Raw genomic sequence first — 57,671 nt, 5'->3', positions numbered from 1 at the left:
GGACGTCCAGGTCCACCTCGGTGCCGATCACGGCGGCGTGGTGCAGGAGCCGGCCGACGGGTTCGGGTAGTTGGGCCAGGCGGTGGCGGACGACGTCGCGGACGCCGGTGGGCACGGTGTCCGGGTCGGTGGCCAGCAGGCGGGCGAGTTCGCGGACGAAGAACGGGTTGCCGCCGCTGCGCCGGTGGACGTCCTCGGCCCGGTCGGCGTGGCCGGTGGTGCGGCGCAGGAGTTCGGCGACCGCGTCCGGGGAGAGGCCGCGCAGGTGCAGGCGGGTCGGGTCGAGGCGGGCGGCGCGACCGAGGAAGGCGGTGAGGGTCGGGCCGGGGTCGGTGTCCCGGTAGGTGGCGATGACCAGGAGGGGCGCGGGGTGGGTGAGGACGGTGGTGAGCAGGTCGAGGGTTTCCTCACCGGCCCAGTGCAGGTCGTCGAGCACGAGGAGGAGGGGTGCGTGGCGGGCCAGGTGGGCGAGGACGGCCTGCTGCCAGTGGAAACGGTCGGGGTGGGCCGTGGGCCGGGGGCCGTCGAGGGTGTCGAGGAGGTGGGTCCAGGGCCAGGCGGCGGGGGTGTCGCGGGTGTCGGGGTTGGCGGCTTGGGCGGTGGTCCAGCCGGTCGCGGCGGCTCGGGCCGCGAAGACCTCGACCAGCGCTGTCTTGCCTGCGCCGGCCTCCCCGGACACGAGCACGAGCCGGGGCCGGTCGGTGACGGACTCGGCGGCGGCCTCCAAAGCTGCCAACTCCGAAGCCCGCCCGACCAGGTCGACCGATGACGACCGACTGGCACCGGCTCGGCCCGCCGCACCCGCGCCCGCCGGACTCGCCGCCCCGGTCATGGCGGGCTCGGCAGCCGGTGTCGCGGTGGCGGGTGTGGGTGCGGTGAGGGTGTGGTTGAGGATGTCGGTTTCGAGGGTGCGCAGGGCCGGGTTCGGGTCGATGCCCAGCTCGGCCGCCAACCGTTCCCTTGCGCGGCGCAGGACGTGCAGCGCGTCGGCCTGGCGTCCGGCGTGGTAGAGGGCCAGGGCGAGCAGCCGCCAGGACTCCTCGCGCCACGGGTGCCCCTCGACCTGCACCTCCAGGTCCGGCACCACCTCCGCCGACCGCCCCAGCTCCACCAACGCCGCCGCCCGCCGCTCGATCGCCAGCAGCCGCAACTCCTCCAACCGCCCGGCCTCGGCCCGCGCCCACCCGTGCTCGGCGAACTCCGCGTACGCCGGCCCCCGCCACAACCCCAGCGCTTCGTCCAACGCCGCCAACGACTCCGACGCGCTCACCAGGGCCTCGAAGCGCTGGGCGTCGACGTCCTCGGCGACCAGCGCGTATCCGGGCGGCGACGTCACCAGCAGTCGCGCCGGCGTGCGGGGCGGACGGTCGGGCTCCAGGACGCGTCGCAGGGCTGACACGAACGTCTGGACGGCACCCACCGCCCCGGTCGGCGGCGACTCCCACAGGTCGTCCACCAACCGCTCCACCGGCACCACCCGACCCCGGGCGACGAGCAGCCGAGCCAGCACCGCGCGGTGACGTGGGCCGGGCAGCGCCAAAGGCCCCCGCGGGCCGGTCGCGACCAGCGGGCCGAGCACCCCGAACCACACCGACCCCACCCGGACCACCCTAACGCCGCACCACCCCGACGCCCGGCCAGGCCAACGCCCAGCCGCCCCCAACACCCAGCCGCCCGGCCGCCTGATTCACCGGCGGCCCCGAGTCACCGGCGGCCTGTCCCGCCTTGACGCTGCCGCTCGCCGCCGCCGCGCTCAGTCGGCGCTGACTGGTTGCTGAGCGGCCCGCGCCACGGTGGTCCCATGCAGATCAGCGGATTCACCTACCACCGCGTCCCGGTCGGCGACGGCGTCGAGCTGAACGTCGCCGCGAAAGGCGCCGGCACCCCGGTCGTGCTCCTGCACGGCTTCCCGCAGACCCACCTGATGTGGCGGCACGTCGCCGCCGACCTGGCCGCCGACCACACCGTCCTGGTCCCCGACCTGCGCGGCTACGGCGACAGCGACAAGCCCGCCGACACCGGCCGCACCTACGCCAAGCGCACCATGGCCGCCGACGTGGTCAAGGTCGCCGCCGCGTTCGGGCACGACCGGTTCGCCGTCGTCGGGCACGACCGGGGCGCGCTGGTCGCCGTCCGCACCGGCCTCGACCACCCCGAACGGGTGACCCACCTGGCCGCGCTGGACGTCCTCCCGACCCTGGACATGTGGGACGTCCTGCACGGCACCACCGCCGCCATCGGGTTCCACCTGTTCCTCATGGCCCAACCCCCGGGCCTGCCCGAAGCGCTCATCACCGCCGCGCCGGACGAGTTCTTCGGCCACTTCCTCGACGCCTGGACCCAGGACCCGACCGCGATCCCGCCGGACGTGCGCGCCGAGTACCTGCGCAAGTCGCAGAAAGCCATCCCCTCCATCGTCGCCGACTACCGCGCGTCGGCCACGGTCGACGTCGAGGACGACACCGCCGACCAGGGCACGAAGCTGCGCATGCCGGTGGCGGTGCGGCAGCGGGACTGGGGCGCGGTGCTCGGGTTCGACGCGCGCGGGCGGTGGGCGCAGTGGGCCGACGACCTCGACCACGACACCGTCCGGTGCGGGCACTTCATGGCCGAAGAGGCCCCGGACCTGGTCGTGAAGACCGTCCGCGACCTCCTCACCCGGTAGGCGCGCCGAGGCGGGGTCGACGGGCTCGCGCACCCGTCGACCCCGCCTCGAGCGCGGCTCAGCCCAGCAGTTCGGCGTCCAGCGTGCCGAAGTGGTACGCCTTGACCGCCTGCACCAGCTCTTCCACGGTCAGCTTGCCGTTGCCGTTGACGTCGATCTGCTGGAAGGACTGCGTGGCCTGCGACGGGTCGACCCCGACCGCCTTCATCCACTTGCCGAACTCGGCCTGGCTGACCTCGCCGTCGCCGTCGGTGTCGCACAGGTTGAGGATGGACTGGATCATCGGCCGCACGACGCGCCCGAAGCCCGCGTCACCGCTCTGGAACACCTCGGTCTCGATCACCCGCAGGAACTGGCCCTTGTCCAGGGCGCCGTTCGGTCCGACGCCGGCCCGCTGGGCCAGGTACTCGAAGGTGTGGACGAACGAGTCGATCACCGCGCGCCCGTTCGGCGACTGCGGGGACTCGCCGAACGCCTTCACGATGCGCTGCGCCTCGGCCTCCAGGTCGGACCGCTCGATGCGCCCGTTGCCGTTGACGTCCCACTTGTCGAACCGCTTCTCCAGCCGTGTGTTCCTGACAGCCGTGGTCATTCCTGCACTCTCCTTCACTACACGAGTTGGCTCTGGCGAAGCCGCGTGCGGGGACGTCACCCCGCGGCGCGGCGGGCACTACAGGTGCTGGACCTCCCCTCCCGGAACGCGTCCCGTGACGTCGAGGAGGAGCCGTGCGTTCCTGGCCAGCCGGCTCAGGTCGTAGCCGCTGTGCGGGACGAGCAGGACGGTCGCGTCGCTGCCGCGCAGAGCGGAGTCCAGGTCGGTCACCGGCGGCCCGAGCCGGGGCACGGGACCGGAAACCGGGTCGTGGTAGGAGATCCGGGCGCCGAGCGCGGTCAACTCGGCCGCGACGCGGACCGCCGCCGACTCCCGGGTGTCGGGCACGTCGGCCTTGTAGGCCACGCCGAGCAGCAACACCCGTGCCCCCGCAACGGGTTTGCCCTCCTCGGCGAGCAGCCGCACGACCCGCTGGGCGACGTAGCCGGGCATCCCGGTGTCGACCTGCCGGGCCGCCTCCACCACGCCCAGCCGCACCCTCTCGCGGCGGGCCTTGTCCAGCAGGTAGCGGGGGTCGACCGGGATGCAGTGCCCGCCGACGCCGGGTCCGGGCGTGAACGGGGCGAACCCGAACGGTTTGGTGGCCGCGCAGCGCAGCACGTCCCACACGTCCACGCCCAGCCGGTCGCAGAACACCGCGATCTCGTTGACCAGCGCGATGTTGACGTACCGGTAGGTGTTCTCCAGCAGCTTGGCCATCTCGGCCTCGCGGGTGCCCTTGGCGACCACGACGGTGTCCACGAACCGCCCGTAGAACGCGGCGCAGTGCTTGGCGCACAACGGGGTGTGCCCGCTGACCACCTTCGGCGTGGTGCGCACGCCGTGGCGCCGGTTGCCCGGGTCGATGCGCTCGGGCGAGTAGCCCAGCGGGAAGTCCTCGCCCGCGACCAGGCCGTGGCGCTCCAGCAGCGGCCGCACGACCTCGTCGGTGGTGCCGGGGAAGCTGGTCGACTCCAGCACCACCAGCGTGCCGGGGCGCAGGTGGTCGGACACGGTGGTGGCGGCGGCGCGGACGGCGGACAGGTCCGGTTCGCCCTCCGGGTTCAGCCCGGTGGGGACGCAGATCACGACGGTGTCGGCCCGCGTGACCACCGACGGATCGGTGGTCACCGCGAACCCCTTGGCACGCATGGCTTTCAGTTGTTCGTCGGACACGTCGAGCACGTGTGAACGGCCGGCCTGGAGGGTGTCCACCACGGCCTGCGAGGTGTCGTAGCCGACGACCGACAGGCCGGCTGCGCCGGCGGTGGCGGCCAGCGGGAGCCCGACGTACCCGACTCCCACGACGACCAGGTCCACTGACACGTGCGCCCTTTCCACGACGTCGGGATGTGTTGTCACCACCCAGCCGGCTCACGGCACCTTGAAACTGCCCGCCGCGGGCGGGACGTGGCCCCCGTAGTTCTCCTGCAGGACCCAGATCGGCGGGGTCGGGAACGGCCCACCGCAGTCGGGCACGCCGAAGACTTCGACGTTCTTGTTGGTGCGGTTGGTCATCACGTGGGCGCCCGCGGGGATCTCGTAGCAGCCGCGCGGGTTCTCGAAGACCACCAGTTCGGTGACCTCGGCGATGTAGACGACGACCTCGCCCACGGCGGCGTGCGCGGCGGGGCTGAGCGGGATGGTGAGCGCGGTGGCGGACAGTGCGCCGAGCAGCGCTGTGGCGAAGCGTTTCATCGGGGAACCTCCATCGCTGAACGGTGTCCTAATCGGACATTCCTCGCTGTCCGCAAGCTAACAGTGACGCTCAGCAAGATGGGGTGACAGAACGCAACACCACCCGCGCAGGTTGCGGGCGACCATGCATGTTCATCCGGCCGGCCACGGAGGGCGATCGCCTCCGTGGGCGTGGCGTGCTCGCACGTGCAGCGGTTCATTAGGTCGAGCGATGCTCACGTGGCGGATTTCCGCGTTGTTGCGGAGACGCCGAACGCGCCGCGTGACCAACCGGCGCGCAGCCCGCACGAAGGCGGTTTCGCCGGGTGTCCGTCGCACGATCGGCAGAGCCGATCGCCGCCCCGCCGGCTCACCGGGCGGGGCCTGATCATCAATTCCAATCCACACTGAAGCAATAGAGAATATTGATCAGCCGGTGAACGCCTCCAGCACGGCCGCCGACACGGCGGACACCGTCTCCATGCCCACCCGCTCCACGTCCCGGCTCACCCGCAGCCGCGCCCGCCCCCCGGCCGCCGCGACCAGCTCCACCTGCAACTCCGCCAACGGCACCGTCGGCTCGTCGTGCCACTCGACAACGCACCCGGGCAGCACCAGCACCGGCTCCGGCGAGTCCTGCACCGCCGCGATCACCTGGTACCGCGGGTGCCGCCCCGTCCGCACCGGCCCGTGCAGCCGCGCGACCTCGGCGAACGGCAGGTCCCCGTGCGCCAGCGCCGCCGCCACCGACGCCGCCGTCGACCGCCCCGGCCCCACCCGCACGCACACCGTGTCGATCAAGCACCCCACCGGCAGTTCCAATTCCTCCGTCGACCGCTGCGTCACCGGGACCCCGATCCCGAACTCCGCCTGCCCGGTGCACTCGGCGACCGCCCGTGCCACGACGTCCACCAGGACCCCCAGCCGACCCGTCCCCCGCTCGCGCGCCATCCGGTCGACCGCCGCGAGGTCCACATCGTGCTCTACCGCGTAGACAGGACCGCCGGCGCCCGGTCGCAACACCAGGTCCGGCATCCCGGCCAGCTCCTCGACCCAGAACGCCCGCTGCGCCGCCAGGTCAGCCGCCCGGGACAACCCCGCCACCGCCGAGGACGTCTCCGCCGGCGTCGGCACGGCCACCCCGAAGTCCGGCTCGACACCGCGCACCCGCGCCGCGTACGCCACCGACAGGTCCTCCGCGAGCCGGTGCCGCGACCAGCCGTCGAACGCGATGTGGTGCACCGTCACGCCGAACAGCCACGCCTCCCCCGTCCACACCAGCACCGCCCGCCACGGCACCCCCGCCTCCAGGTCCAGCGGCGCGGCCAGGCGGGCGTCCAGGGTCGTGCGGTCGCCGGTCATGCGTTCCAGCTCGACGTGCGCACCACCGGGAACGGCCAGCGGCTCGTCCTCGTCGGTGAAGCGGGCGTTCAGGTAGCCGTGTCGCTCGTGGACGTCCCGGACCGCCGCGGCGAGCGCCGACACGTCGAGGTCGCCGGTCACCGTCCACGCGATCGGGCAGTGGTTGTGCGGGTCCGCCCCGTCCGCGACCTGGTGGCGGACCAGGAAGGAGTGCTGCATCGGCGTCAGCCGAGGACCGTGATCCCGGCCGGCCTCGACCGGCGCCGACAGCCACTCCGCCAGGCCCGCCACCGTCGGCGTCGACCGCAGCCGCGACACCGGCACCGACCGGCCGAACCGCGCGCCCAGCCGGGTGCACAGCCGCACCGCCTCCAGCGACGTCCCGCCCAGCTCGAAGAACGACCGGTCCCGCTCGACGACCCCCAGCAACGCGGCGAACTCCCCCGCCACCACGTCCTCGGCGGAACCACCGCTCGGAATCGGGACCGCGGATGACCGCGGCAGCAACGCCAGCAACCCGGCCGTGTCCACCTTCCCGTTGGGAGACAACGGAAACACGGGCACCTGAAGCACGTGGTCCGGCACCGAGTAGGCGGGCAGGTCGGCCCGCAACCGCGCCACCACGTCGTCCACCGCCGCGTCCCCGGCGTAGAACAACGCCAACGCCCGGCAGGCGCCCGCCTCGTCGCGCACCGGCACCACCACGCACCGCCGCACCCCGGCGACCCCGCCGGCCACGTGCTCCACCCCGGCCGGCTCGATCCGGTGCCCGCGCACCTTCACCTGCCGGTCCTGGCGACCGTGGAAGTGGAAGACGCCCGCAGCGTCCACGCTCCCCCGGTCCCCCGTGCGGTACACGCGCACCGGCGCCCCGCCCAGCGTCAGCCAGGTGAACTTCTCCGCCGTCAGCGCCGGATCGCCCAGGTACTCCAAGGCCAGCCCATCGCCGGCGACGACCAACTCCCCCACCTCGCCGGGCGCGCACTCCCGACCACCGTCCACCACGTGCACGGACGTCCGGGTCACCGGCCGACCGAGCGGGACGTCACCGGCGATGTCCGCCACGTCGTGGGTCAGCACGAACACCGCGCTCTCCACCGGCCCGTACCCGTTGACCAGCCGCACCTCGGGCCGCGCCGCCCGGAACCGCCCCGCGTGCCACGCCGACAGCTTCTCGCCGCCGGTGATCACGGTCGCCAGCCCGGCGAAGGCGTCCACTTCCTCCTCCACCACCAGTTGGAACAGTGATGTGGTCAGGAACAACGTGTTCACGCCGTGCCGCGCGACCATGTCCCGCAGCGCCGCGGGCATCAACGGCCGGTCCTCGACCAGGACGCACGTGCCGCCGGTCAGCAGCACCCCCCACAGTTCCAACGCGAACGCGTCCCACGCGACAGCGGACACCTGCGGCATCACGGTGGTCTCGTCGAAGGTCGCGAACGTGCAGTCCTGGAACAACCGGATGGTGGCCTCGTGCGGCGACACCACCGCCTTGGGCTCGCCCGTGCTCCCCGACGTGAAGAACACCATCGCGGCGGTCTCGTCCACCAACGGCGGTGGGTTGAGGGCCTCGCACTCCACACCGACCCACACCTGACCGGGCAGCAGGTCGTCGATGCGCCGGAACCGCTCCTCGGGCCACGCCGGGTCCAGAGCGGCGTACGCGGCACCGCACTTCAGCACCGCCAGCAGCGTCGCGACCAGGCGGGGCGACACCGGCAGCACCACCGGAACGACGTTGCCCTTGCCGACCCCCGCCGCGCCCAGTTCCAGCGCGATCGCGTCGGACATGCGGTCCAACTCCGCGTACGTGACCCGGCCAGAGCCGTGGATCAATGCCGTGGCGTCGGGCCGGCGCGCGGCCCGGGCCCGGAAGAGTTCGTGGATCACGCCGTCCTCGCCAACTGCCCGACGCCCGCCAGGCCGTGCGTGCGGACGTGCTCGATCAGCGCCATCCGCTTCCAGCCGGTGCGGCGGATCGCCGGCTCCGGGATCTCCAGCTTGCGCACCAGGTAGTCGATGTGGGCGTCGACCGCCCGCGCGCTCATCCGCAGCCGGGCCGCGATGTCGGCCGACGTGGGCGCGACCGGCCCGCGCCGCTCGCACAGCGCGGCCAGCACGGCGAAGTAGCGGGCCTCCGGGTCCAGCTGCGGGACCTCCGGCCGGATCGCCGGGCACCGCCGCACCACCGGCGGCGTCACCTCGCTCACCGCGGCGAACACCGTCACCGACACCCGGCCGGGGCGGCGGGCGGGCGTCACGATCGCCATGTCGAACCCGAACGGCACCCGCCCACCGGGCCGCACGGCGGTCGCCTCGCCCGGGTGGTCGACGTCGGCCACGAACAGCGGCTCGTGGTCGGACAGGTTCGTGATCCACCAGACGCCGCCCTCGGCAGCCACGGCACCCCGGAAATCCGGCTCGCCGTCGATCGGCAAGTCCCACGGGCACGCCCCGCACGCACAGGTGCCGAACGTCCGGGTGCCGCCACCGGGCACCTCGACCCACCGCGGGCTGCGGCCCCGTTCGACCGGCCCCTGCACGGTTACTGCACTCACTGGTCTCCCCCCACGAAGTCACCCGATAGGCCGATGGACAGCCATCGGCGATTTCAGTCGGTCAACCATCGCGCCACCGCGCGAATACCGGTATGGGCAGAACTACCCACGCACCCCCTCGCGCGATAGCACACCTTCGGCTTTGGGGCAAGTCCGGTGCTCCGGGTCCGCCCGGATTACCCGTTCGGGCGCAGCGCCGCAGTCTTGGCCGCAGTCATCGCGGAAGGACTCATCGAGTGAGCGCGCAACCCCGGACCACGACGCCGCTGTCGGCCGCCCAGCGCGGGCTGTGGCTGGTGGACGAACTCCACCCCGGCAGCCCCCTCTACAACGTCTTCTGCTCGGTCCGCCTGACCGGGCCCCTGGACCTGCCCGCCCTGCGGCACGCCGTCACCCGGGTCGTCGCCCGGCACGAGGCCCTGCGCACGACGTTCCCCGCGCACGACGGCGAGCCCCGCCGCGAGGTCGCCGACGCGGTGGACGTGCCGCTGCCCGTGGTCGACCTGGACGACTACTCGGCTGCTTGCCGGTACGTGGACGAGTGGGCGGAGCGCCCGTTCGACCTGGCCGGCGGGCCGCTGTTCCGGGCGACCGTGGCGCGGATCGGGCCCGAGGACCACCTGCTGGGCGTGTCGACGCACCACATCGTCTCCGACGGGCAGTCCCTGCACGTGCTGTTCGACGAGCTGGCGGACCTGTACGCGGGCGTCGAGCCGCCTCCGGTGCCGGCGCTTGTCGAGGAGCGCGACGAGGACCCGGAGCTGCTGGAGTGGTGGCGGACCTACCTGGCGGGCGCGCCGGACGTGCTCACCCTGCCGTCCGACCGCCCGCGGCCCGCCGTGCGCGGGACGGCCGGCGCGACCCACGTGTTCGAGGTCCCGGACGTCACGGCCGCCGCCGCACGGCACCGCGCCAGCCCGTTCATGCTGCTCATGACCGCGTACGCGGCGCTGCTGGGCCGGTTGACGGGTGTGTCGGAGGTGCTGATCGGGACGCCGGTCGCGGACCGGTCGCTGCCCGAGTCGGACCGGCTGATCGGGCTGTTCGTGGACACCGTGCCGGTGCGGGTGGACCTGTCCGGCGACCCGACGTTCGGCGAGCTGCTGGGCCGGGTCCGGGCGTCGGTGCTGGACGCGGTGACCCACCAGGGCGTGCCGTTCGACCGCCTGGTGGACCTGGTGCGCCCGGACCGCTCGCCCAGCCACACCCCGCTGGTCCAGACGATCTTCAGCGCCGACCCGGCTCCGTTGGCCCAGCCCCGCTTCCGCGGCCTGACCGCCGAGCTGCGCACGCCGATGCCGTCCACGGCCAAGTTCGACCTGGACCTGACCGTGCAGGGCACGCCGGACGGCTTGATCGGCGTGCTCACCCACAGCACCGAGCTGTTCGACGCCCCCACCGCGCGCCGGCTCGGCGAGCAGTTCACCCGACTGCTCACCGCGGGCGTCGCCGCTCCCGACACCCCGGTGCGGCGGCTCCCGCTGCTCTCCCGCGCCGAGCTGGACCTGGTGTTGGGCGAGTGGCACGAGACCGCGCCCGCGCGGTCGTGCCTGCCGGTGCACGAGCTGTTCCGGCGCTCGGCGTACCGCTACCCGGACCGGCCGGCGCTGGAGGGCGAGGGCGAGGTCCTGACCTACGCCGACTTGGACGCCCGCTCCGACCGGCTGGCCGGCGCGTTGGTGGCGCGGGGTGTGCGGCCGGACGAGGTGGTAGGCGTGCTGATGCCGCGCGGGATCGACCTGATCACGACGTTGCTGGCGGTGCTGAAGTCCGGCTCGGCGTACTTGCCGCTGAGCCCGACTCACCCGCCGGCCTACCTGGAGCGCGTGCTGGCCGCCGCCGGAGTGTCCACAGTGGTCACTTCCCCCGACCTGGCCCACCGCCTGCCTGCTGACGTGGTTGTGCTGACGCCCGCCGGCCTCCGGCCCCCGTCTCCATTGTCCCACGGGGGTACGACATTCGAGGCTGAGAGCCCCCGGGGGTCGTTCTCCCCCGCGGGTACGACAATCGAGGTCGAGAGCCCCTGCGGGTCATTGTCTCGCGCGGGTATGACGATCGAGCACTGCCGAGGCGCGTACTTCCAGCCGGGCAAGACGGTTCCGCATCCGGACAACCTCGCCTACGTGCTCTACACCTCCGGCTCCACCGGCGAACCCAAAGGCGTCGCCGTCACGCACCGCGCGCTGGCCAACATGGCGCTGACGATGGTCGACTACTACGGCCACACCGCCGACGAGCGCGTCCTCCAGTTCGCCAACGCGGGCTTCGACATCACCGCCGAAGAGCTGTACCCGACGTGGACGGCCGGCGGCTGCGTGGTCCTCGCGCCCGACCCCGCGCCCGGTCCGGAGAACCTCACCGACCTCATGCGGGACAACGGGATCACCTTCACGATCCTCACCTCCAGCAACTGGCGGCAGTGGGCGCACCGGGCCTGGGCCGACGGCCGCAACCCCGCGCCCACGCTCCGGATCGTCTCCATCGGCGCGGAACCGGTCGACCCGGACACCCTGCGCCGCTGGCAGGACGAGGTCGGCGTCCCGCTGGTCAACTGCTACGGCCTCACCGAGACCACCGTCAACGCCACCGCCACCCCGCTGACCGACCGCACCGTCACCATCGGCCGGCCGCTCGACGGCGTCACCGCCTACGTGCTGGACGCGAACCTCGAACCGGTCCCGGTGGGCGTCCCGGGCCAGCTCTACCTGGGCGGCGAGTGCCTGGCGCGCGGGTACCTGGGCCGGCCGGACCTGACCGCGGACCGGTTCGTCCCGCACCCGTTCGTGCCCGGCGCGCGCCTGCACCGCAGCGGCGACCGCGCCCGGTGGCGCGCGGACGGGCAACTGGAAGTGCTGGGGCGGCTGGACAAGCAGCTCAAGGTGCGCGGCTACCGCATCGAGCCCGGCCACGTCGAGGCGGCGCTGTCGGCGCACCCCGGTGTGTCCGACGCCGTCGTGGTCGCCCGCGACGAGCGGCTGGTCGCGTACGTGGTGCCCAGCGTGCCCGAAGACCTGCGCGAGCACCTCAACGCCCGCCTCCCGGTCCACCTGGTGCCCGGGGCGTTCGTCCCGATGGCCGCGATCCCGTTGAACGCCAACGGCAAGGTCGACGAGAAGGCCCTGCCCGCGCCGACGTTCACCGCGCCGACGAGCGCAGCCGCGAGCACGGACCTGGAGCGCGACCTGGCCGACGTGTGGCAGGACGCGCTGGAACTGGACCGGGTCGGCGTGCACGACAACTTCTTCGAGCTGGGCGGCACCTCGCTCACGCTCGCCCGGGTCCACCGCCGCCTGCGCGACCTGCTGGGCCGCGCGCTGCCGATGGTGGCCCTCTACGAGTACCCGACGATCGCCTCGCTGGCGCGGCACCTGTCCGGCGGCGAGGACACCACCCTGCGTACCCGGCCCCGCACGCGCCGGCCGCGCCGACGCTGAAGGAAACCGACCATGTTCGAGGACGACGACGACCGCCAGTACACGGTCGTGCGCAACGACGAAGAGCAGTACTCGCTGTGGCCCGCCGACCGGGCCCTGCCGCCCGGCTGGACCGCCCAGGGCGTGTCGGGCACGAAGTCCGCGTGCCTGGAGCACATCCGGACCGTGTGGACCGACATGCGCCCCAAGGGCCTGCGGGAGTTCCGGTGACCGTGATGCGCCTGCTCGGGTTCCGCAACCTGTTCTTCGCGCAGACCCTGAGCCTGCTGGGCACGCAGATCACGCTGCTGGCGCTCCCGCTGGCCGCGCTGCTGCTGCTCGACGCGTCCGCCGCGCAGGTCAGCCTGCTGGCCGCGGCCGAGTACGCGCCCATCCTGCTGTTCGGCCTGCCCGCCGGGGCCTGGGTCGAACGCATGAAGAAGCGGCCGGTGCTGCTGATCTCCGACGCGGCCCGCGCGATCGCCCTGGGCGTCGTGCCGGTCGCCTACCTGCTCGACATGTTGACGTTGCCGCTGCTGTTCGTGGTGGCGTTCGTGGTCGGCCTGGGCACGCTGTTCTTCGACGTGGCCCAGATGTCCTACCTGCCGCTGCTGCTGCCGGAGGACCAGCTCGCCGACGGCAACGCCAAGCTGGAGGGCTCGCGGTCCTTCGCGCAGCTCGCCGGGCCCAGCGCCGGTGGCGCGCTGGTCGCCCTGGTCACCGCGCCGGTGGCGATCCTGGTGGACGCGCTGAGCTACCTCGGGTCGTTCGTGCTGCTGCTGTTCGTCAAGGGCCGCGACACCGCGACCCCGCCGGCCGAGCGGCAGGGCCTGGGCAAGGAGATCGCGGAAGGCGTCCGGTTCGTGATCGGGCACCCCGTGCTGCGGCCCCTGGCGCTGGCCGACGCCGCCGCCAACTTCGCCTTCGCCGCCGTCCTGGCGCTCCAGGTGGTGTTCGCGGCCGACGACCTGCACCTGGGCGCCACCGCGATCGGCATCGTGCTGGCCGTGGGCAACGCCGGCGGGCTGGTCGGGGCGGTGCTCAGCGGGAAGCTCAGCGAACGCGTCCCCGCCGGGCCGCTGCTGATCGGGTCGATCGTCCTGTTCACGGTCGGCGCTGCGGTGCTGCCGCTGGCGACGGACGCGTGGACGTTCGGGCTGGGCCTGTTCGTGGTCTACCTCGGGGTCGTCGTCTACAACGTCGTCTCGGTGACCATGCGCCAGCTCGCCACGCCGGAACGGCTCCTGGGCCGGATGAACGCGACCCTGCGGTTCATCGAGTGGGGCACGCTCCCGCTCGGCGCGGTCGTCGGCGGTCTGCTGGTCGCGCCCCTCGGCATCCGCACCGTGCTCTGGTTGGCGGCGGGCGTGTGCGCCCTGTCCGTCCTGCCGCCGCTGCTGTCGCCGGTGCGTTCCCTCAAGAACAACCAACTCCAGGAGGTGCCCGCATGAACGAGGAGAGCCCCCACCTGGCCGTGGTCGGCATGGCGGGCCGGTTCCCCGGCGCGCCCGACCTCGCCGGGTTCTGGGACAACCTGTCCGGCGGTGTCGAGTCGAGCGACCGCACGCCCGAGGGCGGTGACCGGTTCGACGCCGGGTTCTTCGGCTACGCGCCCAGCGAAGCCCTGCTGCTGGACCCGCAGCACCGCGTGTTCCTCGAAGTCGCCTGGGAGGCGCTGGAGCACGCCGGGTGCGACCCGTCGCGGTTCGACGGCGCGATCGGCGTGTACGGCGGCAGCGGCGACACCGGGTACTCCGAAGTGCTGCGGCAGCACCGGCACCGGTTCCCCAACACCTCCGAGTTGCAGTTCCGGATGGCCGGCGGCGTCGACTTCCTGACCAGCCGGGTGTCCTACAAGTTCGGCCTGACCGGGCCGGCGGTGACCGTGCAGACCGCGTGCTCCACGTCCCTGGTCGCCATCCACACCGCCGCGCAGGCGCTGCTGGCGGGCGAGTGCGTCCTGGCGCTGGCCGGTGGCATCACGCTGCACGTGCCGTTCCCGGTGGAGGAGCCGGAGTCCGGGATCATCGCGCCGGACGGGCACTGCCGGGCGTTCGACGCCTCGGCGCAGGGCACGGTGGCGTCGGACGGCGCGGGCGTGGTCGCGTTGAAACGTCTCGATGACGCGCTCGCGGACGGTGACCGCATCCACGCCGTGATCCTCGCGTCGGCGGTGAACAACGACGGCGCGGGCAAGGTCGGCTTCACCGCGCCGAGCGTGGACGGGCAGGCCGCCGCAGTGCGGGCCGCGCTCGAACTGGCCGACGTCGACCCGCGGAGCATCGGGTACGTCGAGGCGCACGGCACCGGCACGCCGGTCGGGGACCCGATCGAGGTGCGGGCGCTGGCCAAGGCGTTCGCGGTGGACGAGACCGGGTTCTGCCTGCTGGGGTCGGTGAAGACCAACATCGGGCACACGGACGCGGCGGCCGGCGTGATCGGGTTCATCAAGGCGGTGCTGGCGCTGGACAAGGAGCTGGTTCCCGGGACGGTGCACTTCCGGTCGCCCAACCCGTTGCTGGAGCTGGACTCCACGCCGTTCCGGGTGAGCGCGGACCCGGTGGCCTGGCCTCGGGGTGAGGAGCCCCGGCGGGCGGGGGTGAACTCGCTCGGGATCGGCGGAACCAACGCGCACGTGGTGCTGGAGGAAGCGCCGGCGCGGGCTCGCACGCCGGAGGCCGGGCACCAGTTGCTGCCGGTGTCCGCGCGCAGTGCCGACGCGGTCGCCAAGGCGGGTGCTCGCCTCGCCGCCCACCTCGACCGCCCAGCCGCCTCCGGCCCGGCCGCCGACCCCGGCCCGGCCGCCGGTGAGTCGCTGGCCGAGGTGGCGTGGACGTTGCAGACCGGGCGGAAGGTGTTCTCCCACCGGGGTTTCGTGGTCGCGGAGGACGCCGCCGACGCCGCCGGGCAGCTCGCCCGGCTGGCCGGCAAGCCGGTGCCCGGGACCGCGCCCGGGGTGGCGTTCCTGTTCCCCGGCCAGGGCGGGCAGCACGTCGGCATGGGCCGGGAGCTGTACCGGCGGGAGGCGGTGTTCCGCGCCGAGTTCGACCGGTGCGCGGACCTCGCGCTGCCCGGGATCGACCTGCGGGACGTGGTGCTGCGCGGGGACGCCGATCTCCTGGCGACCATGAGCGTCGGCCAGCCGGCCGTGTTCGCCGTGGAGTACGCGCTGGCCAAGCTGTGGATGTCATGGGGCATCACGCCGAGCGCCGTCGTCGGGCACAGCCTCGGCGCGTACGCGGCGGCGGCGATCGCGGGCGTGCTGTCCGTGGCGGACGCGCTGAGCCTGGTGCTGGAGCGCGGCCGGTTGATGGACGCCATCCCCGCGGGCGCGATGCTCGCCGTGCCGCTGTCCGAGGCGGAGGTGGCGCCGCTGCTGGGCGGGCTGTCGCTGGCGGCGGTCAACGGGCCGCGGCAGTGCGTGGTCGCCGGGCCGCTGTCCGACGTGGACGACCTGCGGGTCCGGCTGGCCCACGACGGCGTGGACGGGCGGCTGCTGCGCATCAGCACCGCCGCGCACTCCACGCTGGTGGAGCCGGTGCTGGCGGGCTTCGAGAAGCGGGTCGCCGGGGTCACTTTGCGCCCACCCGTGATCCCGTGGGTGTCCGACCGGACCGGCCGGTTCGTCACCGCCGACGAGGCCACCGACCCGGCGTTCTGGAGCGCGCACTTCCGGGAGACCGTCCGGTTCGCCGACGCCCTGGCCACCCTGCCCGCCGACCTGGCCCTGGTCGAGGTCGGTCCGGGGCGGACGCTCTCGGGGCTCGCGCGCCGGCAGTCCGCGCCCGAGCGGGTCGTGGTGGCGAGCATGCCGCACCCCGCCGAGGACGTGCCCGGCCCGGCCGTGCTGCTCAACGCGCTGGGGACTCTGTGGCAGGCGGGTGTCGAGGTCGACTGGGCCGCGCTGCACCCCGTGCGGCCGCACAAGACCGCGCTGCCCACCTACCCGTTCGAGCGCAAGCTGTTCCGGCTCGACGCGGAGGAGGAACCCGAGGTCGAGGCGGACGCGGCGCAGGCCGTGCTCAGCGAGACCGAGCGGGTGCTGGCGGCGGCGTTCGGCGCGATCCTCGGGTTGCGCCACGTCGACGCCGACGACAACTTCGTGGCGCTGGGCGGGGACTCGATGCTCGCCACCCGCGTCGTCGGGATGGTCCGCGCGGACCTGGGCGTCGAACTCGGGGTGCGGGACCTGTTCCGCGCGCCGACCGTCGCCGGGCTCGCCAAGCTGATCGAGGACAAGCGGTGAACCCCTGGCTGCTGTGCCGCCGCAAGCGCCCCGACGCGCGGCTGCGCCTGTACTGCTTCCCGCACAGCGGCGGGTCCGCGGGCGAGTTCCTGCGGTGGGCCGACGACCTGCCCGACGTCGAGGTGTGGGGCGTGCAGACACCGGGCCGCGGCACCCGCCTCGACGAGCCGTCGCACACGCGGATGGACGACCTGGTCCGGGCGATCGTGACCGAGGTGGACTTCGCCGGGCCGTGCGCGTTCTTCGGGCACAGCCTGGGCGCGCTGGTCGCCTACGAGGTCGCGGTGGCGTTGCGCGACCTCGGGCGGCCTGGCCCGGAGCGGCTGCTGGTGTCCGCGCACGAGGCGCCGCACCGGCACGTCCGGGACGACACCGCCCACCGGCTCGACCAGGCCGGGCTGATCGCCGCCGTCGAGGAGCAGTTCGGGCCGCTGCCCGCCGAGGTCCGCGACGACCCCGAGTGGCAGGACATGGTCCTCGGGCCGCTGCGCGCGGACCTGTCGATCGTCGCCGGCTACCAGTACCGACCCGCCACTCCCCTGGACTGCGCGATCACCGCGCTGGGCGGGACCGCCGACACCGTCGGCGAGGCCGACCTGGCCTGCTGGGACCGGCACACCACCGGCGCGTTCGCGCTGCACCTGTTCGCAGGGGGCCACTTCTACTTCCGGGAGCACCACGATGACGTCCTCCGTCGCCTCGCCGCCGACCTTGCGGGGCTTCTTCGATGAACTGTTCCTGGGTCGGGTGCGGTGGGACCTCCTGCGCCCCTTCCCGACCCAGGACCCGACCGACCGGGCGACCGGCGACCAGGCCGTCGCCGCGGCCACCGCGCTCGTGCGCGCCCACGTCGACCCCGAACTGCTCGACCGCACCGGTTCGCTGCCGGTTGGTTTGACGGACGCGTTGCAGGACGGCGGTTTCTACAAGCTGCTGATGTCGCCGGAGCTGGGCGGGTTGGCGCTGTCGCCGTTCAACGCGATGCGGGTCGTGCAGGCGGTGGCGAGTTGGTCGCCCGCGGTGGCGTGGTCGCTGGCCATCGGCAACGGGTTCGGCTCCGGGTCGTACCTGCCGATCGTCGAGGACGGGCCGCTGCGCTCGTTGATCGAAAGGCACGTCCGTGCGGGCATCGTGTCCGGCAGCGCCGACACCGAGGCCAACGGGGCGGCCAACCACCGCCGGCACACCACCGCCGTGCCCGTCGAGGACGGTCGGGCCTACCTGGTCAACGGCGAGAAGGTGTTCATCGGCAACGGTCCGCTGGCCCGGCTGCTCGACGTGGCGTGCACGGTGGAGGTCGACGGGGTCCGGCAGATCCGGTACTTCTTCGTGGAGACCGACTCGCCCGGGTTCGAGGTCGTGACCACGCAGGAGTTCCTGGGGCTCAAGGGCGCGCCGATCGGGGTGCTGCGGCTCACCGACGTGCGGGTGCCGGCGGAGAACCTGCTGCCGGCGTCGACCGACGAGGCCCGGTACGCGCCGGAGATCGCCCAGCTGGCCACGCTGGCCCGGACGTTGATCATCGCCTCGCCGTCGCTGGCCATCGCGAAGCTGTGCCTGGGGTGGCAGCGGAACTTCGTGACCCGGCGGGTCATGGACGACCGGCCGCTGGGGTCCTACGAGGAGATCCAGCGCCGGGTCGCGGAGACGGCGGCGGACGTGTTCCTGGTGGAGAGCATGGTCGAGTGGGGCCTGCTCGGGCAGGATCGCGCCGACACCGGGCCGGACCTGACCGCGGCCAAGAACCTGACCTCGCTGGCGTGCTGGCGGGCGATCGACCGGACCGTGGGGCTGCTGGGCGGTGAGGGCATCGAGACCGCGCGCAGCAAGGCGCGGCGCGGGGCTCCGGCGCTGCCGGTGGAGCGGTTCGTGCGGGACGCGCGGGGGCTGCGGGTGGCCGGTGGGGTGGACTTCCTGCTGGACTACTGGTCGGCGGAGGCCGGGCTGGAGGCTTACTACTCCGGGGCTCCGCTTGGGTCTTTCGAGTCCACTGTGGACGATCTTGCGTTGTCACCGCGGTGTCGTGAGCACTTCCGGGTCCTGGTGGACTCCGCGGAGCGGTTCGGTGCGGTGTGCGCGGGGCTGACCAGGGCTTATGGGCGGTCCGAGCTGATGGCCCGGCAGCGGACCGTGATCACGCTGGGGGCGCTGGCTCGTGAGCTGCTCGGAATCGCTGTGGTGCTGGCCCGGGCGAGTTCCGAGGAAACTTTTGTTTTGGCCGACATCGCGTGTTCGTCTGCCCGTGTGCGCCTGGCCGGGTTGTGGGCGCAGCTCGACGCTGCCGACCCGGACTTCGCGGGTGTCGCGGACGAGTTGTTGCACGGCACCGGGTTCGACTTCCTGACCACCGACATCGTTTCCGTTGAGGACCAGCCATGAACGTGCATTCTTTGGTCGCCGCCGTCGCGACCGCCCATCCTGCTCGGGTTGCTGTTGTTTCGTCGGGGCGATCGCTGACTTATGGCGAGTTGGACGCCTGTGCGAACGGGCTCGCGGCTCGGTTGATCGCGTCCGGGGTGCGGCCGGGTGATCCGGTGGGGGTGTTCCTGCACCGGTCGGCGGAGTTCGTGGTGGCGGCGCTGGCGGTGCTGAAGGCGGGCGGCCACTACGTGCCGCTGGACCCGGAGTACCCGGCGGCCCGGCTGGAGTACATGTTGGCGGCGGTGGCGCGGCCTCCGGCCCCCGGTTCCATCGTCCCACGGGGTACCGACAATTCCGGTGGTCCTCGGGGTGCCGACGCCGGCGGGCCGGTGGTGGTGACGGTGGCGGCGTTGGCGGGCCGGGTGTCGCAGGGTGTGGTGTTGGTGGATGAGCTGCCCGAGCCGGCCGGTCCGGTGGATGTGGCGGTGCATCCGGATGAGTTGGCTTATGTCATGTTCACGTCCGGGTCGACCGGCAAGCCCAAGGGGGTTGCCGTGACGCACCGCGGGATCGTGCGGCTGGTGGACCAGCCCGGATGCGTGTCGTTGGACTCCGAAACCATGCTGCACATCTCCTCACCCTCCTTCGACGCCGCGACCTTCGACATCTGGGGTGCGCTGGCCAACGGTGGTCGGCTCGTCGTCGGGCCGGCGGGCAAGGTGACCGTGGCGGAGGTGGGTGCGCTGGTGGCGGCGGAGGGGGTGACGACGGCGTTCTTCCCGACCGGGTTGTTCCACCTGATCGTGGACGAGGGTGTCGAGGCGCTGGCCGGGTTGCGGCAGGTCGTGGTGGGCGGGGACGTGCTGTCCTCGGCGCACGCCCGGCGGTTCCTCGCCGCGCTGCCGGGGTGTCGGCTGGTCAACGGGTACGGGCCGACCGAGGTCACGACGTTCACCACGTTCCACGACGTCCGGCCGGTGGACGGGCCGGTGCCCATCGGTTCGCCGTTGAACCGGACCTACGTGCGGGTCCTCGACGACGACCTCCAGCCGGCCACGGTCGGCCAGCTGTTCGCGGGCGGTGACGGGGTGGCGCGGGGTTACGTCGGTGACCCGGCGTTGACCGCGCAGCGGTTCGTGCCCGACCCGTGGGTGCCCGGCGCGCGGCTGTACGCGACCGGGGACCTGGTCCGCGAGACGCCCGAGGGGCTGGAGTTCCTGGGCCGCATCGACGGTCAGGTCAAGAAGCGGGGCTACCGCGTCGAACCCGGCGAGGTCGAGGCGGCGCTGCGGGACGACCCGGACGTGCGCGACGCGGCCGTCGTGGCCACCGGCGACCGGGCCGACACCCGGCGGCTGGAGGCGTTCCTGGTGCTGTCCGGGCCGTTGGACGGGGTGCGGGACCGGGTGGGCGAGGTCCTGCCGGAGTACATGGTGCCGGACGTGTGGGTGGAGCTGCCCGTCCTGCCCCTGACGCCCAACGGCAAGGTGGACCGCGCGGCACTGGTCGCCGCGCCCCGTGGGAGCAGCACCGGCGAGACGGAGTCGGGCGAGCCGCTGTCCGAGACGGAGGCGGCGATCGCGGAGATCTGGCGGGAGGTGCTGGAGGTCGAGTCGGTCGGTCGCCACGACGACTTCTTCGCCCTGGGCGGCCACTCGCTCATCGCGAACCGGATCGTGACCCGGATGCGCCGGGCGCTGGGCGTGGACGTCCGCCTGGTGGCCGTGTTCGACCACCCGACCGTCGCGGGCCTGGCCGACCACGTGTCGCGCTGACCGGGGGCACCTCGCGAGGTGCCCCCGTCCACCTCAGGTCTGCCGGTAGCGCAGCACGATGGCGAGCACGCGCCGGGCGCCGGCCCGTCGCCGCAAACCGTCGGCGGTGCGGACCGCCGCGAACACCATCCTTGACCCGTCTCTCTGATTGCCGTAAACACCGTCCGTCGCGCGCGAGCACCGAACGCGTGCACAAGCGTTCAAGACCATCCACCCGTGACCGCGCTACAAACGCGGCGTGATCGGTTTCATCGGACTGGGGCTCATGGGCCTGCCCATGGCCGTCAACCTCGCCAAAGCCGGACCGCTGGTCGTCTGGAACCGCACCCGCGAGCGGTGCGCGCCGGTCGAAGCGGTCGGCGCGCAGGTCGCCGCCTCTGCCGCGGAGGTGTTCGCCCGCGCGGACGTCGTGGTGTTGATGCTGGCCGACGAGCCTGCCGTGGACGCGGTCCTCGCGCGCGGCACGGAGGAGTTCGCCCGGCGGGTGCGGGGGCGGACGGTGGTGCAGATGGGGACCATGCCCGCCGCGTACTCGGTCGGGCTGGAGCGCGACATCACGGCGGCCGGCGGGGTGTACGTCGAAGCGCCCGTGTCCGGGTCGCGCGGGCCGGCGGAGGCGGGCACGTTGATCGCGATGGTGTCGGGCGGGGACGTCGAGCGCGTCGGGCCGGTGCTGGCGCCGATGTGCGCGGAGATCGTCGAGTGCGGGCCGGTGCCGGGTGCGCTGATGATGAAGTTCGCGGTGAACCTGTTCCTGATCACGATGGCCACGGGGTTGTCCGAGGCGTACGTCTTCGCCGAGGCGCAGGGCATCGACCTCGGCACGTTCACCCGGGTCCTGGAGGCCGGCCCGATGGCGTCCGCGGTGTCGCGCGCCAAGGGCGTCAAGCTGCGCGACGGCGACTACGCACCCCAGGCCGCCGCTCTGGACGTCCTGAGGAACAACCGCCTCATCGCCGAAGCCGCTCGCGCCGCCGGTGTCGCCTCACCCCTACTGGACGTCTGCCACGCCCTGTTCGGCGAGGCCGTCACCCTCGGCCACGCTGGCGCCGACATGGCCGCGGTCGCCCACGCCATCCGCGCCAGGTCCTGATACCCCCGCCGCCCACACCGCCGGCGTCAACCCGAAGGCCCGCTTGAACATCCGGGTGAGGTGGCTCTGGTCGGCGAACCCCGCCGCCACCGCCACCTCACCCAGCGGGGTGCCCGCCCGGATCAGCCGACGAGCGGTGTCGAGCTGCCGCATGGTCCGGAACCGCGTGGGGCTGGTCCCGAACGCGGCCCGGAACTGCCGCGCCACGGCCCACCGGTCCATCCCCGCGACCCGTTCGAACTCCGCCACCGAGTGCCGCCGCGCCGGGTCGTCGACCAACAACGCCCGCACCCGCCGCACCGCCTCAAGGTCCAGCGCGGTCGACCGCGCAGGCCCGGCGTGCTGGGTGAGCATGTCCACCACGGCCGTCGTCATCTCGACCGCCTGCACCTCGTCCAGCGGTTCGTCGATGTCCGCCAACCACCCCGCGACGGCTCGCGAGGCAGGCGTCGGCTCCAGCACCGGCTCAGCCACGAACGGCAAAGCCCGACCGCCCAACGCGTCCTGCACCAGCGCAGGGTCCAGGTAGATGATCCGGTAATCCAGGTCGTCAGCGGACCCCGCGCCGCCGTCGTGCGTCTCGTCGGGGTGCAGCACGTGCCACCGCCCGGGCAGGCAGTGCCACAAGGACCCGCGGTACCGGAAGGTCTGCACGCCGGCCAACGTCAACCCGACGGCGTACGTGTCATGCCGATGCGGCGCGAACGCCACCCCGTGCAACGACGCCGCCATCCGCTCGATCCCGTCCGCCCCACCCCCGAACCGCAACCGGTAGGCAGTACCCCGCGCGACCAGAAGTTCCCCGGCCATGCGCCCACGCTAGCCGCTACGGTGTCGGGCGTGGCGGACTCCGATGATCAGTACGACGCGCTGGGCGAGGTCTACGAGCGGGCGAAGCACATCCCGACCGGCCTGGCCGAACGCGCGACCCTCCTGGCCGCGCTGCCGGACCTGCGGGGCCGGTCGGTGCTCGACGTCGCCTGCGGCACCGGGTTCTACCCGCGCCTGTTCCGCGCGGCCGGGGCCGAGCGGGTGGTCGGCGTCGACTCGTCGACCGAGATGATCGCCTACGCGCGCCACGTCGAGCAGCGCGAGCCCGCCGGCATCGAGTACCACCAGCACGACGCGGCGACCCTGCCGGTGTTGGGGTCGTTCGACGTGGTGACCGCCCTGTGGCTGCTCGGGTACGCCGAGGACGTGGCCGCGCTGGACGCGATGATCGCCAACCTGAAGGCGAACACAGCGCCCGGCGGCACGGTCGTCGTCCTGGTGCCCAACCCGGACGCGGACTGGGGTCTGCTCGCCGATTACGGCCGCTACGGCTACGCGGTCGAGCGCACCGGTCCGGCCGGTGTGCGCCAGCCGGTCGTGGTCCGCGTGCTGGGCGACCCGCCGTTCGAGTTCGATTCGTTCTTCTGGCCCGCCGGCACCTTCGAAGCGGCCCTGTCCCGCGCCGGCCTGACCGCCGTGACCCGCCACGACACGGTCGTGCCCGACGACGGCCGCGGCGACGGCTTCTGGGATGCACTGCGCCGCAGCCCCAGCTTCGCCGTGTTCAGCGCTCGCCGATAAACCGCAGGAACTCCCGCCACCCGGACCAGGAGAAGGCCAGTCTTTCTCCCCCGGTGTTGCGGGTGTTGCGCACATGGGCACCGGCCGCACTAAAAGCGACTTCGACACAACCATCATTCGGCGAAAAGGTGCTTTTCCGCCACTGCAGTGCGGAAGGCTTGTCGTCGAAGACCATTCCGGCACCCCTCCCTCACGGCCCCGACCTGGACGAGGTGCTGATCAGCGTATCGGCACGCGTCGATCACCCAGAACCGCCGAGTGAGCGAGCGCCATTGCTCCGCGCTCAGCACGCGATCACGGCCGAGGTGGAATACGGTGCCGGCCGGTGCCGGCCTTATGCAGTTATGACGGCATGTCCTCCAAGAGTCGGTTGATCACGGTGTCGAGGTCCTCCGGCGGCGGGGCCAACTGCTCCAGGGTGATGAACCACTCGACGTACTGGCTGGCCAGTTTCGGGTTGTTCTGGACGACCGTGACACCGCCCGGCCACTCGAGGTAGACCACGTGGTCCTGGTCCTCGGTCGTGAACTCGAAGACCTCGAAATTGCCGCGCATGCCGCGGTGGATGCCCCGGTCGAAGGTCAGCACCTGGATCGTGATGTTCGGCTGCTTCGCCAGGTCTTTGATCTGCTCCAGTTGCTTGCGCATCACGGCCGGTCCACCGACCCAACGCCGGAGCGCCGCCTCGTCCATGATGAAGAAGGCACGGACGGCGTCCTCACCGTGCAGGATGCGCTGGCGTTCCATGCGGAGCTTGACCTTGTACTCCACCTGGTCCTCGGTGTTGTACATCCGCAGGATCTCCCGCGCGTAGTCCTCGGTCTGGAGCAGGCCGGGGATGATCAAGGTCTGGAACTGCCGGATGAGCGACGTGGAGGACTCGAACTCCAACAACGTCACCATGTCGGCGTCGAGGTTGGTCTTGTACTTGTCCCACCACACGCGCTGGCGGCCGGCGCGGGCTGTCTGCTCCAGATCCTTGATGTACTCCGGTGACTCGCCGTAGAACTGGAGCAGCGCGCGCAGGTCGGTCGTCGAGATGTTCACCGCGCCCGTTTCGATGCGGATGACCTTGCTCGTGGACCAGTCGAGCGCCTCGGCGACCTCCCGTTGTGTGCGGCCAGCACGGTCGCGCGCCTTTCGCAGTTCGGTGCGCAAACGGCGTTGCTGGACCACAGGGTTGCTCACCTGCGCCACAGAGATCCACCTTCCGGTCTGCTCCCATGCCATCTGCTATGTGGCATATAGCCAACCGTACGACCGCTTGATACCGTCTTGCAAGCCGACGTTGCGGACTGTCGCAGTCGGCCTCATGGCCGGACGGAGTTCCGATGAGCAAAGAGACGTGGGCGACCGAAAGGCGAGTACTGCTCGTCATTCGCAACCTGACGTCTCTCTACCGCCTCCTCCAACTGGTCGACGGCCTGTTCGCCGGACAGCGCATCGCCCTCAAGTTCACCATCGACAAGGGCTCGGAATACGTCCGCGACCTGCGCAAACACTTGATCGAAACCGGTTGCGAGGTGTTGGGTTGGCAGAACGCGACAAAGATCGAATTCGACGCGATCATGGCCGCCCACGCCAGCAACGCGTTGCACGAACTCCGCGGACCGATCTTGACCATCGCCCACGGGGCCGGTTATCCGCGGATCGTGCCCGAGACGACCGGCTCCACGGATTCACCCACTGGAGTGGCCCGCAGCCAACTGGTCCACGACGGCCGGGTCATTCCCACGAAGATCGGGCTTTCCCACCAAGAGCAATTCGCGCTCGTCGACCGGACCTGCCCCGAGGCGCGGGACCGGTGCGTGGTCGTCGGGGACCCGGCCGCCGACCAGTTGCGGGCCAGCTCCGTCCTGCGCGACCGGTACCGGGAGGCGTTGGGTGTCCGGCCGGACGAGCGGTTGGTGCTGGTCACCTCGACGTGGGGACCGAACTCGGCGCTGGCCGCCGCCCCGCGCCTGCCGCAGCGGCTGCTCGCCGAACTGCCGCTGGGCCGCTACCGGGTCGCCCTGGTGCAGCACTGGAACATCAGCCAGGGACACTCGCGCTACGAGGTGGCGCAGCAGTTCCGCGACGGCACCCACTGCGGGCTGATCACCGTCCCGCCGGACCGCAGTTGGCAGGCCGCGCTGATCGCCGCCGACCTCGTGATCGGCGACCACGGCTCCGTCACCTTCTACGGCGTGGCCCTGGGCAAGCCCCTGCTGCTGGCCAACGACGGCGGGTGCGAGGTCGACCCGGCGTCGGCCAACGCGGAAGTCTGGCGCAAAGCCCGCGCACTGGACCTCGACGCGCCGCTGCGCCCGCAGGTCGAGTCCGCGATCGAGGACGGCGAGGACCCGGCGCTGCGCGAGATCACCGAGCGCGTGCTCGGCCGGCCCGGCGAGGCCAAGGTCCTGGTGCACCGGGTGCTGTGCGAGATGATGGGCCTGCCGCTGTCGGACACCCCGCCCGTGGAACCGGTGGAGGTCCACCACGCGACCGCACCGCGACCCGTCGGCGCCCAGGTCGTCACCGCTTCGCTGCACCGCCGCAACGTCACCCTGGAGCGCTTCCCGCACCTGCTCAGCGGCCTGCGGCCGGAGACCGGGTCCGCGCCGATGCTGGTCGTGGACGAGTCCGTCGTGGACCGCACGGTCCGGCACAACGCCGACGTCGTGGTCCGCACCGAGGTCGCCGACGACCCGCGCAGGTGGGTGGAGGGCGCGTTGGCCGACCACCCGGGCGCGGCGGTCGCGGCGGCGGCCACGGAGTTCGGGTCGGTGGTGGGGTTCCGCGACGGGCCGGCGGTGGACCTGGTCCAGGTCGGCCCGAGCGCCGCAGCCTGCGCTCTGCACCACTGGGTCAGCCTGCGTCAGCGGAGAGTCCCGCCCAGGGGCCTGGTGCTGGTCGTCCACGACAACGATGTCACCTGCGTGGTGAACCTGTCCGGCCGCCGCTGGCCCCGGCCGCCTCAGCCGCGCGACCCGAACCAGCGCAGGACCTCCGCGCTGCGCGGGTTGCCGGCGTCGCGGTAGAGCTCGTACAGGCGCTGCGCGGAGTCCCGGAACAGGTCCTCGTCGCGTTGTTCGCGGGCGATCACGACCATGACCTCCAGCGCCTGCGCCTCCTTCACCGGCTGCCGCCGGGAGCGGGTCGTGACGATCGCGGCGGTCAGGACCCGGCGGGCGTCGGCGACCCGGCGCAACGCCTCGTACGCCCGGCCCAGCGCGATGTGGACCCGCGCGGTGGACATCTCGTCGCGCAGGCGCTCCAGCAGCCGGCGCGCCTCCTCCAACACGGGCAGCGCCAGCGCGGCCTTGCCGGCACGCACCAGGGCGTCGCCGAACTGGTAGGCCTGCACGCCGATCGCGCGCGGGTCGCCCAGGCGTCTGCTGATCACCAGGGCGGACTCGAACTCCCGCGCCGCGTCGTCGTAGCGCTCCTGTTCGCGCAGCAACAAGCCGTAGGACTCGTGGACCATCGCGCGACCCAGGCCGTTGTCCGCGATCACCCGTTCCGAGCGGGACAGCTCGGTGCGGGCCGCCTCGAAGTCGCGCAGCTCGACGTGGGCGCGCGCCAACTGGTTGCGCAGCCGGCACTCGGCGGCCCGCGCCCCGACCGCGGCGGCCGACTCGACGCCGATGCGGTGCGCCTCGATCCAGTCCGCGTAGTGCTTTCTGCTGTGGTAGAAGGCCCACAGCGCCTCGCACAGCTGCCACGCCGCGGTGTGGTGGCCGATGCGGGAGGCCAGCCGGACGGCCGCGAGCAGGTTGGTCCGCTCGGTCTCGAACCACTCCATGCCCGACCCCGCGTCGAACGGGCGCGGCCACGCCCTCAGGTCGTGGTCGGCCAGCCGCCACCGCGCCGGACCCAGCACCGCCCGGTCGGCCGCCGCCGCGCCGAGCAGGTACCACTCGACCGCGCGCCGCTCCACCGCCTCCCGCTCGGCCGCGCTCTCCCGTTCGGCGCGGTGCAGCGCGTGCAGGCGGACCAGGCCGTGGAAGCGGTAGCGGTCGGCCACGTGCTCCTCGACCAGGTTCACGCCGCGCAGCACGGCCAACTGCTCCTCCGCGTCGGCGGTGGTCGTGCCCGCCATCGCCGACGCCACACCCGCGTCGAAGTCACCGCCCGGGTGCAGGCCCAGCACCCGGTACATCCGCCGCGCCCCGGCGGACAGGTCGTCGTACGCCGCGTCGAAGACGTGTTCCACGAGGTGATCCCCCTCCACCGAGAGCCGGCTGAGGCGTTGGCGGTCGTCGGACAGGTGCTGGGCGTAGCGGGCGACGGTCCAGCGCTCCAGCCGGCCCAGTTCGGCGCCGACCACCCGCAACGCGATCGGCAGGCCCGCGCACAGGCCGACCAGGCGGCGGGTGGCGGTCGGCTCGCTGCGGACCCGGTCGTCGCGGACCATGTGCGCGACCAGCGTCGCTCCGTGCTCGTCGTCCAGCGGGCCGAGTTCCACGGTGTGCGCGCCGTCGATGGCCAGGCCGCTCAGCCGCCGCCTGCTGGTGGCCAGCACGACGCTGCCCGGCGAGGTCGGCACCAGGGACCGGATCTGCGCGGCGTGGTCGGCCCCGTCGAGCACCACGAGGACCCGCGAGCGGGCGGTGAGGCTGCGGAACAGCGCCACCCGCTCGGGCAGGTCGGGCGGGATGTAGTCCCACGGCACGCCCAGCGCCCGCAGGAACGCCCCGGCCACGTCGGTGACCGCGATCCCGCCGTGGTGCCGGTAGCCGTCGAGGTCGGCGAACAGGTGCCCGCCGTCGAACCGGTCGGCGTGCCGGTGCGCCCACTGCAGCGCGCACGCGGTCTTCCCCACCCCGGCCATGCCGCTGAGGACGACGATCGCCGCACCCCGCCCACCACCGCCGGCCGCCGCCGCCTCGATGCGGTCGATCTCGCCGCGCCGGTTGACGAACCCGTGCGGCGCGGGCGGGAGTTGGCGGGGCCGCTTCATCCGGGCCGGCGCGGTGCTGACGACGGTGACCTCGTCGATGATGTTCGCCTGCACCACCCCACCGAGCACGGGCGCGGAAACCTCGTTGCGCGCCAACTGGGCGGACCGTTCGCCGCGCGCGGACAGGGCGTCGAGTGCCGCTCGCAAGCTCATGTCCGGTTTCATCAGCTGTCTCCCGGCCGGGTGCCGCCCAGTATCACACCTGCGACGCCGGACCGGCAGGCAATCGAAGGCTGATTCGAACGCGGCTCCCCGTCGCGTGTCGTTCCAGGGCGTGGCGACCCGGGTCACCCGAACGGCGGTTTACGCTGGTAGGAGCGTGGTTGACGGCGAAAGGTGTTGCACTGCCCGCGAGTTTCGGCCAAGGGGCCCCACCGAAGGTATAGGTGACTTCGGCAATTCCTTCACATTGTTCGCCGGTGCTCCCTCGAACTGGCCAAGTGACGCGGACTCATATGCTGGGGGTCGTTGGAGGACACAGCGGGGAGGGCGTCGGCGGTGCGGTACGCGGCGATCGGGGACAGTTTCACCGAGGGCGTCGGTGACGAGCGGGCGGACGGGTCGCCGCGCGGGTGGGCGGACCTGGTCGCGGAGGGGCTCGCGCGAGGACTGGGTGGGCCGGTGTCCTATGCGAACTTCGCCGTGCGGGGCCGGTTGCTGGCGCCGATCGTCAACGAGCAGTTGGAGGCCGCGCTGGCGCTGACGCCCGCGCCGACGGTGATCACGCTCAACGGTGGCGGCAACGACATGATGCGGCCCGGTATGGACGGTCGGCGGCTGGCGGAGCTGATCGAGCACGCCGTGCGCCGATGTGCTGAGGCCGGGGTGCGGCTGGTGCTGCTCAGCGGTGCGGACCCGTCGCAGCGGCTGCCGTTCGGGCGGACCATCCACCAGCGGGGTGTCGAGCTGACCGCGGCCGTGAAGGAGATGGCCGCCCGCCACGGGCTGACCATGGTGGACATGTTCAACGACCGGGAGATCCGCAAGGCCGCGTACTGGTCACCCGACCGGCTGCACCTCAACGCGGCCGGGCACCACCGGGTGGCGGCCCACGTGCTGACCGCACTGGGCCACACCACACCGGCGGAGCCGTTGGACCACGAGCCTGAGGTGCGGCGACTGCTCACCGAGGCCCGCTACTACCGGCAGCACGTCCTGCCGTGGGTGCACCGCAGGCTGCGCCGCCGTTCGTCCGGCGACACGGTGACCGCGAAGCACCCGACGTGGACGACCATCATCGCGGAACCCGCCGCTTGAGCAGCTTGAACGAAGTCCAGACGACGTCGGCGATCAGGATCAACGCCCAGATGCGGCCCGCGCCGTAGATGAAGGCTTCGGCGCCTTCGCGCGGCACCTGACCGAGGAGGACGGTGCCGAGGTCGCGGGTGATCAGATCACGCACCCAGGAGAGGTCGAGCAACGCCAGGACGGCCTGTGCGGCAGCGAAGAGCGCCGCGTGCACGCCGAGGTCGGCCACCTGCTTCCGAGGGCTCGCCGGAGGAGCCTTCGGGGCAGGATCGGCCGGAGCCGGCATCGGCGCGACCGGCGCGGGTGCGGCAGGTGCGGGAGCAGGCGCCGGAGCGGGCGCGGGCTCGGGCTCGGGCTCGGCCGGAGCGGGAGCGCGCTCGGCGGGAGCGCGCTCGGCGCGCGCGGGCTCGGCGGGAGCGCGCTCGGCGGGCGTGGGCTCGGCGGGCGCGGGCGCGGGGGCCTCTTTCGCCGGTGGTGGTGGCGGGATGTCTTGCACTCCCAGGCGGCGGACCGCCCTGGGCACCACCACCGCACCGGCCAGGATCATGGCCGCCGCCACCAGACAAGCCACCTGCCAGCTCGCCCCGTCGTACAACGCCCCAGCCGCCAGGCTGCCGATGAGCCCTCCGACCAGGCACGCCGACTCGTACACCCCCATCCCGCGCCCGACCCGACCCCCGGACGCCTCCGCGATCACCGCCTGCTGCACCGGCAGCACCGCCGCCCACGCCAACCCGCTCAACACCCACAACCCCGCCACCACGTACGGGTTCGGCGCCCACACCAAACCCACCGCGAACGCGCAACTGGCCAACGACGCGGTCATCAGCACCCGCGACCGCCCGAACCGCACGACGTACCGGTGCAGGTGCTCCGCCGCGAGGCTCATCGCGATCGCACCGGGCAGGAACACGTACGCCACCTGCACCACTTCCAGCCCGAACCCGCGCTGCAAGTGCAACAACAGCAACAACCCGACCGCCGACTCCGCCGCCATGGTCATCACCACCGCGAACAGCATCGGCCGCAGCTTCCGCCCGACCGCACCGAGCCCGCCCAAGCCCAGCCCGCCCGAAACCGGCACCCTGCCACCACGCGGCAACGACACCAGCAACCCCGCCGCCACCGCACAAGCCGCCGCGCACAGCCAGAACAGCCCGCCGAACCCGAGCACCCCCAGCAACGTCAACCCCGCCACGAACGCCACCCACGACCCGGTCTCCTGCGCCGTCAACAAGCGCGGGAACACCGCCGAGTCCTCCGCCAGCCGCTCGCTGACGATCGACCGCACCGCCACCCACAGCAGCGCACCGCCGGCACCCCCGACCGCCGCCGCCCCGTAAGCCGCGAAAGCGTTGCCCGCCAACGCATATCCCGCACACGACACCGCGTACAGCAACGCCCCCGAAGCGGCCACGTACCGCCGCTCGAACCGGTCCGACAGCACCCCCGCCACCGGACGCACGAGCATCGACAACGCCATCTCCACGGCCATCAGCACGCCGACCTCGACCGGCCGCAACCCGATCGCCACGCCCGCCCACAACGGCAGCACGAAGTCGATCAGCTCGGTCGGCCCGTTCGTCAGCGTGGCCGCCCACAGCGTCCACCGCTCCCTGCGCAGCGCAACCCCCATCACAAACAACCCCCAACAAACTCCGAACAGCGTTCGATCTACTCCGAACCGTATACTGAGTTTCACCATGACCGCCAACCGCGCCCTCGAACTGCTCTGGCGCGACGACCGCCGCCCGGCCCGCGGCCCGCAGCGCGGCCTCACCGTGGACCGGGTCGTCCGGGCCGCGATCGAGGTCGCCGAGGCGGACGGCCTGGCCGCGCTGTCCATGCGCCGGGTCGCGCAGCACCTGGGCGTCGGCACCGCCTCGCTCTACACCTACGTCCCCGGCAAGACCGAGCTGGAAGCGCTGATGCTGGACGTGATCGGCGCCGACGACCCGCTCCCCCACGAACGCCCCGGCGACTGGCGGGCCAAGCTGGAGGCCTGGGCACGCGCGGACTGGGCCGAGTTCCGCGCTCACCCGTGGGTGCTCCAGCTGGTCAACAAATCACCCGCGCCCGGCCCGAACCTGTTGCGCTGGATCGACTCCGCGCTGCGCGTGTTCGACGGCACCGGCCTGTCCGAGGCGGAGAAGATGGCCGCGGTCGAGTCGGTGGACGCCTACGTGCGCGGCCTCGCGCGCCAGCACCTCGACCAGGCCGAACCCGACCCCGAGCAGGACCGCCTGCTGGCCGAGCTGGTCGACTTCACCCGCTACCCGAGCCTCCTGCGCGTCCTGCGCGCGGGCGTGCGGCCGTGGTCGGGCGACCAGTTCGAGTTCGGGCTCCAGCGGCTGCTCGACGGCATCGCGGCGCTGATCGACAACCGCTCTGCGCCACCCGAAGGACACCAGTAGCCCGATCAGGTGAAAGCGCCGGTCGGCGTCACATCGGCGTAACGCAGGTCACAGTGCCGTCGACTCCCCCGTTGTGCGGCGCGACCGCCCTGCGGGGTCGTGCCGCGAAACCCAGCCATCACACCCGTTCCGGCAAATGGCGTCGGGGGCCATTCGCCGTCGAAAGGCGGTCTGGCCATGCGGTCCTACCCTGCTCGTCGCCGTTTCGCGCGCACTTCCCGGCGGGTCACCGCCGCCCTCACGAGCTTCGCGCTCACCGTGCTGGGCCTGGTCGTCACCACGCCGTCCGCGCACGCCGCCCAGGACGCCGACGTGGCCGCGATCGCCGCCGGGTTGCAGGAGTTCGCCGACTTCAGCAGAGCGCTCGGATCGGTCGGCGAACTGGGCAAGGCCGTGCCGCTGCTCGGGGTCAGTCCCGGCGGCGCGCTGGGCTTCCAGGACCTCGTCGCGAAGACGATCCACGAGCCGTTGAAGGACAAGGAGCACTTCAGCGACCTCGCGGGCAGCTACCCGCTGGGCGGCGACCGCCCCGGCACGCTGACCGTGGCGACCAGCCAGAACGGGTCCGTGCAGCGGGTCGACGTGACCCTGCACGTCACCAAGGTCGCCGATCAACAACCGGTCAGCGTCGCCAGTTCGAGCCCACCGCTGACGTTCACCACCTCCGGCGCGGTGGACGTGACCTTCACCCTCGACGCCACGCTGCACTTCGCCTACGACTCGGCGCGCCAGTGGTTCTACGTGGTCAAGGACGACGCCTCGCCGAAGCTCTCGGTGGGCGTCAAGGGCGAGTTGGACGCCTCCGCCGGCCCCACCGCCGGTTTCGGCATCCTCGGCGTCGACCTGGACAAGGCGAACTCGCACCTGACCGTCGAAGCGAACATCACCGCGACCGCCGACGACCCCGATGGTGACGGCAGGCTCGCCACCGATCCGCCCGCTGTGGGCACCGGCACCGCCGAACTGGCCGCGTCCGGCGCAGCGGCGGGCCTGTTCCACATCGGACTGGGTTCACCGGCGGGCAAGGTCGACGCCGCGCTCCAGTTCACCGCCCAACCCCTGGCCGGCACGTCGGTCGGCGGCGTGACCGGCAAGGTCGAGGTGAAGTGGCCGGACATCGCCACCGGCTCCCCCGTGGTGACCGTCGGCGCCTCGGACCTCGCCCAGCTCACCCGGTTCACCACGCTCAGCCCGCGCGACCTGCTGGAGGGCCTGAGCCACCTGGTCAGCTCGATCGAGGCGGTCCAACGCGCCCAGTGGGGCGAGCAGGCCAAGCCGATCGGCAACGTGAACCTGCCGTTCATGCGCGGCACGCTGGCCGACGCCGTGGCCGCGGGCTCGGTGCTCAAGGACTTCGTGGACGCCAACGTCTTCAACCCGGACAAGGGCGACGACCCCGCCAAGGCCGGCCTGCCGAAGTTCAGCTCGATCCAGGAGATGTTCTCGAAGCTGAACACCGGACCGATCGCGGTGTCCGGTGTGGACTTCGACGACACCAGCAAGAAGCTCGCGTTCACCCTGACCATGACCCGCAACGCGCCCAACGACGGCGCCAAGCTGGACGTGGTCGCGGAACTGACCTCCGGCCAGGGCGCCAACGTCAGCTACGAACCCACCAAGCTCACCCACACCGGCAAGACCAAGCCGTGGCCCACGGACCACTTCAAGGGCCGCATCGTGTCCGCCGGCACCTCGCAGGGCGTGGTGAAGAACAACACCGGCGACGTGATCGAGCTGGAGGAGCCGTGGAGCGGCGGCACGCCCGCGCCCGGCGCCCCGTACAAGGTCAACTCGCCCGACCCGATGACCGGCCAGGTCACCTTCGGCGACACCTTCTCGTCCAAGGGACTGCGCGACGCCAACGCGCTCAACGCCACCGCCACCGTCAAGCCGGGCTTCGTCGCCACCGCCACCCTGGTGCTGGACCTGCGCGACCCGATCACCGGCGACGCCTGCAAGCCGCTGGACCCGGACGCCGCCGCCACCGGCTGCCCGTTCGCGGACAAGAACCCCGACGGCACCACGACCCTGGTCACCAGCCTGCCGCGCACGCCGGACCGGTTCCTGCTGCGCACCGGCGGCGACCTGATCAAGGCCGACGCGCCCGTGGACACCAAGGTCGACGTCAACGGCAGCGTCGGCTACCTGAAGGTGCATCTGTCCGGCGACCTGTCGATGTCCAAGAAGGACGGTTCGGCGAACATGCTGACCGTCGGCCTGAAGAAGGTCGGCGACGCGGACGGCGACCTGCCGCTGTCCCAGGTGTTCCCCAAGCTCGTCGACGACCTGGGCACGCCCGCGAAGGAGCCGGAGAACCTGCTCACCGTCGCGGTCGGCGCGAAAGCCACCGCCACGGTCAAGCTCGACGTCCCCGGCATCACGGACTTCTTCGGCGGGCCGGTCGAGGTCGGTGTGACCATGCCCGACATCACCAACCCGTCGGACGTGCAGTTCACCGGCCTGGACAAGCTGGACAAGGCCAAGGCGTTCGACTTCGACCCGGACAACCCGCGCGCCATGTTCGGCCAGCTCATCAAGGCGTTGCAGGTGCTCAACGCGTCCCTGCAGAAGGTCGACGGCGACGGCTCGGTGAAGACCGCGCTGACCACGCCGCTGCCCGTGGTCGGCAAGTCGCTGAGCGAACTGCTCGGCAGCGCCGACTCCGGCTCCGGACCGAAGGTCGAGTACGGCAACACCACGTTCAACGGCAAGAGCGTCGGCTACATCAAGGACACCGGCCGCACGTTCGGCGACGACCACGAGAAGCGGGCCGTGCTGGTGGGCACGCAGGTGATGGTGGTCGTGGACGCCGACCAGAACCAGGTGCTGCTGAGCGAACCGTGGGCCAACCCGCCCGCGAAGGGCACCGCCTACACCTTCCGCAGCCCGCTGGAGGACGCGGTCGACAAGCTGACCGCCGCCCCGCCGGACTACCTGCAGGACCTGGTGGCCGTGCTGAACGACGCGCTGCCCGACGGCAGCGGGGTGTCGTTCGCGTTCCAGCAGGTCGACGACAAGCCGTCGATCGTGCTCAACGTGGACGTGAAGCGCAACGTCGCCACCGCGCAGCCGGTGCGGTTCTCGTTCACCGACGAGAAGGGCACCAGCCGGTCGCTGGTCTCCGCCGAGGGCGAGGCGACCGCGAACCTGGCGCTGACCGGGTCCACCAAGATCGGGTTCGTGCTGCCGCTGTCCAAGGACGGCACGCCGGACGACGCCACCGAGCTGAAGGTGCTGCCCACCTCCACGGTCGACCTGACCGCGCACGGCGGGATCTCCGGCGTGGTCAAGTCGTCGGTCGGCCCGCTGTCGATCGCGCTGGGCAACCCCGGCGGGTCGGAGAAGGCCGTGGTGAACGCGCACTACAGCGCGCACCTGGGCTACGGACCCGGCGGCACGGCCCCGGTCCCGCTGGCCGATTTCGTCAAGAACGTGTCGCTGAGCCTCAACGGCGACAACCAGCCGGTGACCTGCCCCGGTGACCCGGCGGCGGGCACGGACCTCGCGCTGTGCGCGGTGATGCCGGTGTTCGTCAGCTCCGACAACCAGAACTGGACCAAGCTCGCCGCGCCGGGCGACTCGTTCATCGTGCGGCTGCCCCGCCAGGCGGCCGACCTCGGTGAGGCGTTCTCGTTCAGCCCGGACCTGCCCGGCGGCGTCAAGCGGTTCGAGATGCCCACCGACATCGGCCAGAAGATCATCGACGCGCTGCTGGACTTCTCGCAGTTCGGCGACGGCATCGAGAAGTACCTGGCGATGATCGAACGCGCGCTGCGCACGGCCGCGTTCGACGGCAAGCTCCCGCTGGTCGGCGACGACCTCCAGCAGGGCGCGGACAGGTTCGGCCGGCTGCGCAGCAAGATCCAGCAGGCCATGGCGCAGATGCCCGGCGGCGGGCGGGTGAACAACACCGGCGAACTCGCCGACTGGGTCAACAACCACCTCAAGCCCGCGGTCGGCAGCGCGGTCACGGTCGGCTTCACCTGTGACGCCACGCTGCAACCCGCGACCGGCCCGACCGCGTCCGCGCAGGGCACCAAGGGCACGACCAAGTACGAGTACGGCATCGTCGCCTCGGCGCAGGGCAAGGACGCGCCGCCGGCGTACGTCGAGGTGCTCGACGGCAACGCCACCCTGGGCGAGCAGAACTTCAACCTGCTGGGCTGGACCAAGTCCGCCTACGCCACCAGCTACAAGATCATCCGCAAGGACGGCGGCGACTGGAAGGTCGTCGCGGAGGGTCTGAGCGGCGCGACGGTGGCCTACGAGGACAAGAGCCCGACGCTGGGCGGCGCGGCCTACGTGCCGGAGACCACCAACCCGAAGCTGTCGGACTGCCCGGACGCGGCGGTGTTGCGGGACATCACCGGCGCCACGTTCACCTTCGACCTGTGCGACGGCAAGGTCGACCCGAGCGACACCTGCGCGACCAACGAGCTGAGCCTGACCCGGCCGCTGGACCTGGGCATCCCGGGCCTGTCGCTGCGCGAGGCCGCGGACCCGACCCAGCGCAAGGGCGTCACCGCGGGCCTGTCCTACCGGCTGCACGTGAAAGTCGGCGTGGACAAGAGCACCGGGTTCTTCGTGGCCACGCAGGACATCGACCGCCCGGAGCTGGGCCTCAAGCTCGGCTTCGAGCTGCCCGACGAGATGAAGGCGCAGCTGGCCTTCCTGGAGGTCGGGCTCAAGCAGCACGAGGGCGGCGCGACCGACCTGTTCGCCGGCAGGTTCTACGTCGACCTGCACAAGAAGGACCAGCAGGCCTGCTTCGAGAACTGCACCGTCGACACCGACGCCCGCATCGCGCTGGCCGACCTGGCCGACGTGACGCGGGTGGCGGACGTGTCGCTGGCCGCGAAGGTCGGCATCGACTGGGACTTCGACGTCACCGCCGGTCCCCTGCCGGGCATCTCCGGCTGGTTCCACCTGAAGTGGGAGTGGACGCTGGGCCAGAAGCCCGGCGAGGGCGTGCCGGAGATCGCGTTCTACGACGTGACGCTCCACGCCGGCAAGTTCCTGGGCTCGGTGCTCAAGCCGATCGTGGACAAGGTGGCGCTGTTCACCAAGCCGGTGCAGCCCGTCCTGGACCAGCTCTACGCGCCGATACCGGTGCTGTCGGACCTGTCGCGCGCGGTCGGCGGCGGCGACGTCAACCTGGTCACCATCGCCAAGGCGTTCAGCACCATCGCGGGCGGCCCGGACCTGGAGTTCGTGGACAAGATCCTGCGCACGCTCCAACTGGTCAGCCAGATCACCGACAACGGCGGCGCGATCGACATCGGCGACTTCACCGTGCTGGGCGAACAAGCCCTGGAGACGGAGAACTCGCCGGACACCGCCGCGAAGCTGATCGACAAGTCCACGCTCAACTTCCAGGACCTGCGCACCAAGGTCGACGAGGAGAACGGTGGCAGCGGCATGGTCGGCGAGGGCGGCAAGGGCAACTCCGCCGGCTTCTCCTTCCCGATCCTCAAGGAGCCGGCCAAGCTGTTCGGCCTGCTCATGGGCCAGGACGTGGACCTGATCAAGTTCGACTCCGGCGCGCTGCGGCTGGCGTTCTCCTACAGCCAGTCCTTCGGCCCGGTGTACGCGCCGCCGCCGGTGCTGGTCAGCATCTCCGGCAGCGCGTCGGTGGAGGCCCGGTTCCGCGCCGGCTTCGACACCTACGGCATCCGCAAGGCGATCGAGAACAAGCAGGTCGCGGACATCCTGGACTCCGTCTACCTGGAGACCACGGACGACGCCGGCAAGCCGCTGCCCGTGGTGACCTTCCGCGGTGAGCTGGCCGCGGGCGCGGCGGTGAGCGTCGTGCTGATCGAGGTGGGCATCAAGGGCGGCGTGGCGCTGACCATCAACCTGAGCTGGGCGGACCCGAACAACGACGGCAAGTTCCGGTTCTTCGAGTTCACCAAGGTCGCGCTGAACAACCCGATGTGCCTGTTCAACATGGACGGCAGGCTGAGCCTGTTCCTGAAGGTGTACATCACGATCGGGTTCTCGCCGTTCAGCGTGTCGTTCGACTTCACGCTGGCCGACATCACCTTGCTCGACTTCTCGGTCAAACCCGACTGCGAGCCACCACCTCCGACCTTGGCGCACCTCGACGGCACCACGCTCGTGCTGCACGTCGGTGACACCCACACGGGTGCCCGCGGCCACTCGGCGTGGACCGCGCGGGGCAACGAGGAGAAGTGGACCGTCACCCAGTTGGTGAACAAGGACGGCGGGTTCGAGGGCTTCGCGGTCAGCGCGCTCGGGTTCCGCGAGGAGCACCGGGACAAGAACCTGACCAAGGTGTTCGCCGACGCCACCAACGACACCGGCAAGCGCGTGTTCGTCTTCCAAGGTGACGGCGACAAGAGCGGTGCGGGTGAGGACAAGGCGGCCGAGGCCAAGCCGTTCGACAAGGCGGTCGAGGTGACCGGCGGCAAGGCCGACGACTCGATCAAGACCGGCATCGGCCCGTCCACGGTCGACGGCGGTCCGGGCAACGACCAGATCACCACCGGTGACCTGCACTCCGCGTTCGGCGGCAAGGGCACGGCGACCGTGAACGGCGGCGACGGCGACGACTCGATCACCGTCGGCGGCGCGGGCGACACCGTGAACGGCGGCGCGGGCAAGGACCGCATCGCGGCGGGCCTGGGCGCGAACACGCTCGACGGCGGCGACGGCGACGACACCATCGGCATCGCCTCCGACAGCCCGTTGGCCGACACCAACCCTGGCAAGGCGCAGTACGTGGCGCAGAAGAACACCATCGTCGGCGGCCACGGCAGCGACAAGATCTCCGGCGGTTCCGGTCCGGACTCGATCTACACCGGCTTCCGCATCGGCGACCCCGTCGACGAGACCGGGGTGGACGAGCCGGGTTGGCCGGACAAGACCGTGGTCAACGGCGACATCGTGGACGCCACCAACACCGTGGACACCGGCACGGGTTCGGACACCGTGTACGGCAGCCAGGGCGTGGACATGGTCACCGGGCGCTCCAAGCCCGACCAGGTCGACGACATCCGCGGCGGCGGCAACAACGACGTGCTGACCGGCGGGTTCGGCAAGGACAAGGTGTTCGGCGGCCCCGGCGACGACTACGTGGTCGCCGAGCCGTCCGACGTGGGCGGCGTGACCGGTTCGGGCGACTTCGGCCCGGTGCGCGCGGTCGGCCACCGGCCGTTGCCCGCGGGCGTGTCCCCGTCGTCGAAGCTGCTGGTCGGCGGGTACGGCAACGACCACGTCATCGGCGGCGACGGCGGTGCGGAGATCTACGGCGACCGCTACGCCAACCCGTGCACCCCGCCCGGCGACCCGGCGTCCAAGCCGCCGGCCGAACCGCTGGACAGCGCGGACGGGCGCGACCTGATCACCGGTGGCACCGGGGTCGAGGTGGTCGCGGCCGGCGGCGCGGCGGACGGCGTCGACCTGCGGTCCAACGCCGACCTGGCGTGCGGGCAGCTCGGTGACGACGTGGTCGGCGGCGGCAACGACGACGACACCCTGTACGGCGGCGGAGGGCTGGACCTGGTGTACGGCGACGCCGGCAAGGACAACGTCTACGGCAACGACGACAACGACACCCTCTACGGCGGCACGCAGGACGACGTCGTCGAGGGCAACAACGGGTCGGACACCGCGTTCGGCGGTGCGGACACCGACGTCGTGGTCGGCGGCACCCGCAAGGCCGGCGAGGCCGACCAGGGCGACACCCTGTACGGCGACGCCGGGACGGACCTGGTCATCGGCGACAACGGCGACGGGCCGGTCGGCACCGGTGGACCGTTCGACCTCGACGGCGCGAACGCGGCGGCCGGCGGTCCGGACTTCGTGTTCGGCGGCGACGCGGACGACCGGGCGTTCGGCGGTCTGGCGCACGACGAGGTGTCCGGCGGTGCGAACGACGACCACCTGGAGGGCAACAACGCCGACGACGTCGTCCACGGCGACGGCGGCGAGGACCGGGTGGTCGGCGGTTCTTCGCAGGTGGCGTCCACTGTGGACGGTCACCAGGCGGGCCGGCCGGACGCCGGCGACAAGCTGTTCGGCGACTCCGGCCCCGACGTCGTGACCGGCGACAACGCGGTCCTGACGCTGGGCGAGCCCTCTCCGATCACTCTGGGTCGTGGTTTCGCCAAGCAGCACAAGATCACGCTGCTCGACCTGGGCTACTCCCCCACCGCGGGGACGTCCGGTGACGACCTGATCAGCGGCGGCACCGAGCAGGACGTGCTGCTGGCCCAAGGCGGCGCGGACACCGTGACCGGCGACGACGCCGACGACTACGCCGAGGGCGGCCCCGGTGGCGACACCGTCTCGGGCAACGAGGGCCAGGACGACCTGGTCGGCGGCTCGTCCACCGAGGAAGCCGCGGGCGTCGGACAACCCGACGTCGGCGACACCATCCACGGCAACAACGGCCAGGACGTCGCTCTCGGCGACAACGGATCGCTGCTGCGCACCGGTCCGCCGTCGCGGCTGACGCAGGAACGCGGCATGACCCCGCGCGGGATCGTGCTGCTGGACCTGGGCCTGACCCCGCACGCCGACTCGTCCGGCGCGGACGAGGTGTGGGGCGACGACGCCACCGACGTGCTGCTCGGCCAGGGCGGTCCCGACCGCCTGAAGGGCAATGCGGCCGACGACTACGTCGAGGGCGACCAGGGCGTCGACTGGATCGAGGGCAACGACGGCAACGACGACCTAGTGGGCGGCAGCAGCACGCCGTTGACCGGGTCCTCGGGGCAGACCGACGCGGCCGACGCGGTGTTCGGCGGCAACGGCGACGACATCGGCATCGGCGACAACGGCGTCGTGAACCGGCCCGCCGCCGGCGAGACCCCGACCCGGGCGACCCAGCGGCTGGCCGCGACCGGCGGCAACCCGATCACCGGCCGGGTCGTGGTCGAGTACGACCTCGCGCCGGCGCCCCCGGCCGACCGGTTCGGCGACGACCGGATGTCCGGCGGGTCGGGCGTGGACGTGCTGTGGGGCCAGGACGGCGGTGACTTCCTGTCCGGCGGCGGCCAGGCCGACTACATCGAGGGCAACGGCGGCGCGGACGTGCTGCGCGGCGACCTCGGCCTGGGCGAGCCTTCGTCGGAGACCACGGTCGTGCCACTGGCCGACCCGGGCTGGCCGGGTGCACCTTCGCCCGACCTGGACGGCAACGACCCGTCACACGGCCAGGACGACATGATCGGCGGCAGCGCGGCGGCCGGGTTCCGCGACGGCGGTGACGCCTTCGAGGGCAACGGCGCGGACGACGTGCAACTCGGCGACAACGGCTCCCTGGTCCGAACTGTCGAGGGTCAGCCGGGTTCGATGAAGGAGAAGGTCTACACCGAGCGGTACGCGGCCGGTCTGGTGCCGGACAACGCGACCGTGTCCCGCACGCACGACCCGGACCTGCCCGGACCGGCCACCCGGTTCTGCACCACCGCGCAGGCCACGTGCGAGCCCGTGGGCGCTTTCGGCGACGACACCATGTTCGGCGACGACGGCAACGACGGGATGTGGGGCCAGGACGGCAACGACACCATGACCGGGTCCACCGGCGACGACGACATGTACGGCGAGTTGGGCAACGACACCATGTTCGGCAACGACGGCGAGGACGCCATGCTCGGCGACCGCGGCGGCGTGGTGAACGAGCGGCTCAACCCGGACGACGTGGCCGCGCGCGGCTTCACGACGTCGATGAGTTCGGTGCCGCAGGAGTCCTACACCGGGTTCCGGCCGGGTGCCTACGACCGGCGCGTCGACCTGCTGCACGACGTGGACGGCGACCAGTTCATCGGCGGTTCGTCGTCGGCCGCCATGCCGCACAACGGCATCGCGGAGGGCGGCGACGACCGGATCCGGGGCGGGAACGGCGCGGACAACATCCACACCGGCTTCGGCGACGACCTGGCCAACGGCGACAGCGGCGGCGACCAGGTGTTCGGCGGCGACGGCGCGGACGTCCTGTGGGGCGGCAAGGGCTGCGACCCGGCGGCACCCACCCCGGACTGCCTGGTGAACGGCACGTTCAACCCGGACGCGCGGGGCACCGACGACCGGTACGTCGACCACGTCTTCGGCGGCGTCGGCGGCACGTCCGCCGCGTCCCAGGCCGGCGCGATCGGCTCGGACGTGATCGACTTCAACCCGCGCGGCACCTACCCGGCCGGCTGCGCGACGGGTCCGTGGCCCGGGTCCCTGGGCAGCGGTTTCGTCGACCCGTGCAGCTGGTTCGAGATGACCGAGAAGGCCAACGACACCGCCGACCCCGCTTCCTTGGCGGACAACCAACACCACCAGGGCACGGACTGGCTCTACGGCGGCTGGGACCGCGACGTCCTCCAGGGCGACGTGTCCGGCAACGGCCCCAACCCGGGCGACCGCCTCATCGACTGGTCGGGCGCGTACAACCTGTACACGCACTGCAACGCGGCTTATGGCGGGTACAACGACATCCGCCAGCGGAGCCCCGGGATGGAGACCTTCCTCCAGAAACTGGCGTGGGGCACGGGCGCGGGCCAGGTCGTGTCCGACGCCACCACACCGGGCACGTCAGCGTTCCGCGAACTGGCCTTGGTGTACCCGGCCGACAACAACGCCCACGGCACCGGCCAGGCCTACCCGACCACCCCGGGCCACTTCGACGACCCGGTCTCCTGCACCGACTGATCTCCTGGACGGCTCGGCCGCCCCACTCCGGTGGGGCGGCCGAGCCGCGTTTCAGCCGAGAACGCGTTCCGCGACCGCGAAGTCCGCATTGCACGCCGGACAAGTCGCCCGGCCGAACAGGTGCAGCAGAACGCGCGCCACACGCGGGTTCCCGTGTCCGCTCGCGAGATCGTGCGCCCGCCGCTCAACGCCCTCCAACTCCAGCGGATCGGCCGGTCGGGCGGGAGTCGACTCGCCACCCTCCTCGGTGCACGTCCCGTCCACCACCGAAATCACGAGGTTGGCGCTGCAACTCCCGCACTCGACCTCGTACTCCTCCGCCGCCACGCCCCACGCCAGCACGTCCTGCCACCGCGCCGAGCCCTCGAAGGCCAGCAGCGCCTCCAGCAAATACGCGTAAGTCTCCTCGTCCGCCGAAGGCAGCAGCTCGATCGCCTTGTGCCGCAACCGTTCCACGGCCTCGGCGTGCTCCGTCAGCGCTTCCTCGAAGTCGGCGACGATCGCGCCGGCCAACGCCACCGCCTGGCCCGCGTAGATCGGTTCGGGCCGCCCCGCCAAGTCCGCCAGCCGGGGAAGTGCCGCATAACTGGCCGGATACGTCGTGCCCTGGTGGCACAAGGCGGACCACAGGTCGCTCCACCCGGCGTCGTCGGGGTCGGTGGCGAGGCGGTCCAGGAGGGCGGGGATGTCCTCGGCGGTGCCGTAGGCGTGGGTCAGCTGGGACCAGTCGGTCATGCGCGTGATCACATCACACCAGGTGAGACGGGCCAAACGGGACGTTCTTGACATGTTTCGATCCTCAACTCGAAACTTTAGGAGCCACCGCCACTCGATCATCCAGAAGGGGTGCTGTGGTGTCCACCAACCCTCGCCACACGAAGGCGCGGTCAATGCTCGTCCTGCTGGCGGTGTCCGTCCTCGCGCTCGCCGGCGCCCTCACGGCGGTCGCAAACACCAATGCGGTCGCGGCGGCTGTTGAGGACGATGGTGCGGATTGTCCGGTGAGCACGCCGGGCTCGTTGCAGACCAACGCGAAGTTGCCCGACCCGTTCAAACGCCTCGACGGGACACGGATCTCCAGCAAAGCCGACTGGCGCTGCCACCGCGCCCAGACCCGCGAACTGGCCGAGCGGTACGTCTACGGCGACAAGCCCGGAAAGCCCGCCACCGTCACGGGATCGGTGTCCAACACCAACATCTCCGTCAACGTCTCCCACAACGGCCGCACCGCGAGCTTCTCCGCGCGCGTCGAGCTCCCGAGCGGCACCGGTCCCTTCCCCGCTGTCGTGGTCGTGGGCGGGCTGGGTGCGGACACCGCCACGATCAAGGCCGCGGGCGCCGCGGTGATCAACTACGACCCGCTGGCCGTCGGCCGCGAAGGCACGCCGCGCAGCAACAAGCAGGGCGCGTTCTACACCATCTACGGCTCGTCCAGCAGCACCGGTCTGCTGGCGGCGTGGGCGTGGGGCGTGAGCCGGATCATCGACGTGGTCGAGCAGTCCGGCGGCACGGTGCTCAAGGCGGACGCGACCGGCGTGACGGGGTGCTCGCGGTACGGCAAGGCGGCGTTCGCGATCGGGGCGTTCGACCAGCGGATCGCGCTGACCATGCCGGTCGAGTCGGGCAGTGCCGGGGTGCCGGCGTTGCGGGCCATCCCGGGTGAGAGCGGCGCGCAGCCGTTGAGCAGCGCCTACGGCGAGCAGCCGTGGCTGGGTGACGCGTTCAGCCCGTTCACCGGCAACCCGAACACGCTCCCGGTCGACACCCACCAGGTGATCGGCATGATCGCGCCGCGCGGGCTGTTCATCATGGAGAACCCGCACGTCGACTGGTTGGGCGCGCGGTCGGGCAGCGTCGCGGCGCTCGCCGGGGCCGAGGTCTACAAGGCGCTGGGCGTCGGGGAGAACATCAGCTACTGGTCGGACGTCCAGGACGGCGCGCACTGCGCCGCGCGGTCGGAGTGGCGGGCACCGTTGCAGCAGAACATCCAGAAGTTCCTGGTCAAGAGCGGCGGGACGACGGGCACGTTCCGGATCTCCAGCCGCAAGGCCGGGTCGCTCGCGGAGTGGAAGGACTGGCAGACGCCCACCCTGACCGACGGCCCGACCACGTCCACGACCACCACGTCCGCGACAACCACGTCCGCGACAACCACGACGACGACCACCACGACGACGCCGACCACCACCACGTCGACCCCGCCCGGTGGCTGCTCGGCGTCGGTGTCGGTCAACCAGTGGACCGGCGGGTTCGTCGCAACCGTCCGGGTGACGGCGGGCTCGTCGCCCATCGCGGGGTGGGCGGTGACGGCGACCCTGCCGCAGGGCTCCTCGGTGACCAACGCCTGGAACACCAACCGGAGCGGCAACAGCGGGACGGTGGAGTTCACCAACGTCTCGTTCAACGGGTCGCTCGCGGCCGGCCAGTCGACCGAGTTCGGTTTCCAGGGCACGGGCACCGGCACGGGCCTCGCACCCACCTGCGCCGGCCGGTAGCGCACGTAGGGCGGACACCCGCCAGGTGACGTAGGTTGGGTGGGTGCCGGACCAGTTGCCGAACGGGCGTCACGGCGGCCCCGCGGCCGTGACCAGGGTACTGCTGGTCTTCGCGGCCGTCGGGGCCGTCCTGGCCGCCCTGCTGACCGTTGTCGGCGCGCAGGACGTCGTGCCCGGCCGGCCCCAGGCCGCGCCCACCACCACAACGGCCGAAGCCACCACGACGACCACCACCACGACCACGACCCCGCCGCCGGACCCGTGCACGGTGAAGGCCGCCTCGCTCACCCTCCGGCACAAGCTCGCCCAGCTGCTGATGGTCGGCGTCGACCCGCGCGGCAGCGAGGACGCGCTCAACGTGGTCCGGGCCGAGCAGGTCGGGGCGATCTTCATCGGCGGCGACGCCACCGGCCTGCTCACCGGCGGACTGGACGTCGTCCGGGCCGCCGCCACCCTGCCGCTCGTGGTCGCCGTGGACGACGAGGGCGGGCGGGTCCAGCGGGTCGAGATGCTCGACGGGGACATGCCCAGCGCCCGCCGGATGGCCCAGGACATGTCCCCCGAGCAGGTCCGCGCGCTGGCCCGGGACCGGTCGACGGCCCTGCGCAACCGGGGCGTGACGATGGACCTCGCGCCCGTGCTCGACATCAGCGCCCAGCCGGACGACGCCGTCATCGGCGACCGGTCGTTCAGCCCCGACCCGGCCACCGCCGCGACCTACGCCCAGGCCTTCGCCGAGGGCCTGCGGGACGCGGGCACGACCCCCGTCCTCAAGCACTTCCCCGGCCACGGCAACGCCAGCGGCGACTCCCACCAGGGCGCGGTGACCTCCCCGCCGCTGGACGCCCTGCGCCAGGCCGACCTCCTGCCCTACCGCGACATCGGCCGCTACGGACCGGTCGTGGTGATGCTCGGGCACATCGACGTCCCCGGTCTGACCGGCGGGCTCCCGGCGACGCTGAGCCCCGAGGCCTACGGGCTGCTGCGCGGCGAGTACCGGTTCGGCGGACCGGCGATGACCGACGACCTGGGCGCCATGCGCGCGGTCACCGACCGGGTGGACCTGCCCGAAGCCGTCCGGCTGGCCCTGGCGGCGGGCGCGGACATCGCGCTGTGGTCCACCGGCGGCCGGACCGGCGAGGTCCTGGACCACCTGGAAGCGTCGGCGGCATCGGGAACCCTGCCCGCCGCGCGGGTCGACGAGGCCGCGCGGCGCGTGCTGGCCATGAAGGGCGCGTGCTGACTTTTCTGCGTACCGCGTGCAGCAAATCGGGTCGCTGCGCCGTTTCCGGGGTATGGAGTTCGCCCACAGGGAGTCGGCGCAGACGGAGTTCGCCCAGCGGGAGTTCGCCCAGCGGGAGTTCGCCCAGCGGGAGTTCGCCCAGCGGGAGTTCGCGCAGTACGTGACCAGCCAGTCGGCGGCGCTGGTGCGGTTCGCCACGGCCCTGACCGGCCGGTCGCGGCTCGCCGAGGACCTGGTGCGCGACGCCCTGTGCCGGGCCTACGTCCGGTGGGACCGGATCTCGGCCGCGCCGCACGCCCGCGTCCGCGGCCTGGTCGTCGCGGAGTACCTGTCGTGGCGACGCCTGTTCACCGCCCGGACCGGCCCGGACGCCGTGCACCGGCTGGCCGTGCTGCCGCGCAAGCAGCGGGCGGCGGTGGTGCTGCGGTACTACGCGGGCCTGCCCGACCACGAGATCGCCGCCCACCTGGGGTGGCGGGAGTCCACCGTGCGCACCCGGATCGCGCGCGCCCTCGCCACCCTGCCCGATCAGCGGTAGCTCCGCAGGTCAGCGGCAGTCCTGCCGCCCAGCGGCAGTCCTGCGTCACCGGCAGTTCAGCGTCATCGGCAGTTCAGCGTCATCGGCAGTTCAGCGTCATCGGCAGTTCAGCGTCATCGGCAGTTCAGCGTCATCGGCAGTTCAGCGTCATCGGCAGTTCTGGGGGCCGGCGCTGTCCAGACCGGCCTCGGACGCGACCTTCAGCACCTCGACGTCGCCGGGGTTGTTGTGGATGTCCACGTAGGTCGCGACCGTGTTGACGATGCAGCGGTGCCGCCACCCCGTCCACCCGTACAGCTTGCCCTCGTCGGAGGTGTCGCACGGCTCCGACCCGCGGCCCTCCTGCGGGCAGATGCAGCCCAGGTCGCCTTCTGCGGCGGCGGGGGCAGGACGGACGTGGGCACGCGCGGCTGGGGCGGTTGGATCGCGGTCGCCTGGTAGGCGGACGGGTCGACGGCGTGGGCGATGCCGAAGTCGATCACGCGCGGGCCGTCGTCGGCGAGCAGGACGTTGGCCGGCGTGAGGTCGCGGTGGACCAGCCCGCAGGCGTGGATCGCGGGCGGAACGTTAGTGATCATCGCACCCGGGCGTCCCGGCGGTGTCCGGTTGCGGTCACGCCCGGTGCCGATAACCGTTGGACGCCGCGGTCCGGGCCGCAGCAGGATCGGGCCATGCGCCAAGAGGACATCTGGGACGCCGAAACCGCCGCGAACTACGACACGCCCGGCACCGGCATGTTCGCGCCCGAGGTGCTGAACCCGGCCGTGGAGCGGCTGGCGACCCTGGCCGACGGCGGTCGGGCGTTGGAGTTCGCCGTGGGCACCGGACGGGTCGCGATCCCACTGGCCGAGCGCGGGGTTCCGGTGACCGGGATCGAGCTGTCCGCGGCCATGATCGCCAGGTTGCGGGAGAAGGCCGACGAGTCGAAGGTTCCGGTGGTGGTGGGCGACATGGCGACCACCGTGGTCCCCGGCGAGTTCACTCTGGTTTACCTGGTCTACAACACGATCTCCAACCTGCTCACGCAGGACGAGCAGGTCGACTGCTTCCGCAACGCGGCTCGCCACCTGGTGCCGGGTGGTCGGTTCGTGGTCGAGCTGTGGGTGCCGGAACTGCGCGCGCTCCCTCCGGGACGCGAGGCGACCGTATGGCACAACGAACCCGGCTACATCGGCCTCGACACGTACGACGTGCTCAACCAGCACGTGGTCTCCCACCACTTCCGGTTCGGGGAGGACCGGCGAGCGACCCTGGCCCGGAGCCCGCACCGGTACATCTGGCCGGCGGAACTGGACCTGATGGCCCGGCTGGCGGGGTTCGAGCGGGAGAGCAGGCACGCGGACTGGTCTGGGAGCCCGTTCACCGCCGACTCCCGATCCCACGTGACCACTTACGTCAAACCGCTCTTGTCGTAGCCTCGCGCCCGTGTTCTCGTGGCAGGACATGTCGGTGAGGATCATGCCGTTCCACCAGTAGCCGAGGCCGTCGAGCGCGTCCGGGGGTGGTGGCGGTGGACGAGCGGAGCACACCGGTCGTGGTGGTGAGGGTGTCGACCCACCAGAGCTGTCCGACGCCGTCGGCCACGAAGCAGGTGGTGAACTCGCCGGGGATCGGACCGCTGGTGTCGCGGTAGTAGAGCGCGTAATGCGCTGGGCGGGTCTTCGGCCTACGGCTGCCCGAGCCGTCCTCCCGCTGGACGCCGTGGGCTTGGACGAGGGCGAGGAAGTGCGCGTCCTGGGCGATCGGCGCGGGCTGGGCGATCGGCGCGACTTCGGCGTGCAGCGGGGCCGATTGTCGGCGCCACCCGACGGCGGGCGCTTGGAGGCCGCGGCGGAGCACAACTCACCGACGCGGTACGGCCCGAACTCCTCCACGACACCACCGCCGCTCGCCACCGCCGCCGGGTTCCTACTGGTGGACGGCGCACTCCACGTCGCGCACGAAGGCCACGGCGTCGTCCACGGCGCCGAACACGGTGACCACGCCGAGCATGTCGGTCACCTCCAACGGCCGCAGCACGGGCCGCGAGTCGGCCACCACGGCGAAGCCGACGCCGTGCGACCGGGCCTCCTCCACCGCGCTGAGCAGCAGCGAGATCCCGTTGGAGCCGAAGAACGTCACCTCGCGCAGGTCGAGCACCACGGCGTCCGGCCGGGCGGCGATGCGGGCGCGCAGCACGTCCTCGGGCGCGGGTTCGGAGCACATGTCCAGCTCACCGGTCAAGCGCACGACGACCACGCGGTCGACTTCGGCGACCTCCGTGCTGAGGTAGTCGGTCGATGCTTCCTGCACCACGGCACGCCTCCTGCCGGCTACGAACGTTGGTGCAGGCTGTCTGCTCAACCCTGGGCCGGCCCGGAACGAGTCGGCCTTCCCACTGACCACTCCCAAGCTACTCGCGGCCGGCGGGGAACACCATCCCCGCGCGGATCACGCCGTGGACGGCGCGGCCAGGGCGGCCTCGGCGGCTTTCGCGACGTCCGCGCGCAGCAGGAGCAGTTCGATCACGCCGGTCTCGGTGAGCGGGCGCAGGACCGCGCGCCGGTCGGTGGCCACGGCGAACCCGATCTTGCGGGCCTCGGCGCGGTGGCGGACCTCGATCAGCAGGGACAGGCCGATGGACCCGAACACCGTCACCCCGTCGAGGTCGAGCACCAGCGCCTTGGGGCCGGCCGCCAGCGCCTCGACGATCGCGGCGCGGAGGTCGTCGCTGGTCTCCATGTCGACTTCGCCCGCGACGTGGACGACGAGCGCGCCGCCATGCCATTCCGTTGTCGTGGTGACCTCGGCACCAGCCTCGACGTCATCGCTCATAGTCACGTCATCATGCCACGCCGATTCGGCCGTTCCGACGGGTGATCGACTGCCCGGGGACCTGAACCGGTGCCGTACTCGCATTGTGACCGGCGTCACGATTCCCGTCCGACCGGCGCGGGTAGTCCGGGTCTTCACGTACGTCTTCACGTCCCCGTCACCACCGTAGGACCTGCATGATCGAGGACCCGGGCCACGACGGCCCCGGCCAGGACCGCGCCACCGCGGCCCTGCCGGACGCCGACGCCCTGGACCCGGACGCGCCGGCGACCCCGTCGAGGTTCCGCCGGCTGACCGCCCGGATCGAGGACTTCCAACGCCGCCTGGCCGAGCACCGCACCAGGCTCGAACCCGACGAGCAGAAGCGATGACCACGACCGCGCCGCCGGTTCCCGGCCGACTGAGACCCTCACCCGGCCAGGGTTCCCCCGTCACCCTCCGTGCTCCCGGTATCCCCCTGTTGGCGCCCTCACAAGCCGTGTAGGTCGCGTCTCACGGGGTAGCCGCCGGGCGACCGAGGGAGGACCCCGTGGAGTCGAAGAACCCCGCCGAGATCGTCAAGAACGCCCTGGAGAAGGCCGTCGAGAAGGTGACCGACCTGGTCACGCCGGACGTCCCGGGCGCACCCGCGAGCGCGCCGCCGAGCCTGGAGGAACCCACCGAGCCCCGCGAGCCGCTCCCGCCCAAGGCGGACCAGGGCGCGCCGGAGACCGTCACGCCGACCGGGGCCGAGACGGGCGCGCCCAAGACGGCGAACAGCCAACAGGGCGCGTACCTCACCACCGCGCAGGGCGTGCGCCTGTACGACACGGACCACTCGCTCAAGGCAGGCGCACGCGGTCCGACGCTGCTCCAGGACCACCACCTGCGCGAGAAGATCATGCACTTCGACCACGAACGCATCCCCGAGCGCGTGGTGCACGCACGGGGCGCAGGGGCGCACGGTGTGTTCGTGGGCTATGGCTCCGCCGCGAGCGTGTGCAAGGCGGGGTTCCTTAAAGAGGGTGCGAGCACGCCGGTGTTCGTGCGGTTCTCCACCGTCGTGGGCTCTCGCGGCTCGGCGGACACCGTGCGCGACACCCGCGGGTTCGCCACGAAGTTCTACACCGACGAGGGCACGTTCGACCTGGTGGGCAACAACATCCCGGTGTTCTTCATCCAGGACGGCATCAAGTTCCCGGACATCATCCACGCTGCCAAGCCGCACCCGGACCGCGAGATCCCGCAGGCGCAGAGCGCGCACGACACGTTCTGGGACTTCGTGTCCCTGCACACCGAAGCCACCCACCACGTCATGTGGCACATGTCCGACCGTGCCGTGCCACGGTCGTTCCGGACCATGGAGGGCTTCGGCGTCCACACGTTCCGGCTGGTCAACGAGGCCGGCGAGACGTCGCTGGTGAAGTTCCACTGGAAGCCGCAGCAGGGCGTGCACTCGCTGCTGTGGGAAGAGGCGCAGCTGATCAACGGCATCGACCCGGACTTCCACCGCCGCGACCTGTACGACGCCATCGAGTCCGGCGCGTTCCCGCAGTGGGAGCTGGGCATCCAGGTCTTCCCCGACACGCCCGAGCAGACGTTCGAGGGCATCGACCTGCTGGACCCGACCAAGATCGTGCCCGAGGAACTGGCGCCCGTGCAGCCGGTCGGGATGCTCACGCTCAACCGCAACCCGACGAACTTCTTCGCCGAGACCGAGCAGGTCGCCTTCCACGTGGGCCACCTGGTGCCGGGCATCGACGTGACCGACGACCCGCTCCTGCACGCCCGCCTGTTCTCCTACCTGGACACCCAGCTGACCCGGTTGGGCGGACCGAACTTCGACCAGATCCCGATCAACCGCCCGCACGCGCCGGTCAACGACATGCTCCGCGACGGCTTCCACCAGCACGGCGTCCACGGCGGCGTGGCGCCCTACCGGCCGAACTCCCTGGACGGCGGCTGCCCGTTCCACGCGGGCGCGGTCGACCGGGCGTTCGTCGAGGTGCCCCAACGGGTCGCGGAGTCGGTGAAGGTGCGGGAGGCCCCGGCGTCGTTCGCCGACCACTTCTCCCAGCCGCGCCTGTTCTTCCAGAGCCTGAGCCCGGTGGAGCAGGAGCACGTGATCCGCGCCTTCACGTTCGAGCTGGGCAAGTGCTACGAGCAGGCGATCAAGGAACGCGAACTGCGGGTCCTGGCCCGGGTGGACGCCCGGCTGTGCGCGGAGGTGGCCACCGGGCTGGGCCTGCCGGTCCCGGAGGTGTCCCCCGACCTGCCCGAGGTGACCCCGAGCCCGGCGTTGTCCCAGCTCAACGGCACTTGGCCGGTCGCGGGCCGCACCATCGGGATCGTGGTGGACGGCGACGACCCGGACGGCCTCGACGGCGTTCGCACCGCCCGCCTGGCACTCCAAGCCGCCGGAACGGTTCCGCTGATCATCGCCGCGTGCGGCGGCGACCTGCCCCACGGCCTGGTCGCCCAACGCACGTTCCTCACGGCCCGCTCGGTGGAGTTCGACGCCCTCCTCCTGGCCGCCGCTCCCCCGCCCGCCCCCGACGCCCGACCGGTGCGCGACGCCAAGGCCGGCGCCGCATCGTCCACAGTGGACCCGAGGGTCGCGTTGCTGGTGGAGGAGACCTACCGGCACGCCAAGGCGATCGGCGCGTGGGGCACCGGCACGACCCTGGTCGACGGCGGTCCGGGCGTGGTGACCGGCGATCCCACCGAGGTCGTCCGGGACGTCCTGGCCCTACTCGGGCGACACCGCGTGTGGGACCGCCTGGGGTGACGCGCTGCCCCCGCCACGCGGCCCGGGGACCGCGTGGCGGGGCGCCAGGTTCTCCTCCAGGAGCGCCTGCGAGTCGACGACCCCGATGGAGTCGGCCGGGAGCCGCCCGTCGCTGCCGGCCGGGAGGACGGTGGTCGAGGTATCGGAAGGCTGGTCTTGCCTCTTGACGGGGACGCGGAACCTTCGATTGCGGGCTAGTCCAGGTCGGCCAGTTTGCGGGTGAGCAAGGCGCGCTCGCGTTCGTTGCCGCACAACTCGAAGGCCCGTTCGATCTCCGCGCGCGCCTCCCCCTTGCGGCCCAGCCGGGTGAGGAGTTCGCCGCGCACGGTCGGCAGCAGGTGCGAGCCGCTCAGCGCGCCACCCGCCGCCAGTTCGTCCACGATCGGCAACGCCGCCGCCGGCCCGCGCGCCATGGACACCGCCACCGCGCGGTTCAGCTCGACCACCGGCGACGGCGCCAGGCGGCCCAGCGCCTCGTAGAGCAGCACCACGCGCTCCCAGTCGGTCTCCGCCACCGAAGGCGCGACGGCGTGGCACTCCGCGATCGCCGCCTGCAAGCCGTACGCGCCCAGGCCCCGGCCCACCTGTTCGGCCCGGGCCAGGGCGGCGCGGCCGCGGACGATCGCTGAACGGTCCCAGCGGCGGCGGTCCTGGTGTTCCAGGAGGACCGGGTCGCCGTCCGGGCCGGTGCGGGCCGGGAAGCGGGCGGCGGTCAGCTCCAGCAGGGCCAGCAGGCCGTGGACCTCCGGCTCGCCCGGCACCAGGTGGGCCAGGACGCGGGCCAGCCGCTGGGCCTCGCCGGCCAGGTCGAAGCGGATGAGGTCGTCGCCGGAACTCGCGCTCGAACCCTCGGTGAAGATCACGTAGATCGCGCTGAGCACCGAGCCCAGCCGGGCCTGCCGGTCCTCGGGCGCGGGCACCTCGAACGGCACGCCCGCCGCGCCCAGGGTCTTCTTGGCGCGGGTGATCCGGGCTTGGACGGTCGCGGTCGGCACCAGGAACGCGCGGGCGATCTCGTCGCTGGTCAGGCCGCCGACGACGCGCAGCGTGAGCGCCACCCGCGCCTCCCGGGACAGCACCGGGTGGCACGAGATGAACATCAGCGCCAGGACGTCGTCGTCGATCTGGTCCGGGTCCCACTCGCCCGCGTCGACCACGCCCTCGCCCAGGTCGCGGGCGAGGGCGGCGTACTTGTCGTCGGCGGTGGCACGCCGACGGAACGCGTCGACCGCGCGCCGCCGGCCCACCGTCAGCAGCCAGCCCGCCGGGTTGGTCGGGACGCCGTCGCGCGGCCACGTGACCAGCGCTTCGGCGAACGCCTCCTGGGCCAGGTCCTCGGCCAGCACGAAGTCGCCGGTGTAGCGCGCGAGCGAACCGACGATCCGCGCCGACTCGATCCGCCACACCGCGGCGACCGCGGCCCGGCCGGTCGGGTCGCTCAGAGCCGGCCGGCCGGTCGGGTCGCTCAGAGCTGCCCCGTTGCCTCGCGCCACGCGCGCTCCTTCTGGATCCACTGGTTGTCCTGCGGGAACTCGTCGATCGTCGGCACCCGCCGGATCTCGGTCTTGAACCCGGGCCCCTGGATCGGCAGCCGCTTCGCCCACTCGACGGCCTCCTCCTTGGACGCGACGTTGAGGATGTAGAAGCCGCCGAACAGCTCCTTGGTCTCGCCGTACGGGCCGTCGGTGACCACGGGCGGCTCGGACGAGTAGTCCACCACGACCCCGTTGCTCGCGTCCTCCAGCCCCTCGGCGGCGACCAGCACCCCGGCCCGGACCAGCTCGTCGTTGAACCTGCCGACCTTGTCCAGCACCTCGACGAAGTCCATTTCGGCCATGCCCGCGAAGGCCTCGTCGGTCGCCCGCATGATCAGCATGTACTTCATGGTGTCCGCTCCCTGCGTTCCCGGGGGTCCTCAATGGACCCTCTCACCACCGGGTCGAACGGGCGACAGCGCGGATCGACACGGCGGCGGAACTTTTTCGAAGATCTTCTTCGGTGTGCTTGGGTGGCGGCCATGAGCAAGTGGGTCGAGGTCGCGGACGGCGTCCTGGTGCGGCGGTACGCGGAGTTGGACCTGTCGGTCGGGCTGGTGGTCGGCGGCGAGTCGTGCCTGGTCATCGGCACCGGCGGCGCCACGCCGACCTGGTCGCGACCGGCGCGGAGCAGCGCGAGAAGTGGGCGCGGAACTACCGCGAGCGTGGCGAGGCGGAGGGCGGCGACCGGATCGCGGCGGTCCGGCTGGTCCTGCCCGACCGCCTGGTCGAGGACCGCGCGGAACTCGACCTGGGCGGCCGGCTGGTCGAACTGCGGCACTTCGGACCCGCCCACTCCGACCACGACATGGTCGCGCACGTGCCGGACGCGGGCGTGGTCTACGCCGGCGACCTGGTGGAGCACGGCGCGCCGCCGCAGTTCGGCGACGCCTTCCCGCAGGGCCGGCCCGCCGCGCTGGACGGCATCCTCGCGCTCGACGCGCCGATCGTGCCGCCCGGCCACGGCGATCCGGTCGACCGCGACTTCGTCCGGGCCCAACGCGCGGAGCCGGCGGCGGTCGCCGGGCTGTGCGGGGAGGTCGCGGACGGGCGACTCACCCCGGCGCAGGCGGTGGAGCGCTCCCCCTACCCGGAGGAGTTCGCGCCGGCGGCCGTCACCAGGCCGCTCAGCAGGCCGTGAACGCTCAGTAGGCCATGAACAGGATCTGCTCGCGGGAGTACTCGTGGCCGGGGTGGTTCTCCCGGAGGTGCTGCTGGGTCTTCTCGACCAGGTCGTCCTCGTTCTCGCCGACGATCCGCTCGCCGCACGGGCAGGAGATGTTCTTCTTCATCGTCAAACCCCCTAGGTGATCTCCTGCCCCGAACTCTACCGACGACCGCCTCCCGCGACGACTCGCACCGTGCGGATTGCCGACCGGGCGGAGCCGCTGAGGTGGCGTGATACTCGGCGCAAGCTCCGGGCGAACACCGCCGCGCTGCCTGCCGCCCGCGCCGCCACCGAGCGCGGTGACGCGGCGTGGTGGCGCGGCCGGATCGAGGAGTCGCCCGCGCCGACGCCGCCGACCTGGGCCTGACCAACGCCTCCCGCGCGACCGCGGTCGACGACGGGTAGCGGACGTCAGCCGGCGCAGGCGCTGGTCAACTTCGCCACCTGGTCGGCCTTCACCGCGAGCCACGCGGCGGGCTGCCCGATCAGGTCGTCCACCGTGACGTCTCGGAGCGTGGCCGCCAGGCCCGTGATCGCCTCGTTGACCGTGGTGTCGGCGGCGGTCGCGGCGAGGTCGGTCAGGGAAGCGGCGGCGGCGTGCGCCTGGTCCACCGCCTGCTGCGGCGAGCTCGGGTCGAGCGCGGCGGTGGCCTGGGACAACGCCTCCGCGCACACCTGCACGGTGGTGGCGGTGTCGGCGATGGCGGACGCGGTCTGCGCGGCTTCCTGCGCGGCGCCGCAGCCGCTCACGACGGCGACCAGCGCAACGGCGGACAGGACAACGGGAACGCGCATCAGGATTCCTCCGGCTCGTCTGGAACCAGAGGTCTCCCCGACCAGCACGATCGCTGGCGTCGTGACCGAGCCGCTGTGGAGCGGCCGTAGTGACGATCACGAACCGGGCGGGTACTCCCCTCCGCACCACCAGCATGCCGAAACCGGGGCGGTCCCGTCAAACAAGGCTGGTCCGGGAACCGACCGGGAAGTAGGTTTTCCGCTGTGCCGGAGCACAACGAGGTGATCGCGGGTCGGTACCGCCTGCAGGCCCAAGCGGGTCGCGGCGCGGCCGGTGTCGTCTGGCGCGCGCGCGACGAGCGCCTGGACCGCGTGGTGGCGTTGAAGTTCCTGACGTCCGGCGACGTCGAACGCGTGGTGCGCGAGGGCCGCGTCGCCGCCCGCCTGCGCCACCCGCACGCGATCAGCGTCCACGACGTCATCGAGCACGGCGGCCGGCCGTGCCTGGTGCTGGAGTACCTGCCGTCCCACACCCTGGCCGACTTGATCGACAGCGGCCCGTTGCCGGAGTCGCTGGTGGCCGGGGTGGGTTGGCAGGTCGCGTCGGCGCTCGCCGCGGCGCACGCGGCCGGGATCGTGCACCGGGACGTGTCCCCGTTCAACATCCTGCTCACCGACGACGGCACCGCGAAGATCGCCGACTTCGGCATCGCGCGGGCGATCGGCGAGGGGACGGTGACCGACGGCCGCGCGGTCGTGGGGACGCCCGCGTACTGGGCGCCGGAGGTGGCGGCCGGCGAGGGCGCGGTGTTCGCGTCGGACGTGTACTCGTTGGGCGCTGTCCTTTACGCGGCCCTGGAAGGCCATCCGCCGTGCGCGGAGCCGACCGCGTCGTCGGGCCCCTTGGCGGAGGTGCTGGCGATGGCGTTGCGGCGCGATCCGGCGGAACGCCCCACCATGGCGGATTTGTGCGCCCTGCTGGACGTGGTGGTGGCCGAACGCCCCCCGACCCAAACGAAAGTCATGGACGACCCCACCCCACCACGCCGTCCCGCGTGGCGAAGAACCACGGCCCTGGCCGCAGCCGCCGCACTGGTGGCCGGCGGCATCACCATCGGCTTCTACCTGCAAGACAACAACTCCCGCTCAACCGCTCAGCCCTCGCCGGACCCCACCACACCGCAGGACCCCACCTCACCGCCGCAACCCACCACACCTCCGCAACCCAGCACACCGCCGCAAACCACCACACCGCCGCAAACCACCACAACCACCACCGCGGCACAGGCACCACAGCCCGACTGCACCGCCCGCTTCAAGATCACCAACTCCTGGCCCGGCGGCTACCAGGCCGAGGTGACCGTGCAGAACGCCCGCGACAGCGCCCTGGCCGGCTGGACCGTCACCTGGGCGCAGGACGCCGGCCACGTGATCAGCAACCTGTGGAACGGCGCCTTCACCACCGCCCCCGACTCGATCACGGTCACCAGCCTGTCCCACAACGCCCGCCTCCCCGCGGCCGGCTCGACAACCTTCGGCTTCACCGCCAACGGCCCAGCGGCCCCGAGCCCGGACATCACCTGCACAACCCGGTAGCCCGTGTTCGACCGGCGCCAAGCGCACCGTCGCGGGCTCGCACAGCTGGAGCGTGCCCGCCGGCCGGATGCTGCTCAACACCCTGCAACTGCCGGTCACCGCGGTCTTCGAGCAGGTGCCCTACCGCTCGGCGGTCCTGGCGCTGGACAAGCGGATCCTCACCGAACTGCTGCTGGAACTCGGCCCCGCCGCGCCGC

At 72.1% G+C, this 57,671-nt stretch carries 41 protein-coding genes and 2 pseudogenes (1 of these 43 running past the window's edge); 24 read left to right on the top strand and 19 right to left on the bottom strand.

The genetic code is table 11. The features are described 5' to 3' along the window. Window positions 1–1,600: the 5' portion of a BTAD domain-containing putative transcriptional regulator gene (locus RIN75_RS06515; protein ID WP_309110869.1), read on the bottom strand. 1,583 nt of this gene lie to the left of the window's left edge; 1,600 of the gene's 3,183 nt are visible here — the first part of the coding sequence; its start codon is at window positions 1,598–1,600; the stop codon falls past the left edge of the window. A 201-nt stretch (window positions 1,601–1,801) separates the two neighbouring features. Between RIN75_RS06515 and RIN75_RS06510 the strand changes: the two genes are divergently transcribed. Continuing rightward, window positions 1,802–2,665 carry an alpha/beta hydrolase gene (locus RIN75_RS06510; protein WP_309110868.1) on the top strand — a complete coding sequence of 288 codons (864 nt, stop codon included), beginning with the start codon at window positions 1,802–1,804 and terminating at the stop codon, window positions 2,663–2,665. A gap of 58 nt (window positions 2,666–2,723) precedes the next feature. Here the strand turns inward: RIN75_RS06510 and RIN75_RS06505 are convergent, their stop codons facing one another. The 5 genes from RIN75_RS06505 to RIN75_RS06485 form a co-directional block, all read right to left on the bottom strand. After that, window positions 2,724–3,257 (bottom strand): EF-hand domain-containing protein, encoded by a 534-nt coding sequence (locus RIN75_RS06505; RefSeq protein WP_309110867.1) that lies wholly within the window; start codon window positions 3,255–3,257, stop codon window positions 2,724–2,726. 78 nt (window positions 3,258–3,335) lie between these two features. Further along, window positions 3,336–4,583 (bottom strand): nucleotide sugar dehydrogenase, encoded by a 1,248-nt coding sequence (locus RIN75_RS06500; protein ID WP_309110866.1) that lies wholly within the window; start codon window positions 4,581–4,583, stop codon window positions 3,336–3,338. Window positions 4,584–4,631: 48 nt separating this feature from the next. After that, window positions 4,632–4,955, bottom strand: coding sequence for a hypothetical protein (locus RIN75_RS06495; RefSeq protein WP_309110865.1), 324 nt, complete (start codon window positions 4,953–4,955; stop codon window positions 4,632–4,634). A gap of 408 nt (window positions 4,956–5,363) precedes the next feature. Further along, window positions 5,364–8,186 (bottom strand): AMP-binding protein, encoded by a 2,823-nt coding sequence (locus RIN75_RS06490; RefSeq protein WP_309110864.1) that lies wholly within the window; start codon window positions 8,184–8,186, stop codon window positions 5,364–5,366. Then, a complete protein-coding gene (locus RIN75_RS06485; RefSeq protein WP_309110863.1) occupies window positions 8,183–8,854 on the bottom strand; it encodes a hypothetical protein in 672 nt (223 codons plus the stop codon). Before RIN75_RS06485 ends, RIN75_RS06490 begins: the two co-directional genes overlap by 4 nt. A gap of 236 nt (window positions 8,855–9,090) precedes the next feature. On the opposite strand from RIN75_RS06485, the gene RIN75_RS06480 reads away from it, so the two are divergent. From RIN75_RS06480 to RIN75_RS06445, 8 genes are all read left to right on the top strand, one after another. Next, window positions 9,091–12,288 (top strand): amino acid adenylation domain-containing protein, encoded by a 3,198-nt coding sequence (locus RIN75_RS06480; RefSeq protein ID WP_309110862.1) that lies wholly within the window; start codon window positions 9,091–9,093, stop codon window positions 12,286–12,288. A gap of 12 nt (window positions 12,289–12,300) precedes the next feature. Continuing rightward, on the top strand, window positions 12,301–12,498 hold the full coding sequence (locus RIN75_RS06475; RefSeq protein ID WP_309110861.1) for an MbtH family protein: 198 nt from the start codon (window positions 12,301–12,303) through the stop codon (window positions 12,496–12,498). A 5-nt stretch (window positions 12,499–12,503) separates the two neighbouring features. Further along, window positions 12,504–13,718: an MFS transporter gene (locus tag RIN75_RS06470; protein ID WP_309111197.1), complete on the top strand. Its 1,215-nt coding sequence runs from the start codon at window positions 12,504–12,506 to the stop codon at window positions 13,716–13,718. Next, window positions 13,715–16,513, top strand: a complete 2,799-nt coding sequence (locus RIN75_RS06465) for a type I polyketide synthase (RefSeq protein ID WP_309110860.1) — start codon at window positions 13,715–13,717, stop codon at window positions 16,511–16,513. The genes RIN75_RS06470 and RIN75_RS06465 overlap by 4 nt, the downstream gene beginning before the upstream one ends. Further along, on the top strand, window positions 16,510–17,244 hold the full coding sequence (locus RIN75_RS06460) for an alpha/beta fold hydrolase (protein WP_309110859.1): 735 nt from the start codon (window positions 16,510–16,512) through the stop codon (window positions 17,242–17,244). Before RIN75_RS06465 ends, RIN75_RS06460 begins: the two co-directional genes overlap by 4 nt. Beyond that, on the top strand, window positions 17,195–18,892 hold the full coding sequence (locus RIN75_RS06455) for an acyl-CoA dehydrogenase family protein (protein WP_309110858.1): 1,698 nt from the start codon (window positions 17,195–17,197) through the stop codon (window positions 18,890–18,892). The genes RIN75_RS06460 and RIN75_RS06455 overlap by 50 nt, the downstream gene beginning before the upstream one ends. Then, window positions 18,889–20,649 (top strand): non-ribosomal peptide synthetase, encoded by a 1,761-nt coding sequence (locus RIN75_RS06450; RefSeq protein WP_309110857.1) that lies wholly within the window; start codon window positions 18,889–18,891, stop codon window positions 20,647–20,649. The genes RIN75_RS06455 and RIN75_RS06450 overlap by 4 nt, the downstream gene beginning before the upstream one ends. Window positions 20,650–20,887: 238 nt before the next feature. Beyond that, entirely contained in the window at window positions 20,888–21,742 is an 855-nt protein-coding gene (locus tag RIN75_RS06445) for an NAD(P)-dependent oxidoreductase (RefSeq protein WP_309110856.1), read from the top strand. Here the strand turns inward: RIN75_RS06445 and RIN75_RS06440 are convergent. After that, entirely contained in the window at window positions 21,641–22,552 is a 912-nt protein-coding gene (locus RIN75_RS06440; RefSeq protein ID WP_309110855.1) for an AraC family transcriptional regulator, read from the bottom strand. The genes RIN75_RS06445 and RIN75_RS06440 overlap by 102 nt on opposite strands. Before the next feature lie 30 nt (window positions 22,553–22,582). Between RIN75_RS06440 and RIN75_RS06435 the strand changes: the two genes are divergently transcribed. Continuing rightward, the gene (locus RIN75_RS06435) at window positions 22,583–23,314 is read left to right on the top strand and encodes a class I SAM-dependent methyltransferase (protein WP_309110854.1); all 732 of its coding nucleotides are present in this window, start codon (window positions 22,583–22,585) and stop codon (window positions 23,312–23,314) included. Here RIN75_RS06435 and RIN75_RS06430 read toward each other — a convergent pair. After that, entirely contained in the window at window positions 23,298–23,489 is a 192-nt protein-coding gene (locus RIN75_RS06430; protein ID WP_309110853.1) for a DUF397 domain-containing protein, read from the bottom strand. The genes RIN75_RS06435 and RIN75_RS06430 overlap by 17 nt on opposite strands. Before the next feature lie 167 nt (window positions 23,490–23,656). Continuing rightward, a complete protein-coding gene (locus RIN75_RS06425) occupies window positions 23,657–24,502 on the bottom strand; it encodes a helix-turn-helix transcriptional regulator (RefSeq protein WP_309110852.1) in 846 nt (281 codons plus the stop codon). A gap of 143 nt (window positions 24,503–24,645) precedes the next feature. Here RIN75_RS06425 and RIN75_RS06420 point away from each other — a divergent pair, with 143 nt between their 5' ends. Next, complete coding sequence (locus RIN75_RS06420) at window positions 24,646–26,334, top strand: hypothetical protein (protein WP_309110851.1); 1,689 nt, start codon at window positions 24,646–24,648, stop codon at window positions 26,332–26,334. Here RIN75_RS06420 and RIN75_RS06415 read toward each other — a convergent pair. Continuing rightward, the gene (locus tag RIN75_RS06415) at window positions 26,271–28,409 is read right to left on the bottom strand and encodes an NB-ARC domain-containing protein (protein WP_309110850.1); all 2,139 of its coding nucleotides are present in this window, start codon (window positions 28,407–28,409) and stop codon (window positions 26,271–26,273) included. The genes RIN75_RS06420 and RIN75_RS06415 overlap by 64 nt on opposite strands. A gap of 315 nt (window positions 28,410–28,724) precedes the next feature. Between RIN75_RS06415 and RIN75_RS06410 the strand changes: the two genes are divergently transcribed. After that, complete coding sequence (locus RIN75_RS06410) at window positions 28,725–29,513, top strand: SGNH/GDSL hydrolase family protein (protein WP_309110849.1); 789 nt, start codon at window positions 28,725–28,727, stop codon at window positions 29,511–29,513. Here the strand turns inward: RIN75_RS06410 and RIN75_RS06405 are convergent. Next, window positions 29,491–31,140 (bottom strand): MFS transporter, encoded by a 1,650-nt coding sequence (locus RIN75_RS06405; RefSeq protein ID WP_309110848.1) that lies wholly within the window; start codon window positions 31,138–31,140, stop codon window positions 29,491–29,493. The genes RIN75_RS06410 and RIN75_RS06405 overlap by 23 nt on opposite strands. A gap of 67 nt (window positions 31,141–31,207) precedes the next feature. Between RIN75_RS06405 and RIN75_RS06400 the strand changes: the two genes are divergently transcribed. Further along, entirely contained in the window at window positions 31,208–31,918 is a 711-nt protein-coding gene (locus RIN75_RS06400) for a TetR/AcrR family transcriptional regulator (RefSeq protein ID WP_309110847.1), read from the top strand. 177 nt (window positions 31,919–32,095) lie between these two features. Continuing rightward, window positions 32,096–42,583, top strand: coding sequence for a calcium-binding protein (locus RIN75_RS06395; protein WP_309110846.1), 10,488 nt, complete (start codon window positions 32,096–32,098; stop codon window positions 42,581–42,583). A 51-nt stretch (window positions 42,584–42,634) separates the two neighbouring features. Here RIN75_RS06395 and RIN75_RS06390 read toward each other — a convergent pair whose 3' ends face one another. Then, window positions 42,635–43,318: a hypothetical protein gene (locus RIN75_RS06390; protein ID WP_309110845.1), complete on the bottom strand. Its 684-nt coding sequence runs from the start codon at window positions 43,316–43,318 to the stop codon at window positions 42,635–42,637. A gap of 155 nt (window positions 43,319–43,473) precedes the next feature. Between RIN75_RS06390 and RIN75_RS06385 the strand changes: the two genes are divergently transcribed. From RIN75_RS06385 to RIN75_RS06375, 3 genes are read left to right on the top strand one after another with little or no spacing between them, the layout of a single operon-like run. After that, window positions 43,474–45,078: a cellulose binding domain-containing protein gene (locus tag RIN75_RS06385; RefSeq protein WP_309110844.1), complete on the top strand. Its 1,605-nt coding sequence runs from the start codon at window positions 43,474–43,476 to the stop codon at window positions 45,076–45,078. Window positions 45,079–45,121: 43 nt separating this feature from the next. Next, window positions 45,122–46,321: a glycoside hydrolase family 3 N-terminal domain-containing protein gene (locus RIN75_RS06380; protein WP_309110843.1), complete on the top strand. Its 1,200-nt coding sequence runs from the start codon at window positions 45,122–45,124 to the stop codon at window positions 46,319–46,321. 52 nt (window positions 46,322–46,373) lie between these two features. Next, window positions 46,374–46,859: a sigma factor-like helix-turn-helix DNA-binding protein gene (locus RIN75_RS06375; protein ID WP_309110842.1), complete on the top strand. Its 486-nt coding sequence runs from the start codon at window positions 46,374–46,376 to the stop codon at window positions 46,857–46,859. A gap of 449 nt (window positions 46,860–47,308) precedes the next feature. On the opposite strand, the pseudogene RIN75_RS06370 reads toward RIN75_RS06375, so the two are convergent. Further along, window positions 47,309–47,413: pseudogene (locus RIN75_RS06370) on the bottom strand (phosphotransferase); the annotation flags it as partial. A gap of 117 nt (window positions 47,414–47,530) precedes the next feature. Here RIN75_RS06370 and RIN75_RS06365 point away from each other — a divergent pair. Beyond that, the gene (locus RIN75_RS06365) at window positions 47,531–48,274 is read left to right on the top strand and encodes a methyltransferase domain-containing protein (protein ID WP_309110841.1); all 744 of its coding nucleotides are present in this window, start codon (window positions 47,531–47,533) and stop codon (window positions 48,272–48,274) included. A gap of 493 nt (window positions 48,275–48,767) precedes the next feature. Here the strand turns inward: RIN75_RS06365 and RIN75_RS06360 are convergent, their stop codons facing one another. Both RIN75_RS06360 and RIN75_RS06355 read right to left on the bottom strand, forming a co-directional pair. Beyond that, window positions 48,768–49,154, bottom strand: a complete 387-nt coding sequence (locus RIN75_RS06360; protein ID WP_309110840.1) for an STAS domain-containing protein — start codon at window positions 49,152–49,154, stop codon at window positions 48,768–48,770. A 135-nt stretch (window positions 49,155–49,289) separates the two neighbouring features. Further along, the gene (locus RIN75_RS06355; RefSeq protein ID WP_309110839.1) at window positions 49,290–49,673 is read right to left on the bottom strand and encodes an STAS domain-containing protein; all 384 of its coding nucleotides are present in this window, start codon (window positions 49,671–49,673) and stop codon (window positions 49,290–49,292) included. A 176-nt stretch (window positions 49,674–49,849) separates the two neighbouring features. On the opposite strand from RIN75_RS06355, the gene RIN75_RS06350 reads away from it, so the two are divergent. Together RIN75_RS06350 and RIN75_RS06345 are read left to right on the top strand one after the other, a co-directional pair. Beyond that, window positions 49,850–50,044, top strand: a complete 195-nt coding sequence (locus RIN75_RS06350; protein ID WP_309110838.1) for a hypothetical protein — start codon at window positions 49,850–49,852, stop codon at window positions 50,042–50,044. Window positions 50,045–50,202: 158 nt separating this feature from the next. After that, on the top strand, window positions 50,203–52,440 hold the full coding sequence (locus RIN75_RS06345) for a catalase (RefSeq protein WP_309110837.1): 2,238 nt from the start codon (window positions 50,203–50,205) through the stop codon (window positions 52,438–52,440). Window positions 52,441–52,634: 194 nt separating this feature from the next. Here the strand turns inward: RIN75_RS06345 and RIN75_RS06340 are convergent, their stop codons facing one another. Beyond that, a complete protein-coding gene (locus RIN75_RS06340; protein WP_309111196.1) occupies window positions 52,635–53,882 on the bottom strand; it encodes an RNA polymerase sigma factor in 1,248 nt (415 codons plus the stop codon). 23 nt (window positions 53,883–53,905) lie between these two features. After that, complete coding sequence (locus RIN75_RS06335; protein ID WP_309110836.1) at window positions 53,906–54,325, bottom strand: YciI family protein; 420 nt, start codon at window positions 54,323–54,325, stop codon at window positions 53,906–53,908. A 224-nt stretch (window positions 54,326–54,549) separates the two neighbouring features. Here RIN75_RS06335 and RIN75_RS06330 point away from each other — a divergent pair, with 224 nt between their 5' ends. Further along, window positions 54,550–55,116: an MBL fold metallo-hydrolase gene (locus RIN75_RS06330; RefSeq protein WP_309110835.1), complete on the top strand. Its 567-nt coding sequence runs from the start codon at window positions 54,550–54,552 to the stop codon at window positions 55,114–55,116. Window positions 55,117–55,120: 4 nt separating this feature from the next. Here RIN75_RS06330 and RIN75_RS06325 read toward each other — a convergent pair whose 3' ends face one another. Beyond that, on the bottom strand, window positions 55,121–55,267 hold the full coding sequence (locus RIN75_RS06325) for a DUF1059 domain-containing protein (RefSeq protein ID WP_309110834.1): 147 nt from the start codon (window positions 55,265–55,267) through the stop codon (window positions 55,121–55,123). A 69-nt stretch (window positions 55,268–55,336) separates the two neighbouring features. Here RIN75_RS06325 and RIN75_RS06320 point away from each other — a divergent pair, with 69 nt between their 5' ends. After that, entirely contained in the window at window positions 55,337–55,510 is a 174-nt protein-coding gene (locus RIN75_RS06320; protein ID WP_309110833.1) for a hypothetical protein, read from the top strand. A gap of 44 nt (window positions 55,511–55,554) precedes the next feature. Here the strand turns inward: RIN75_RS06320 and RIN75_RS06315 are convergent, their stop codons facing one another. Next, window positions 55,555–55,938: a bacteriophage spanin2 family protein gene (locus tag RIN75_RS06315; RefSeq protein ID WP_309110832.1), complete on the bottom strand. Its 384-nt coding sequence runs from the start codon at window positions 55,936–55,938 to the stop codon at window positions 55,555–55,557. 204 nt (window positions 55,939–56,142) lie between these two features. Between RIN75_RS06315 and RIN75_RS06310 the strand changes: the two genes are divergently transcribed. Next, window positions 56,143–57,474 (top strand): protein kinase, encoded by a 1,332-nt coding sequence (locus tag RIN75_RS06310; protein WP_309110831.1) that lies wholly within the window; start codon window positions 56,143–56,145, stop codon window positions 57,472–57,474. Between the two features lie 22 nt (window positions 57,475–57,496). Further along, window positions 57,497–57,671: pseudogene (locus RIN75_RS43985) on the top strand (AraC family transcriptional regulator N-terminal domain-containing protein); the annotation flags it as partial.

It is taken from the genome of Saccharothrix sp. (assembly GCF_031180885.1).
GTDB lineage: Bacteria > Actinomycetota > Actinomycetes > Mycobacteriales > Pseudonocardiaceae > Actinosynnema.
This window is presented reverse-complemented; position numbering and strand designations above follow the sequence as displayed.

Excerpts from the sequence above, each read along its gene's own strand:
- RIN75_RS06510 (WP_309110868.1), top strand. The coding sequence starts at position 1,802 with ATGCAGATCAGCGGATTCACCTACCACCGCGTCCCGGTCGGCGACGGC.
- RIN75_RS06375 (WP_309110842.1), top strand. The coding sequence starts at position 46,374 with ATGGAGTTCGCCCACAGGGAGTCGGCGCAGACGGAGTTCGCCCAGCGG.
- RIN75_RS06475 (WP_309110861.1), top strand. The coding sequence starts at position 12,301 with ATGTTCGAGGACGACGACGACCGCCAGTACACGGTCGTGCGCAACGAC.
- RIN75_RS06315 (WP_309110832.1), bottom strand. The coding sequence starts at position 55,938 with ATGCGCGTTCCCGTTGTCCTGTCCGCCGTTGCGCTGGTCGCCGTCGTG.
- RIN75_RS06405 (WP_309110848.1), bottom strand. The coding sequence starts at position 31,140 with ATGGGGGTTGCGCTGCGCAGGGAGCGGTGGACGCTGTGGGCGGCCACG.
- RIN75_RS06385 (WP_309110844.1), top strand. The coding sequence starts at position 43,474 with ATGCTCGTCCTGCTGGCGGTGTCCGTCCTCGCGCTCGCCGGCGCCCTC.
- RIN75_RS06355 (WP_309110839.1), bottom strand. The coding sequence starts at position 49,673 with ATGAGCGATGACGTCGAGGCTGGTGCCGAGGTCACCACGACAACGGAA.
- RIN75_RS06420 (WP_309110851.1), top strand. The coding sequence starts at position 24,646 with ATGAGCAAAGAGACGTGGGCGACCGAAAGGCGAGTACTGCTCGTCATT.
- RIN75_RS06450 (WP_309110857.1), top strand. The coding sequence starts at position 18,889 with ATGAACGTGCATTCTTTGGTCGCCGCCGTCGCGACCGCCCATCCTGCT.
- RIN75_RS06350 (WP_309110838.1), top strand. The coding sequence starts at position 49,850 with ATGATCGAGGACCCGGGCCACGACGGCCCCGGCCAGGACCGCGCCACC.
- RIN75_RS06470 (WP_309111197.1), top strand. The coding sequence starts at position 12,504 with ATGCGCCTGCTCGGGTTCCGCAACCTGTTCTTCGCGCAGACCCTGAGC.
- RIN75_RS06365 (WP_309110841.1), top strand. The coding sequence starts at position 47,531 with ATGCGCCAAGAGGACATCTGGGACGCCGAAACCGCCGCGAACTACGAC.
- RIN75_RS06495 (WP_309110865.1), bottom strand. The coding sequence starts at position 4,955 with ATGAAACGCTTCGCCACAGCGCTGCTCGGCGCACTGTCCGCCACCGCG.
- RIN75_RS06465 (WP_309110860.1), top strand. The coding sequence starts at position 13,715 with ATGAACGAGGAGAGCCCCCACCTGGCCGTGGTCGGCATGGCGGGCCGG.
- RIN75_RS06390 (WP_309110845.1), bottom strand. The coding sequence starts at position 43,318 with ATGACCGACTGGTCCCAGCTGACCCACGCCTACGGCACCGCCGAGGAC.
- RIN75_RS06325 (WP_309110834.1), bottom strand. The coding sequence starts at position 55,267 with ATGAAGAAGAACATCTCCTGCCCGTGCGGCGAGCGGATCGTCGGCGAG.
- RIN75_RS06415 (WP_309110850.1), bottom strand. The coding sequence starts at position 28,409 with ATGAGCTTGCGAGCGGCACTCGACGCCCTGTCCGCGCGCGGCGAACGG.
- RIN75_RS06400 (WP_309110847.1), top strand. The coding sequence starts at position 31,208 with ATGACCGCCAACCGCGCCCTCGAACTGCTCTGGCGCGACGACCGCCGC.
- RIN75_RS06430 (WP_309110853.1), bottom strand. The coding sequence starts at position 23,489 with ATGGTCTTCGACGACAAGCCTTCCGCACTGCAGTGGCGGAAAAGCACC.
- RIN75_RS06440 (WP_309110855.1), bottom strand. The coding sequence starts at position 22,552 with ATGGCCGGGGAACTTCTGGTCGCGCGGGGTACTGCCTACCGGTTGCGG.
- RIN75_RS06455 (WP_309110858.1), top strand. The coding sequence starts at position 17,195 with ATGACGTCCTCCGTCGCCTCGCCGCCGACCTTGCGGGGCTTCTTCGAT.
- RIN75_RS06395 (WP_309110846.1), top strand. The coding sequence starts at position 32,096 with ATGCGGTCCTACCCTGCTCGTCGCCGTTTCGCGCGCACTTCCCGGCGG.
- RIN75_RS06505 (WP_309110867.1), bottom strand. The coding sequence starts at position 3,257 with ATGACCACGGCTGTCAGGAACACACGGCTGGAGAAGCGGTTCGACAAG.
- RIN75_RS06335 (WP_309110836.1), bottom strand. The coding sequence starts at position 54,325 with ATGAAGTACATGCTGATCATGCGGGCGACCGACGAGGCCTTCGCGGGC.